Below are 45,126 nucleotides of genomic sequence, written 5' to 3'. Positions count from 1 at the left end.
CCGTCTCCGTCCACTGGATCGATCCATCGGAGCGGGCGGGAGCCGTCAGGGTCGCCTGCTCGTAGTCCGGCCCGCGGGTGACGGCCAAGAGTGTGTCACCCGCGAGTGCGAGACCGACTGCACGGCCCGTTTCAAGTTGCACATCCAGTTGCTGCTCGCCGGATTCAGCATCGAACCCTGCAAGGTGGACGACCGAATGCTCAGCGTCATCCGGTGACTCAACATAGGCGAGGTAGACACGCTCCGGGCCGACGACCGGGGCCGTTGCGCCATGTGGGTCGTTTCCTGGACGCCGAAGCCAAGCGACGTCGACGTCGCCGTGTGGGACTGTGGAGGCTGCGTAACCGGTTCGGCCGCCATCGTGTCCTTCCAAGAGCCAATGGCCAGCCGCCGTGTAGCTCGCAGTGTACTCGTCGTCCGTGAACGGTTTCGGCACCGACCCCCTACGTGAGAGCCCGGGAACGTTCGGGGCGGTACACCCGGCCAGAGCCAGCACACTTCCGCCAGCCACAGTCTGTCGGAGGAGGTGCCGACGCGTCAGCGAGACCATATGAACAGTGGACAACACTGTGTCAAACATCTTCTGGAGGGACAAACAGCTGCTAGCGTTTGGTGCGGTCACCTCGAAAGCCCCCGGACGCTCGCCGGCCGTGACTCGCTGTGCGCCTCGTTCCTGCGGTGCTTGCGTCGTCGGGGCACGTCGAGCGTCCGGCCCCTTTCAGTCCCGCCCGGAGTCTGTTGCTAGGCTCGTGATCCCCATCGGTTGACTGGTGTGGTACTATACGGCACGCACCGCTCGCCGCATTCCGCCCTCCGCGTCGCTCGCGACCGACCATTCCGAGTCGCATCTCGGAAATCTGGATTACGGCTCACGAACCGCTAGCAGTCGGCTATCGGAATTGTGATCCGGGTTCGTCTGGATGTATGCCGTCTCCCCAACAACAACCGGTGGGCCAGTCCGCGCCCCGATCTCCAGCCGCCATCGGCGTGTTCCGTCCCCCTGCGCGACGGCCGCAAGCTCCTCTCCCTGGCTGATATACACCGTATCCTCTGCGACAGTCGGCGATAGGACAGCACCGGAATCGGTCTCGTAAGTCCACCTAGTATTCCCGTCGTTCACGTCAACCGCGTGTAACCGACCAGTATCTGCATCGGGATACCACTCGCCGACGTAGAGTGTGCTGTCCGCATATGCCGGGGGACTCAATGTTTTCGTGGGAAGCTTCCAGTCCCACGCAACCTCACCCGTGGCGGCCTCGAGGGCGAACAGTCGCTCCGACCCCGACCACGGTGAATCGTCCATCCCTGCCGACACATGCGGCTTCAGCGCCGAGACGAAGACGCGGTCGGCGCCGGCGACAGCGTGAGCCTTGAGGTACCACCCGTCGCCGATGTCCAACGTGGCGGTCCACTCCCGATCGCCAGTCCGGCGATTTACCGCATACACCTCCCGTGTCGCTCGATAGCTCTCGTTCATATCGAACGTGAACACCCGATCGGCGGTGACCGCCGGCTTTGCCCAGTCGGTGCGCCACGTCGGTCCGTTCTCCGTCTCGACGACGTGCGGCCCGAGCGTGGCCGTCCAGTCGACATCGCCGGTCGCCGCGTCACACCTGATCACCCCGCGATTCGAGCCGAGATAGAGGGCGCCATCACGGACGGTCGGACTAATTGGCGGGTGCTCGCCGCTGGAGGCCGTAATCCCTTGTTCTCGAACCCACTCCTGGTCGCCGCTGGCAACATTCAATGCATGCAGACGGACCACATTCCCCTCTTCACGTGTAATGATGAGCATCCGATCGTCGTGAAGGGCTGGCGCCCACCGCATCGGCGGCAGCTCCGAGTTGGACCATTGGTGTTTGCCATCTTCGGCGGAGAGTGCAAACGCGGTCCCACCAGTCCACGCTTCAGTGAGATAGAGGGCGTCGTCAACGACGGGTGGGTAGACGGGTCGGTCACCGAGGCTCCGCCACGCGATCGTCGCGTCGTCTCGAGGGCCACGTGCATCCGGCGTGTGGCGCGTGTGCTGGCTGTCGTAGCCGATCTGTGGCCAGGTACCTGCCGGGATTGTATCGTCGGGGGTGGCCTCCGCTCCATTCGGGTTGCGGGACCCACGACGGGGGGAGGAGAGACAGCCGGCGATCCCACTCGTGAGACCGCCACCTACCGTCGCGAGGATCGTTCGGCGGCGCATGGTTCAATATGATTAGGTTACGGGATACGTTTTCTGGAGACACAAACACTCCCTGTACATTCTGGATGCCCTGTCCCTGTCGATACCGCCGTGTTGAATGCGACCTCTACATCACACGATCAGCTGGTGGATCGTCCGTTAGTACGAGCTTGCATATCTAGCGAGCTATTGCGTGGGGTCACTGATAGTCGGAGGAGACGGATTTCGTTCAAACGTCTCTTTCACACTCGGGGACCTTTATCTCCAGAGCGGGACAGATTTAGTCATGAACAGACGAGACCTCCTCTCTACGTCGGCACCACTTCTCGTCTTGGGGGCAGGGTGTCTTGGACAGCTGGATGGCACGGCTGACGGTGGCTCCGGACAGAGCGGTTCGGGAGCAGGGGTCAACGACGCGAAGCTCAAGCTGGAGGAGTACAAGGATCACGAGAAGGCAATAAACGATGGCTATCAAAATATCGGCACCTGTATCGAGGGGCTGGGTATCCTATTTGTGAAAGAAAATGTCCCCCAGGTGTCCTACGATATGCCAAACGTGCTCCTCTATGAACGAACAGACACCGACCAGTACGAGCTGAGAGGGGCTGAGTGGTTCGTCCCTGCGAGTGACGTCGAGAAGCCTCCTGCACTCTTTGCTGGTGATGACCGACGAACCTTCCGTGGACCAATGGAGGGCCATTATTCAGACCAGCCCAGACACTATGGACTCCACGTCTGGCTATTTAGCGAGAATCCGAACGGGCAGTTCGCTGATTCCAATCCAAATCTGACTTGTTCGGACTGAATGCGATAGCATTCTGTTACAGATGTCCTCTGTATCAATCGTTCGAGGATGGCCACGATAGGGTGTGCGAACGTTTCTATAACACGCTTGATGCTGGTAGAATAACCCTTATCAGCTTGTCGATGTCGTCTGGAACGCGTCGCGCTGGACGACGAGCGTCGTCCAGTACACGTCGCCTTGGTACCGAATCAAATATGTGCCGCTCAGGTCACCTTCGCCGTCCTGGTCGAGACCATGAGCCTGTTCGTGCCCTCGGAACCGGTCGGCGAGTGCTACAAGTGCATCAGACGGCGTCTCGTCTGGCCCGACAATGTACTGTTTGTCTGTAATTGCCTTTTCGACGATCTCTCGCTGGGCCTCCGAAAGCCCTGAGAGTTCGAATGTAAACCGCTCGCGCATCTGTTGGCCGTAGTCGGCGGCCGTCGCTACGTGTTCAGCAGTGTATCGATAGGTGTTCAGCGTCGTGTCGTAGGCGTCGTCGACGACCCATTCGGCTTCAGCCCCATCGTCCCAAGTGATATAGGAGTACTCCGACTCGGGGACGAGGACAGACTGCTCGCGCTCGCTGTCCGTATAGAGGAACGTCGTTCCGATACCGACCGTGTCACCATCAGCGAGTCCATGTTCAGCAAATTCTTGTTGATCGACTTCGGGGAGATCGGCGAACTGAATGGCCTCTGCGTCGATCACTGAGTCTGTGACGATATCCACTTTCACGGAATATCTGGTGGCCGGCGTTTCCTCGACCACTTCGTACGATAGTTCGTAGACCCCCTCTTGGTAGGCAATATGCTGCTGTTTGGGGAGTGGCGGCCGGGTTGCCTTCGTTTTCGCGCTGCCGTCAAGGATGCGGTCGAACAGTTGGGCCGTTGCGTCGTTGCCCTCTGCTGGATGGACTGTATAGAGTACTTTCGTCGGGAGTTTCGCGTCTGCGACCGTCGTCAGTTCGAGCCGCGCTGTTGGGGCTTGCGCGACGGCGTTGCTACCACTGAACCCACCGGGACTGGTGCAGCCAGCAACTATTGCGGGGAGAGACGAAGCGGCGGCCGCGAGGAGGGCGCGTCGGCGCATACTCATGACCTGTCAGAGATGCTGGAAAAGCTTTGTGTCGCACGGAGGAGGGCAGCCAAAGCTCCGGGAGTGGTGGAGTGAGCCAGATCGATTCTTTTGAAAGCCCCCGGACGCTCGACGACCGCGACTCGCTGCGCGCCTCGTTCCTGCGGTGCTTGCGTCGTCGGGACACGCCGAGCGTCCGGCCCCTTTCGATCCCACCCGTGGTCTGTTGTGGAGTCGGCGATGTCTGTCGGTAGTTAGGTATAGCACGAACGGCACGCCCCGCTCGCCGCCCTTTGCCCTCCGTGCTCACGACTCGTTTCACTCATCGTTCGCGACGAGCCGCTCCTGTTAGTCGCGTCTCGCTTCACTCGCACCTTCCCGGTGCGCCAGCACCAAGCGCGCTGTCGGTCACGACGTCCTCACGGGCTCGGCCGTCGGACGCGAAACCGGCTTGTGTGCTGGCCGCTCGCTTCGGGCAGGCCAGGGCGCGCGGTTCTGGATGTTGTCCCATCGTCGAGCGCACGCCTTCCGCGCCCCGGAGGTGCGCGTGAAGGCGCGAAAGGCGTGCGCAGAATGAGTTGGTCTGTTGTGAGAGAGCCACGGCTGGAGAGTCGTGGTGTCGGAAGAAGACGCTGAGTAGGCGCCTTCAGAGAACTACAATGAGTACTAAGAAGCAAATCGGTAATGAAGTTTCGCACTCCGGACACCCCCGAGCAGTCGTCGACGACGTGGTTGATGAGACGCCTGAACTCCATCCCACGGTTGAACTCGAAATTCAAGCCAAAGTTGACCTGAACAATCCAGAAGCGGTTGGTCGGGGACTGACCCTCGCCGAAGAAGAGCGGATGCAAGCGCGTGAGTGGGAGATTAAACAGACGAAAACTCGGTGGGACCGAAGACAGACGTCGGACCGTGAACAGCGGACGGCGACTGTGGCAGAACAGATGAGTATCGAGGCAACGCGGGAGTTCAAGAAGCGCGCTGGATGTGTGAATCGGTGGGCTGACCCCGAAGAGCCAGACGCGCGTGAACAAATCTCAAGAGAAGAGCTGGGCGAGGTGAACAGAGAAGCGGCACGAATGCAGACGAAACTCGATGCGTTGTCGAGAGCGGCAATTAGTCGGCGGTTGGCCGAAGAAGTCGCAGATGGAAAGTCGATGATGAGCGCGGTCGTGGGTGTGTTCGAAGAGTTGCAGCAGGCGCCAGGACGTGTGATTCCGATTGCGGCGGTCAGTGAGGTGAGTCGTCGAGAGGTGTCTATCTGTGGAACGGTGACCCAGCTCTGGGAGTCGTCGAATTCGGCGATTCAACAGGTGGGACTCATCGAGGACGAGACGGGGAGAACAAAGTTCACTGTCTGGACGAAGTCGGACCAAACAGTTGTGAGAGAAGGCGAGCGTGTGACGATGCGGAACGTCGCAAAGAGTTGGTACGGTGGGCGTGTCTCGGTTGCTGTGACGGGATGGTCGGAGATATCGTTCCCAGAGCGCGAGGCGTGGTGGGCTGAGTAGGCGTCGCAAGCGGCTGTTTTCTTTTTGTGACTCCACTCTCCCGGCCCCTCCTCCCCACCCACCGCTCCGTGCTCGCGCCGGCAACGACGTCGCCGACGCTGTGCGCGCAGCCACGACCTAATTGACTCCTAATACTGGCTCTGTTGATGCTCCCAGTAGCTGATAGTTTTTCGTGGCCGTGCTGAATACAGAGCGCATAGTCAGCAGGGAATGAACACCAATTTCGGCGTTTTCTGTACTCGATGCACCGAGTGGAAAGTGGCAATTAAATAGTGTATAGTAGTGTGCTTGAGCAGACACAAATGTGGGTGATGATGTCTGCCGGGAGTGAGATATGTCTGTCAGATGTGGCTGCCGGCGTTGAATATCGCGCACATATCACCCATCACTCGGGAGATGTTAGCACCGAGAATCACGGTTGACGGGAAGTGGTCTATAATGATTAATAATGAATGTCTATATATGCTCTCGGCACGTAAGGTGATTACAGAAAACCATTTTGGCAGTTCATATCACCCCGTTAGACGACAGTACAGTATCAGAGCTTGAGACGAGATTTCGTGGCAAAATCCTCACGCCGGGGACATCAGAATATACCGAAGCCCGGACAATTTGGAACGCCATGATCGACCGGCGTCCCGCGCTGATAGCCCAGTGTGCAGGCGTCGCCGATGTTATCGCGGCGGGGAACTTCGCACGTGAGCAGGGCATGCCCGTCGCGGTAAAGGGTGCGGGTCACAACATAGCCGGGAACGCTATCGTTGACGATGGACTCGTGATTGACCTCTCGCCCATGAAGTCCGTCCGTATCGACCCAGAGGCCAAGACTGCTCTGGTTGAACCGGGCGTAATACTCGCCGAGTTCGACCACGAGGCGCAAGCGTTTGGCCTCGCCACGCCCGTCGGGTACAATTCGACGACGGGAATCTCTGGCCTGACGCTCGGCGGGGGCTTCGGCTGGCTCTCCCGCAGATACGGTCTCACCGCCGACAATCTCCGAGGAGCGGACGTGGTCACGGCCGATGGTCGTCTCGTCCACGCCAGCGAAGAAAAGAACGCTGACCTCTTCTGGGGGCTGCGGGGCGGTGGTGGTAACTTCGGCGTCGTCACGTCGTTCGAATTCAATCTCCACGAAGTCGGCCCCGAGGTACTCTCGGGTCTGCTCGTCCATCCGTTCAGTGACACTGCCGAAGTGATGGAGGCCTACCGCGCGTTCGTCGCCGAGGCCCCTGACGAGGTTACCGCCTGGATGGTCATCAGGCACGCGCCACCGCTCCCGTTCATCCCAGAGGAATGGCACGGCGAAAAGGTACTCGTCATAGCGGTCTACTACGACGGCGCTATGACCGACGGCGAGGTAGCCCTGCAGCCACTGCGGGAAATCGGCACGCCTATCGCTGACGCCATCGGACCCCACCCCTACGCTGGCTGGCAGCAGGGGTTCGACGGCTTGCTCACACCCGGGGCGCGGAACTACTGGAAGTCTCACAACTTCGTTGAGTTCACTGACGGGATGATCGACATCTTCGTCGAGTACGGCGAGTCGCTTCCCACACCGGAGAGTGAGATTGCCATTGCTCAACTCGGCGGTGCAATCAACGACGTGCCCGTGGACGCGACGGCGTACCCCCACCGGAATGCGAAATTCCTCATGAACCTCCACACGCGCTGGACCGACCCGGACCGAGACGACGAGTGTATCGCTTGGACCCGTGAGCTTCACGAAGCGATGACTCCCCATGCTACCGGCGGCGTCTACGTCAATTTCATCTCCGAGGAGGTGGGCGAGGAGCGTGCCGCCTACCGCGAGAACTACGACCGGCTCGTGGAGCTCAAACAGAAGTACGATCCGAACAACCTGTTCCATCTGAACCAGAACGTCGCGCCGGCGGCCTGACCCGGTCGCCGAACTGATTGACCCCGATTGTCTCCTCTGCTGACTACACCCTCTGTCTGTGTCACGCCACTCCTGACGGCAACTGGGGATTTCAGCAGACTCGATGAATGCTAACTCGGCAGAACACCTGGTGAAGTCACTTTCTTAGCGCCTCGATGGGCGAGGCGCTCTCTTTTGGGCGCTTCGAAAAACACCATGTCTGAATCCCTACTTGCAAGACTCGACCCGACGAAGCGCGTCCTCAAACGAGCACAGTACGAAGCCTTCGAATTCTCGTTATTCGGTGGCGATGTGCTTGTCCGCAATGCGAGCCACGCTGAGCCCGAAAACCACGAATACAACGTGCGAATCGTCGACGGCATACCAACAGCGTGCGAGTGCCCGGCAGACGAGAAATACACTGGCCCGTGCAAACACCGCGTCGCAGTTGCGATTCGACGTCCGATCCTCGATGCCGTCGAGCAAATGCAAATGGTCGCAGACGGCGGTGTGGTCACTAACGAACAACCGAAGACCGGGGTGGAAGACGACGCGACTCCTGATGATTGCGACTGTGAGATGTTAGATAACGACTTCCCGTGTTGGGCGTGTGTTGAGAGTGGCAGACGCGAACTTCCCAACTGACCGGACGCAGAATCAACCTGTGACAGTTGACAAGAACTCTTTTACTAATTAGATACTATTGACACTTGCCGTTATCAGGGGCACACCACTGGCTCGGTCAACATCTCGTGTTGACCTGCCATTCTCGTTTCGACCCTCGATAGTCCGTATCCATTACAGAAGAGGAGCGACTCCTTTGCCCCGCTTTGGAGGGTCCCCAGGCGAACCTATGGAGAGGGGATAGTTGTGGGTTCGCCGTTCACGTCGACAGCCCCGGGGGCAGGGGATTGGGGCTGTCGTTGGCACGCGATTGGCTGGTTTCTGTCCGTGGGGAGTTTGCTGCACCGTAGGACCAGACAGACAATCCTACGGACGTATGGCCTAGACGCCGTCAATCGTATCCATTCGGTTGGTGTCAATATACGCGCCGTTCACACGTTGCTGAGGTACCTGTCCAAATTCCCTGTCTGAGTCTTCGATCTCTGTGAGTTGTTTTTGCCCCAAAGGGGTGCGGGGCGCACAATGAGTGCCTTGCAGATGACCAATGGCAACGAGAGATATCTACGAGAGTGGCTTCGACGAGGATGTACCGGCTAACACGAACAATTCCTGCCCAGATTGTGGCGGTTGCGTGAGAACAAACACGCTCGAAACTCTTTGCGAGGAGTGTGGACTCATCATCGACGAGTATCAAATCGACCACGGTCCAGAGTGGCGAATCACTGAGAGAGACGAGGAGAGCCGACGGAGAACTGGCGCACCACTGACGCCGACTCGGCATGACCGTGGGCTCTCATCCGAAATCGGTTACAAGCGAGACGCCAGTGGACGAACGCTTTCCGGGAAGAAACGGCAGCAGGTTGCCCGGATGCGCCGTGAACAGTCCCGTGGGCGATTCCAGTCGAAAGCTGAGCGAAACCTTGCACTGGGATTGGGTGAAGTACGTCGGATTGCAGGTGCTCTCGGATTCTCCGATTCGATTCGTGACCAAGCGTGTCGACTCTTCCGTAGTGCCCAGAACGAAGACCTCCTTCGAGGGCGGTCCGTCGAGTCGATTGCAGCAGCGAGTATCTACGGTATCTGTCGATGTAATGGCCTCCTGCGAACGCTCGAGGAGGTTGCTGACTTGGCGCGTGTGGAGAATCAGAGGGTGGTGAATGCGTACAAGACGTTGAATACGGAACTTGGACTGCCAACACAGCCTGTTCGTCCTCGTGATTTCATCCCGCGACTCGCATCCGAACTTGCTGTCCCTGACTCGGTTCGACAGAAGGCGCTGGACTTGGCTGAGGAGTCGGAGACATTGGGTGTCACGACGGGGCTCAACCCGTCTGGATTTGCAGGGGCGTGCCTGTACCGCGCATGTCTGGGCGAAGCGTTCCGGCTTACGCAAGTCGAAGTTGCGCAAGTGTCCGAGGTCTCGGTCCCAACAATCAGGGCTCACTCAAATTCGATCCAGGAGACGATTCGGCAACACCCGTGAACCAACCCAAGAATTGGATTGACAACCTTGTTTCAGCGTTTTCCATATCGCGTCTACTCGACGGGCGTGTCGCACCTGCTAGTTTTGTATGCGCCGGCGATGGGTGCCGGCGCAGTTGAGTCGTGAGATAATTCGAGAGCGACTCAGAGCGCCAGCGAGGTACCAAAGAATGCACCAGATAATCTACGCGCTCGTAGAGGCATCGACGACAGACGAAGCACTCGCAGCGGGCCGAAGTGCCTTCAACCGACTCGTGGGAACTTCGCCCGAATACGGGGCCGTTTTCGACTACTATGTGACATTCGACAACGATTCGACGAGTGTCGCTGGGAAAGCTCGATGGGGAGAACTACCCATCGCGGAACCAGTCGATTCTGACAGTGGCCAAGAGTTACTTAAGTGTGGCTGGGAGGCGACGAAACAAGAGTTCGAACGGAATCTTGAGCGAGTCCGAGAAGGCATTCAGGACCTCAACACCGAGGCAATCATGCGTGACGAGGAGTTGATCCGGCACGCTTGCTACAACCTCGGGGCGTACCGGGGGCCGTCGCTCTTCTTGTACGATGAGTACGGCAGTGCGATTCGCCATCGCGACCAGCTCGATCGTGTCCTTGAGTCCGACGAGCAGATGTGGATTATCCCGGCGGACGTCCACTACTAAACTAAGAAACGCCCGACAGAACAGGCACTACGTCCTTAACCAACAGAGCGCAGCCACCGCCGTATTGGTCTTTTCAGGAGAAATGCAACTGGTCCTCTCTCGACGAGTGTGATGATGGTGAGTGTCGGGCGTGTTCAACGTCGCTGTCTCGTTACAACCTGAAAAGACCAATATTTGTTGGTTAAGTAGATGACGGACCTACTGACTCGGTGAGTCCCGAGTGAATTTTTTCACCCCCAGAGGGGTGCGGGGGACAGAGAACCCTCGTAGTAGACCAATGACTGACGACAACCCAACAGCGACGGAATCGAATCGAGAGGAAGGAATCCAGACGGAATACGTCGAACGCAGTGACGTCGGCGTTTCACTAACGGTGAAACTGAAACGTGGCACGGCGACGAGAGACCAGGACGAGCTGACGGCCAAGGTCAAAGCACAAACGCTTGCAGAGGCCCGCGAGGACATGGACACGCTGCGGGCGTATCTACACGACGTTGCCGAGGACGTTCGGCAGATTCAGCCCAACGAGGGGGAAGAATAGGTCGCTCAGAGAGCTGGTTTTTGTGCCACAGAGGATTGAGGCCCAATCTAACTTAGCAAACTACCAGGCGACGCTCTTGCCGGATATCGACGAGAATCAGCAAACGCTCGCCGGCACTGAGGTGGCCGCAGGCTGTTTGTCCGAGAATTATCCAACAGAGTGGAGCCGATTCAATTTTTGTTGGTTAACCGCTCCGCAGCAGTGTTTTTTGCCCCTGAGAGGTGCGGGGCGGCAGAGTCCTGCAGGTGACTCCCTGTGTCCATTCACGACTTCTCCGGAGCGACCAGCGACAGCGCGATAGATGCCTACGCCGACGCCCGACAGGCCGAGTATGTGGCGTTCCTTCATCGCGTACCGTTCGCTATCGACGCATTGAATCTCGGTTTTCTCACGGGCTTTCGAGAGGACTGCAGTTACCAACAACAGCAGTTCCTCAATCTTGATCTACCAGTTGGGATGCTCGACAACGACTTCAGAAATCCAGATCTCGACCGTTACACGGAGCGCGTCCTCGAACACGAACCGGATGTCGGCATCATCGGCGATGCCTACGATCGTGCCGAAGCCAAGTCGTACGTTCGGGCAGTGCGAGACCTCGAAAAGCGCGTTCCCGACACGGAGTTCGTCACCGTCCCGAAATGCAAAGCAGCACTTGAGGAAATTCCAGACGATATCGTCGTCGGCTATTCGCGTGGTTACGCGGATACCTTAGCACACGACTTCTCAGATCCGGTGGATTGGCGTGGCCGTCGAGTCCACATCCTCGGAGGTAGTCCACCCAAGCAACTCGCGGTTATCGACCAGTTGACGCAACCGACGTTGACGGGTGACCCGCCTGCAGACATCGTCGGCCTCGATTGGAATGGACTCCATCGCGGTGCACAGTTCGGCGAGTTCTGGACTGATCGCGGATGGGACGACAGCGGCCGCGATGCCGACCATATGACGGTTCGAGCAACGGTCCGACATGGACTTGGACACGTGCGCTTGTTTTGGGAGAATCATGGTGTGTGGCCGGAGAGGCCACCCGAGTACACTGGTAGGACGCAGTATCAACCTCCGACGCCGGCTGACCTCCACTCGTCAACTTGTGTCGAGTGTAAAGACGACGTCTGGGCGGGGCCGCGTGGTCCATTCATCGCGGAGTACGATACTGGAGAGATCTGTGGGTACTGCTGCCACGAGTGTTACTTCACGCACCGTACTCGGAACCATCTCGAGGAAGTCATGGGCGAAGCCAGTGTCTACATCCCACCTGCGTCGCGTTAGCTTGTTCACACGCAATTTTCTGTGGATGTACAGAGGGTCTAGTCATCACCGACTGATTCCATTTCGCTTGGGAGAGTTTTTTGGCCCCCAGAGGGGTGCGGGGCATTTCAAAACTGGAGTGCTCACGAGAAAACCTATGGCGACAAGTGACTACGCAGCGGTGTCGTTCGACGACTCTGACACCCGACGTGACGAGATGCACAGCACGATTACTGAGTGGGTTGACGACCTCGTAGAAGCCGTCGACGACGCTCAGACAAGCGAGGAGTTCCAAGCATGGTTAGACATCCAGCGTCAGTTCCACGACTATTCGTACCGTAACACGCTCTTGATCAAACAGCAGTGTCCTGAGGCAACGAGAGTTGCAGGGTATCGGACGTGGCAGAACGAATTCGATCGACACGTCAAGGAAGGCGAGAGGGCGATTTGGATTTGGGTCCCGATCATCGCTAGACAGTGTCCTGAATGTGAGAACTCCCCGAGCTACCACGAAAATACAGACTGCGACTACGACGATAGCCCACCCGAAGAGTGGTCGAAGGGTTTAGTTGGCTTCCGGCCAGCTCCAGTCTTCGACATCTCGCAGACAGAAGGTGAAGACCTCCCGAGTCTCGATACGAATGCGGAGGGGGACGCAGAAACACTTCTTCCGGCTGTATTGGATGCTGCTGAGGATGTCGGTGTCGAGGTTGAACTCGTCTCGACTGGAGAATGGAGCTACGGTGATGCGAAGGGCGTTTGTCGTGAATCACCAGACGGTGGCTTCCCAATTGTCGAAGTGCTTCGCCGGGACAATGACGCAGCAATGGCGTCGACGGTAGTCCACGAGTACGCTCATGCACGTCTCCACGTCGGCATCGATGATGATACCGAACGGTCGAAGCGTGAAGTCGAAGCAGAAGCGGTTGCATACGCCGTTGGGAGGCAGTTCAGCCTCGATATGGATGGTTCGGCGTTCTACCTCGCCACTTGGGAGCGCGATGATGCAGACATAATTCGTGAGCGTCTCAAGCGAATTAGCCGAACGAGTCAAACGCTCATTGAGCATATCGAGAAAAGAACTGTGATTAACCAACGTCATTGAGATATGCCGACGTTTGTTGGTTAACAACGACGTTGGATTAGAGGTTTCCTGAAATAGCGTCGACTGCCGTACTCAAATCCGTCTTCAGTCATATAGTGTGGTGACACACTATGCTTTTCAACGAGCGGTGCTAGTGGTCATTCATGAGCAGTGAACCGGTAGACGCTGAAAGCAAGGTGTCTGGAAACCAAGCGAATATCCCAGCTCGAATTCGTCGAGAATTGGGGATCGACGATGGAGATCAACTCCGCTGGCATCTCGAAGAAGACGGAAGTATCCGAGTCCGCGTCGTCCAACAACGGAGTGGAACGTTTGCGGATTTCGATGGGTATGGTGGCGAAGAAGAAACAGACGCCACCACGGACCATGACGCGTGGGGCGTTGAGACAGAATAAATGCCACGAGCGCTAATCGACACGAGCGTCTTGTTTGCTGCTGCGTACCGTCGAGACGGGATGCACACTGAGGCACGACCAATTCTCCAAGGCATCGATGACGCCTCGCTTCCAGAGGCAGTCGTTCTTGATTACGTTTTAGCAGAGACACTCAATGGATTGACGACACACGCCGGACACGACGCCGCAGTAGACTTCTTAGATCGACTTGAGGAGAACGCACGATTCCACATTGAGTCTGTGAACTCCGATGCATTCGCGACCGCAAAGGCACTCTTCAGACGCCACCGTCAACTCTCGTTCGTCGACGCCTGCATCGTTGCGTATATGCAGACCAGNGATGCATTCGCGACCGCAAAGGCACTCTTCAGACGCCACCGTCAACTCTCGTTCGTCGACGCCTGCATCGTTGCGTATATGCAGACCAGGGGCTTGGGTTATCTCTACGCGTTTGACGACGATTTTGATGCTATAGACGATGTCTACCGCCTCGATACGGCCACAGACCCTTACTCTCCGAACTAACCACTTTGGGTCCTGATGAAACCCTCAGTCGCTGATAGTTTGTTGCAGTCGTGCTGACTTGATGGAAATTCTGCTATCCCTGCGGAGCGTGAATCAAGCATGGGACGCAAGAGACCGAGCTGTATTCCGTGCCGCAGAGCACGTGGTGCTGACTGGTCCGAGTGCGAAAGAAGCCGAGTTATGGGCGTCACAGCCCGGATGCCGCGCGGCGCGGCATCCGGGAAAGCCCGCATAGGTGAAGTTCTGATTCACGCACCGCCGTCCTATCCCGGAGGAACAAGCAATGTACCTCGGAATCGACTTACACAAACGGTACGCACAGGTGGCAGTAATCGACAGCGAAGGCCAGATCGTCGAAGAGGTTCGCGTCAAAAACGCGAACCTCGACGACCTCGCCCAGCGATACGCTGGCTCTCGTGCGGTCATCGAGGCGACCAGCAATTACTACCACGTCTACGATACTCTCGCAGAGTACTTGGACGTAACCGTCGCTCATCCAGGCAAACTGACGCTCATCGCTCAGTCGGACAAGAAAACCGATCGCGTCGACGCGAAAGAACTCGCGCGATTGCTTCGGCTCAACTCCGTTCCGGAGAGTTACGTTCCCACCGACGAGATTCGGGAAGCCCGCGCACTCGTGCGCGGGCGACAGACACTGGTCGAAGATCGCACCAAGTTCGCCAACAAAATCCACGGCTTGCTCGCCGACAACGGTATCACCCGCGAGGTGAAGCCACTGAGCGTGAAGGGACGAGAGTTCCTCCGGGAACTCTCGCTCCCGTCCCCGTGGGACGCGTTGTTGGAGTCGTACCTCGACGTGGTTGAGACCCTGACCGAGCAGATGACACAGCTTGAAGCTGCGATTGAGGAGCGCGCTGGGTCTCTAACCGAGACCCAGCTGCTCATGACGATTCCTGGAGTCAGTTACTACTCCGCGTTGCTGATCTACGCAGAACTTGGAGAAGTTGATCGGTTCGACAGCCACAAGGAGGTCGTGAGTTACATGGGGCTGAACCCGACGATCCGCGAGTCGCCGGACTCGCGGATCGAGGGTGGTATCTCGAAACGTGGTTCAGGACGGGTGCGGTGGATTTTGGTTCAGAGTGCGTACTCAGCAGTGTACACGTGTAAAGACGAGTATCTGAGCCGGTTCTTCCACCGGTTGAACCGTCGGATGAACTCGAAAAAAGCAATCGTTGCGACGGCGCGAAAACTGCTCGTCTCGATGTACTACATGCTCGTCCGGGAGGAAGTCTACGATCCACCGGGGGTGAGCGCCTGAGGAAGGGAATCTGAGGAACGCCAGTCCGGCGTTCCTCAGTGGCCGGATGGAACCAGCGTGAGCGACAGCTATCGCGGAACTCGTACCGACCGCCTATCGGTTGTGGAGGTCACAATCACCACGCAGTCAAGTGGTTTTTCACCGTTGAAGAACGAGAGACACGAGATCGTGCGAACAACTTTATCGCTAGCGGTGGTTAGTTGAGCCAGCAGAATTTCCATAGGTGAATACAGCGCGCGAGTCTGTCACAGGACTGTGCCGCCGTACGACGGAAATGGGAGCAGACCGGAACGTATAGGAAAACTCAGTTCATTTCGAGTAAAATGACCAGGCTCCCGAGCACCAAGTCAATCGCTGCCATCGGACCGGTACTGAAGGCATTCGTCACCGTCCGACCGATACTGGCGACCGTTGGAGCGTTCTCGAGGATTACGGAGCTTCTGGTCACGGGCGTGAGCGCCCCAGAAACGGCGACGGAGGCGACGAACCTGTCGCCGGGAACGAACTGCCAGAAATGATCGAAACCAGAGAGATGCGGGCCGTCGTCATGCGTGGCTTTGGCTCGCCAGACGTCCTCGAACTCACGGCTATCGAGAAGCCGACACCCGCGGACAACGAGGTGCTGATACGGACCCGTGCGACGACCGTGACCGCAGGCGACTGCGAGTTCCGACGTCTCGACCTCCCGCTCTCCTTTCGGCTCCCAATCTGGCTCTACGTGAAGCTCTGGAAGAGGAATCGGGTCGTCCCCGGACAGGAGGTCGCCGGAGAGATCGAATCGATCGGCGACGACGTGACGCGATTCATGCCGGGCGACCAGGTGTTCGCCGCGACGTCGTTCCGGTTCGGCGGGGCTGCCGAGTACGTCTGTCTCCCCGAGTCGTATCCCATCGCGAGGATACCGGAACCCATGACCGTCACGGAGGCCGCCACGCTCCCGACGGGCGGACTGAACGCGATGCACTTCCTGCGGAGCGCGAACGTAAAGGACGGCGACGCAGTCCTGATCAACGGGGCCGGTGGCAGCATCGGCACGTACGCCGTCCAGATCGCTACGGCCTGGGGAGCCGAAGTGACGTGTGTCGATAGTGGAGAGAAACTGGACGTGCTGCGCTCGCTCGGGGCGGACTCCGTCGTCGATTACACGCGAGAGGAGTTCACCGACCGCAGCGAGCGCTACGACGTCGTCGTCGACGTCGTGGGTACGAGTCCGTTTTCGCGCACACTGCGCTGTCTGTCACCCGGTGGTCGCTACGTCCTGGGTAATCCAACGCTGCTCGGGCGAATCAAGGGCGGTTGGACAAACTTGACCGGCGAGAGAACCGTCATTTCGTCCCTCGCCGGGTACGCGCCCGAGGACGTGGCGCCCCTCATCGAACTCGTCGAAGCGGGCGAAGTGAGAGCGGTCGTAGACAGGCGATATCCGCTCGACGAGATCGACGACGCTCACCGATACGTCGAGAGCGGACGGAAAACGGGTAACGTGGTCATCAACGTAGCGTGATACGGTCCGATTGGGTACCCGACGGGAAGTCTCGGTCGACCGACTCCTACCCCAGGGGACCGAACTCGTCGAGCGCCGCGGTGATCACTTTCCCCTCCGCCTTCTGGAGGTGGTCGCTCGCCGTCTGTGGCGCACAGCCGAGTTCGGCAGCGATCTCTTTCAGCGTGGCACCGCGGGGCTGTTCGTAATATCCGAGGTCGGCGGCAATCTCGAGGGCTTCGCGTTGGCGAGCGCTAAGACTCGCCCATGCGGTGTCGATGTTCCCGCGGAATTCGCCGATCTCCTCGATGGTGACCTCCATGTCCACCGGATCACGTTCGAACATCTCCTGGAGTTGGGCGGGGTCGCCGATGACGCGGGCACGCATCATTCCGTCGCGGTAGATGACCGGCATCCTCGGGATCACACCGTGAATGCCTGTTTCGCGGCGTTGGGCTTCGACTAGTGGCTCCCCCTGCGGCTTGATGACGACGAGGACGTAGCCGGCGTCCTCGCCTACGTGAACGGTCTCGACGGTCTCGATCGCTTGAATGTCCGAGGCCTCGGCAGCCAGGGCGGTCACGTCGCCGTCGATCGCCACGAAGAACGTCTTGTAGTCATCGAGCGCCGTCATCATCTCCAGGACGCGCCCTTCTGTGATGGACGGCGAATGCGCGAGCAACGCGAAGATGGGCGGGGCGTCCTCTCGGTCCGCCCGGACGGTGGCCCGAAGGTGTTTCATCCCCAGCTTTCGCGCTACGGCCACTATAAATGGAACGGCTATATCCCAAAAAACGCTCTTCGACGCCACGCGCGTCTACATTACCGATGAACTTCATATCGAAGACATCAGATGTGGTACCAGGCGGCGACAGAACGGATCGATTGGTGCGGTCGGCAAGCGTAATCGGCGGCATCGGTCTCCTGTTGATGCTCGTCCCCGCGCTCTTTGGCACGCTCGTCGTTGTGAAGGGGCTTGTGACGCCCGGCGACGCCACGGCGACCGCCCTCGCCATCCAGGACGCCGCGGGGGCGTTCCGTCTCGGGATTGTAGGCCTGTTCGCCGTCGCGATCCTCGACGTGATCGTCGCGTGGGCGCTGTACACCGTCTTCGAGCCGGTGAACAGGCGCGTTTCACAACTCGCCTTGCTCTTTCGCGTCGTCTACGCCGGCGTTTTTGTCGTCGCGATCAGCCAGCTCGTCGGCGTAATTGGGACGCTGACCGACCCTGGCGCGCTGGCTGCCTACACGACTGCCCAACTCCATGCACAGGCCATGCTCGGCATCAACGCCTTCCACGACATCTGGAACGCCGGCCTGCTCCTGTTCGCCGTGCACCTGCTCTTACTCGGATACCTAGCGTACCAGGCAGACTACGTGCCGACGCTCGTCGGAATCCTCCTCGTAATCGCCGGGTTCGGATACGCCATCGACAGCATTGGCACCGTCCTCGTCGCCGACTACTCGCTCCAGGTGACCATCGTGACCTTCGTCGGCGAGATCGTCTTGATCGGCTGGTTGCTGCTCAGGGGCCGCCGCGTGTCGGTGGGCGCCGAGGAGGCCACGTTATCGACCTGACATAGACTTCGTATTCTCAATAATTGAAACCCAGTCTGTGCTCACATTTCAACTATCACTATTACTGCCATCTGACATATGATGCGGCCTATTCGACATAAAGAAAACGACCAGTCGTGCTGAACTCAGCTTCTGTCTGTGTCACGCCAATCCTGTCTGAGGTTGAGGGTTTCAACAATCCCTATTCGGGTAATGGGCACCATATGCCCGCCTATTTCCCCATTTGGTTGTCCTCGGAGAAACTCTTGATTCGCACAACCGCTTAAGTAGCAGTATTTAAAATACAAATATAATGTCCCCCGAAGCACGCCTTGAGTCTCTCGAGATTCAAAACGTGGTCGCATCGAGCGCCGTCGGCCAAGAACTAGATTTAGAGTCGCTCTCGATGGACGTCGACGGAGCAGAGTTCAACCCGGATAACTTCCCTGACTCGTGTATCGGACCCAGGAACCCAGAGCAGCGAATCTGATCTTCCGATCTGGAAAAATCGTGTGCACTGGTGCGAGTAGCGTTGACGGGGTCAATCGCGCATTGGAACAAGTCTTCGAGGAACTCGGGAGTCTTGGCATTCCAATCAATGACCGCGAAGAGGCGACAGTCCAGAACATCGTCTCGAGTGCAGACCTTGGAACGAATCTCAACCTGAACGCACTTGCGATTGGCCTTGGACTCGAAAATGTCGAATACGAACCCGAGCAATTCCCTGGTCTTGTCTATCGGATCGACGAGCCGAACGTAGTGGTCTTGCTGTTCGGATCTGGGAAGATAGTCATCACGGGTGCGAAGAAAGTCGACTATGCACGGGAGGCGATTCAGGTCGTCAGCGACGAGATCGAGTCGCTTGGATTACTCGGCTGAGTGTCGGACAGTTTTCTCCGGAAACAGTGGGGTGCCAGATGTTCATCTTCTGTGGCGGGTTCTGTGCGGAACAACGAACACCAATTATAGTACCGAGAAGGAACAGCTGCGCTATTCGTACGCGAGTTCTTCGTAAATCTCCTCGTGCTCGTCGAGGTCCTGCCGACCGAGGAAGCGGATTAAATATCGCCGTGCTTCTTCGGGCGACATCTCATCTGGAATCGTGGGGTCGTTACTTTCTGCGGCCATTCTTACTCCTCGCTACGGGTGCTCTCGTCATAATCATTCGGTTCGTCATCTGTGGTCTCCACACTTCCAAGTCCAAGCCCTCCCGGAAGTTGTTCACTCTCTTCGATACGCGATAACCAGAGGTTGATCGTCGCAACGTATTCCGGTGCGAGTGGTTCTGTGTGGTTCTGCAGGTAGGTGAGTACAGCGTCGCTCTCGACGGTTGCTTCATCTGTTGCGAGTTCTTTCAGGATCTCTTTGATTGTTCTATCGTAGTCGAATTCGAGGCCATTCAATGCATAGAATATACGGACAGACATCAGTGCTGTCCGTTTGTTGCCGTCGACGAATGGATGGTTTGCAGCGAGAAGTCTCAGCAGCTGGAATGCTTTCTCGTGTATCGATTTTGGTGCTCGTCCAAAGTGACCCTCCTGAATCGAAGCGACTGTATAGTCAACGTCTCCTGGCGACGCGACTCCAGTTTCAGTATCTTCATTCGACTCAACGATCAGTTCATGAATTGCAAGGATATCTTCCGCCGACAGATAACTAATCGAGTCTGAATCCTCGCTCATTGGTATCGATTTCTTCGGAGAGATTTAATTACCCTGTGTTGAGCGTTGCACATCCTAATTGGCATCGTCATCCCCTGGTGCCGATTGGAGCAACGACAGCGCTCGCTTGAATTGTGCTTGATGCGGGGCCGCTCCTGTCTCTGCTCGCTCTTTGAGGAATGCTTCATACTCCTCGCGTTCCTGTGAATCAGGGTTAGCTGCGATAACGCAATCAACGTAGGCGTGTGAACTACCCCGCCCTAATCAGCAACGCTTCGCGTTGCTTCCTTGAGGGCGGGGCTTCCTGCTTCTGTGACGCGACTTGCATCCACGACGGTGGACGAATTCTCGCCACCATCAGTGGACACAGCGGTCGCAGTCTCCACAGGCGTGTCTTCGGAGTGAACCACTCCTAGTTTGTCGAGTCCTCGTGAGAGNCCATCAGTGGACACAGCGGTCGCAGTCTCCACAGGCGTGTCTTCGGAGTGAACCACTCCTAGTTTGTCGAGTCCTCGTGAGAGGACGTTCAACGACGCGTTCCAATCCCTATCGAGTTCGAACCCACAACTCGGACAGGAATGCTTGCGCACCCACAGCGGCTTGCGCGTCTCCACGCCACAGCCTGCACACTCTGTGGTCGTCCCGCGCGGGTCAACCTGCACGACGTGACAGCCGTTCTTCTCACCGTGGTGTTCGAGAGTCGTGATGAAGTCACGCCACCCCACCTCGGCCTTGTTACGAGCGTTCCCCCGAGATTCAAGCATCCCCTTGACGTTGAGGTCCTCGACGAATACCGCGTCGTACTCCGTGGTGTAGAAGTGCGCGAGCTTGTGCTTGTAATCGTGTTTCCTGTTCGACATCCGCGCGTGGATTTCCGCGACTCGCCGCCGCTGTTTCTCCCAGTTGTTGGATTCGTACTCTTTCCGCGAGAGCGACCGTTGCTCTCGCTTGAGGAGCTCCCGGTCGTCGGATAAATCAAGTCGCCCTATCGAACGCCCGTCCGAATCGTGGACGAAGTTCAACACGCCGAGGTCAAGACCAACTGTATCATCGGGTTTGAGGTCTTCGACGGCGGGTTTCTCCGGTGTCTCGGTTTCGATGCAGAAACTGGCGTACCACGCTCCCGTGGGTTCTTTCTTGAGCGTGACTTCTTTGACTTTCTCGTGGTCTGGAAGGTCACGATGGATGCGAATTGGAATCTCGCGGGTTTCGCCTTTGAGTTTCTTGAGGATGAGGAGTCCGCGACCATTCGGGCCACTCTTCTTGTCGAGTTCGAAGCCCGATTGTCGGTACGTGAAACTCCGGTACTCACGCGGTTTCTTCCAATTCAACGACCCCACGTCGTAGCCCTTGGCTTTGAGTTTCCCGAGGTTCTGGATGTTGTCTCGGATGCGCTCGACGGCTTTCTGCAAGACCGTTGAATAGACCAGTTTGAGGTCGGTCCACCAGCCTTTGAGTGCCGGGAGCGTGTCTCGGACCATCCAGACGCGTTGACGAAGCGTGCCCGCATCTTCGGGAATTTGCTCGAATTCGTTGAGAGCGTGGTTGTACAGTTGTCGCACGGTGTTTCGTTGCCAGTCCATCGCTTCGCGTTGCTCCGTGGTGGGGAACAAACGGAAGNTGGTTGTACAGTTGTCGCACGGTGTTTCGTTGCCAGTCCATCGCTTCGCGTTGCTCCGTGGTGGGGAACAAACGGAAGCGTGGGCTGTAGTTCATGCGACGTAACAATTCGTACGAAGTACGGTGGTTTAATCGCACGGATTAGCGTGTCTGTGACTCGTGCGGGCGCTGTATCCCCTCCCTACTCGCATCTTCGATGCTCCTTGAGGAAGGGGGCTTAGCGCCCTCTCTTTCAGCTAATCCCTCCCGAAAAACTCGTGCGTAATAATCGTATGCAGCGTCAACGAGATGAATATTGTCGTCAATGCCCGCAACGAGGCCTCGATAAACGGCCGCAGCCTGTCGGTAGCGACCCCGCTCGTGGTAGTGTTCGCCGACATCCGTGAACTGACTGAAGTCGATCGCCTCCACGACAACAGGGTACCGGTCAGTGTGTTTTTCGAACAAGTCATTGACGTCCTGGTTATACTCTGTGTGGGACTTTCCCGGACCAGTTCCAAATCGAGCGAGAAACCGACCGAGCATCCCGCTGTCACGAGATAGCTCGTCGCGAACGAAGGTCTGGAGGTCCTCCTCGTCGATATCTGTGAGGACGGCATCGATCTGTTCTCCTCTGTCGGGGGGCATCTCGTCGGTGAGTGAGAGTAAGACTGCGACGACGTGTTTGCATGCACCTGGACCGTCGTACGGACAGCTACAACTTGGGTCGAAATTGGATTCGGAAAGTGAGAGCGTTATGTCCTATAATCTCGAGCCTTGTACTGTCGCAGTTATCGAGTCTCCGACGCGTGTACAATCCCGAATTCTCTCCTCCTCAAAATACTTCTCTCCCCGGTCAAATACGGCGTCGGTACACAGGCTTCGAACGTCCGTCTTTTTAACTGTCATTGAGGTGTAATTGTGAAGTTGGGCCAGGCCAGTGGAAAGGCAGAACCAACCTTGTTCAATCACGCAGTATTGCGACTGCCTTTCCGACCTGCCGGACGTGTTCGCTGCGCTCAATATCTAACTCTTCGGCGAGATAATCAACTGTCTCTGTGAGTGTCATAGGTAATGTGGGGAACTCGGTCAAGAACATCTCGCTTGAGTTGTGCATACAAATTTGCGTTCGGGTTGCCACCTGGATGTGAGACAGACATCGATCAGTTGCTGGCCTCTGCGTGCTGTGTCTCGGGCGCTAAGAAGTCCCACTCACGAATCGCGAAGCCGAGGACTTGGATGCGCCGTTGGAGGGGTTCCCATTCACGTGCAATTTCTCGTCGCCTGGCCTCCTCTTCTGGGGTGAGGTCATCTTCTGCGAGCGTCGCCCGGAGGTGGTTTGGTGACTCGACAGTGAACTTGTCTTTCCAGTCTCGGATCTGTGCTTTGAAGTCCGCGAGTCGATCGGTCAGTTCCTCGACAGAGTGGCTGCTGTCACGAAGCCGCATTGCTTCCTGCATTGCTTGCCTGCGGTAGTCGGGGCTATAGGTCGTGTGAGTCCCACTCTCATCGCGACGGAGAACACCGTCGTCGACGAGCCGTTCGAGGACGCGCTTCGTGGGGCCGTGTGACCACTCGGCTTCGGAGGCAATCCAGTTGGCTGTCTGTGGCTTGGCCAGCTGGCGGGCGACCATCCGGACACGGTCTTCTCCCGTGGTGTGGCGCCCCATCATCCCCATCTCGGAGCTATCTTCATTTTCGGACATGCTTTGTTCTACGAGTGGCATCTTCATATAGGTTGAGGCTGTTCAATCTATATCGAATAGTGGTTCACTGAACGGTGTTAATTCAAGACGTACTCGTGGCAGACTTCGTTGTCTCTATCACGACTCTTAACCAACGCACTGGGGCTCACTGCCCAATTGGTCTTTTCAGGAGAAATGCAACTGGTCCTCTCTCGACGGGTGTGATGATGGTGAGTGTCGGGCGTGTTCAACGTCGCTGTCTCGTTACAACCTGAAAAGACCAAAATGTGTTGGTTAAGTCTGTACCCAACCCGAAAATTGTTCAATGACGTCGAAGAGGGACCAATAGTTCTCCGGAAACAGTGGGGTCTGAAGTTCGGATAGCAGCGGTTATTCTGAGANACCCGAAAATTGTTCAATGACGTCGAAGAGGGACCAATAGTTCTCCGGAAACAGTGGGGTCTGAAGTTCGGATAGCAGCGGTTATTCTGAGAACCGCCCACACGGCTACAATTACGACGATATCCTGGCAACACTCGGAGAATCGCTTCGCGTGGAGTGCTAACGGCAGAGGCTGAGGGAATTAAAAAAGACACGGGTCACCCGACCCGTGGTCGTTTATCCCAATCAAGTGGTTCTCAGTTAGAGTGACTGGCAGGATTGGCCACGAGAGTGGTCACTCATACTGAATACCGCGATAGAGGACGTAAATGACGAATATGATGATGTATGCTCCCGCAAGTGCTTCAGTGATGAAGGAGCGGTTCAGAATGATGATGAGGCCAATAATCAGGGGTCCCACCAACAGCAGCGAGTCGAATATACGATCATCCGCACCAGCTTCGAACACAGTGGAGATGACCGGAAGGTCGCCCAGTTTCATTGGTAGAGTCCTCCACGCTTGAAGACCGTCCGGAGCATCACGAGTACGGGGATGATTTCGAGTCGGCCGATCCACATGTGGAAGAGGAACGTGATCTTCCCAATTGCCGGGAGTGACTCAGGACCCGTAATTCCTGACGAGAGACCCACGTTCCCCTGAGCGCTGGCAACCTCGAACACGACGTTGGCGAGTGAATATTCTCCGGACGGAAGCGTGAGCAGCAGTACAAAGGCACCGACGACGAGGAACGCAATCCAGAGGACGAAGATAATCGCCGCCTCCATGAATTCGCGGCTTGCTTCTTCCTCGCTCAGTCGTCGACCATTGATTTTCAGCCGTCTGATTGCGGTCTCAGGATAGAAGACATCCGCGATTTGATATCGAATTCCTTTCGCGAGCGTCAGTCCACGAATGAGTTTGATTCCACCCGCCGTGGACCCAGCTGCACCACCGACGAACATCCCGAACGCGACAGTCAACTGAGCGTACGACGGCCACCGGCCGAGTGCAACGTTGGTCGAATCGACAGCCGTCTGGAACCCAGTACAGGTGGCAGCCGAGACGAATTGGAACAGGCCGTAGCGTAAGGCACTGAAGGGTGTCTCATAGGGACCAGCGTAGTACAGGAACCCCCATAGGAGGGCGGACCCGATACCCATATAACCGAACACCCACCGCGTCTGGAGATCCGAGTAGAAGTTTCGGAGATCGCCTTGCAAGATGAGATAGTGCACTGGGAACGCGATGCTTCCCAAGAGCATAACGGGNCCCACCGCGTCTGGAGATCCGAGTAGAAGTTTCGGAGATCGCCTTGCAAGATGAGATAGTGCACTGGGAACGCGATGCTTCCCAAGAGCATAACGGGAATCAACACGAAGTCGATTGCGACACTGTCGTAGGTTGCAATCGAGTTATCCGTGATCGAGAATCCCCCAGTCGAGAGACCAGTCATTGCATGGTTGATTGCCCCCCAAATCGGCATTCCGGCCATCCACAGCGCGAGAATGGAGACGAACGTAAACAGAATGAAAATCCACCAGATAGTCCTAACCGTCGAAACGATACTCGGGTGGATTTTCTCGGAGCGAGCTTCGCTCTCGTAGAGTGTCAGCGACCCGCTGCCAGGTCGTGAGAGAATCGCCGTCGTGAGGACGATGACACCGACTCCACCGACCCACTCAGTGAACGTTCGCCACCACTGGAGCGTACGGGGTAGTATCTCCTCGTTGTCGGTCATCGTGAGTCCCGTGCCGGTGAACCCGCTCATGCTCTCGAAGACAGCGTTGAGCGGTTCGGTGAACGCTGCGAGTGTCGCCGTCTGAGCGGGTGTTGTGACTCCCGGTACGCCGATCTGAACGCTCCACGCGATCAACAGGAACGGTAGCGAACCGAATATGCCGACGGAAAACCATCCCGATGCGGCAACGATCATGCCATGGAACCGACCTGGGGCTTCAGCGTCTCTGAATCGTCGAGAGAGCAACCAGCCAATGCCCAATGGAATGACAGCGGAGACTAGTAGTGCCGGGAGCGCGTAGTACTCTCCCCAGACGATGGGTACGACAAGCGAGACCAGCATTAGCCCGCCAAGCGCCTCCAAGATACGACCGATATCTCGGCCGACAGTTGCAATGGATACGTTCATTCGTTCCCCATGCTCGCAATCAGAGCTGCCGAGATTGTCCCGAATTTCAACATGAACTATCTACTGGCGTGGTCTTCATAGTGCCCAAAGATATCGGTAATCTCCGGATCAGCGCCGAAACCAGAGTAGACCGTCAGTAGGTCACCTTCCTCGATAGTTGTGTTACCACGAGGAGTAATCGGGTGATCGTTCCCTTCGCGCTCGATTGCAACGACGAGCATCTCGTCAGTGAGGAGTCCTGCCTGTGTGGCTTCTTGGAGCGTTTTACCTGCGATTGGTGCCCCGTTGGTGACTGTGATTTCGAAGACCTCAGCCTTCTCACCAATGCGCATATAGTCCACAATTGCTGGGCGTGATACGGCTCGATACAGATACTCGGCGATGAGCTCCTGTGGATTCTCCATGGTGTTTACGCCGATCTGTTTGAATAACCCCATATGCTCCGGGTTGTGGACGACAGAGAGAATCGCAGGGATCTCGAATTCTTTTGCGAGCAGACAAGTCATCACGTTCGTTGCGTCCTGGTCCGTCGTCGAAATGAGTGCATCGGCCTGCGCTGCACCAGCATCTTCTAATGTGTCTTTCGTCGTGGCGTCGGCGTTCAGGACTAAACAGTCAAACTGGTCCGCAGCTCGATTCGCACGTATTTCATCACGCTCGATGACGACAACCTCGTTTCCAGATCGCGTCGCAATATCGATGAGTGGTGTCCCGATATCACCGGCACCGATGATGATAATGTACATCGTAGCTAGGTCTCCTGCCCTCGAATTAGAGTTTCACGGATTGACATTGGAACTCTCTTCCCGGTTATCACGATGCGTTGGGCTAATTCTGCACCGATTTCCTCTGACAACGGTCCGAGCGAAATCGCCCCTAACATATCGGAACTGAGATTACGGGACAGTGCTTGTTTGGACTCACTCATAAGATACTACCTCGGATTTCGTAGGCATGGTGTGTGTACAAATTCGAGTCACGTTCATATTTCATAGGTAGCGAGTCTTTGTGTCGTGTCACGGGCATCTTTTTGTTTGCAATCGGGTCAACAAGGCGCTTAGTAATCAGTTCTGACATGAATTATTTTTTCATGTCTCGGTATAGTCCGGATTATCAGCACCACAATGAGGGCAGAAAGCTGCTTCCTTGTCGAGCATTCCTCCGCAGGACCCACACCGAATTTGCTCGGCGTTATGGACGTCTCCAAGATATACCCAGTGTAAGGATTCTGTCCCGTCCATCCGCTGCTCCCGACGGACGTGATAGAGTGATACTTGATCCGTATTCACACCAGAACCTTCTGGATTAGGAGGGTGCTTTCGTACGAGCGCGTATGCGCCGTGGTCTTCTATTTTGAGGACCTCTCCAGCAGCGGCCGCTTCGATCTCTTCTTCGATTGGGGTCCGAAGCGTTTCGATACGGCGCTCAACGTACGAAAGCACGGATTTCAATTCAGGGAGTGCCAGCGAATCGATGTGCTGAATCAACGCATCGGGTACGGTATTCGGTGCTTTCGGGTCTTCATTTGAGTCACTCATGCATATATCTCCATTGTGGGAGCATTCCAGTCTATCGCTTCACGCGGTGAATCGAGAGAGCAGCGCCATACATACGGTTCGGATACACTCACTGCGATCATCGAGTTATTCCGGGAGCCGCCCTCATCGACGTTGCAACCGAGAGTGAAGGGTGGAATCATATTCGAAATCACACTATGACAGGATAAATACTTCCCACCTTTACAGAGATTCGAGGAGAGACGGAGTTTCAGTTCTCAAAATTGTGCCGAGGTAGAACAGTTGCCCGAGGTCAAATGGGCTCCTAACGATATCTTAAAAGGATTTCCTGAATTATTCTTGTAGTATATAATGCCTCTTCAAATCGATGAGATCGATGAACAGATCCTGTATTATCTGTCGCAAGAGGCTCGCCACACCTCTTCACCAGACATCGCGGAGAAAGTTGACGTCTCGGCACCGACCGTCCGGAATCGAATTCGCCGACTCGAGGAAGGTGGCGTAATCAGGGGATTTCATGCCGATATTGATTATCAGAAGATAGGAGGTCGGCTTACGAACCATTACGTCTGCAGCACGGGGCCTCGAAACAGAGAGGAGATCGCTCAACGGGCCCTTGATCTCCCGGGCGTGATTAACGTTCGAGAGTTCATGTCCGGTAAGGGCGACCTCCGGATTACGGTCGTCGGGACTGACACTGAAGATCTCACACGGATTGCTCAGCAAATCGCATCTCTGGATGTCGAAATTGACACTGAGGACCTGATTCACCGTGAGTATTTCCGTCCTTATGCTCCCTTCGGTCCTCAAGATGAACAGCTAGCGTCTCCAGTCAGAGGTGTCGATGGTTTGGCTGGGGACATCGACATCGTCGAGATACTTGTTAGAGACCGGGCTCCAATCGCTGGGAAGACACTTCAGGAAGCGAACGAAGAGGGACTCATTCCTTCAGATGTGCTGGTCGTCCGAATCAATCGTGATGAAGGAGCGATTACGCCAACTGAGCAGACCCTGATTACGGAGGGTGATTTCGTCACAATCCATTCCCGACGTGGGGTCTCTGAAGAGACGGTAGCCGTATTCACTGGCCAGTGATTCGTTACTCAAGACGCAGAAAATACATCAAAATTGTGCCGTGGCTCAATCTCTTCTCATGCCTAGAGTTGCGGGTATGCGCTCGGGACGTATGCCGACGTTACTGAGAATGGGAATAGAAATGCTGTTAGGATGGGGATTGCTCTTGACCTCCCGGGTGTCCTTCATCTAACCTTTTGGAGGCACCAAGATACGCCCAGTGTAGTTTCTCAGCTCCATCAGGTTGTTTCTCGAGAGTCACACGATAGAGAACGGGCTGTGGACCGTCCGGTAGCTTTTGGACGACAAGAAATCCTTTCACGTCAGGACCGAGGCGAAGTATCTCACCTGAGGCCTCTTCACGGATGCGGGCCGCCACCGTTTCTTGGCTTTCAGTCAGATCCATTACTGCCCTCCATTGCGTCCATACCTTGTTTCCAGCGATAGTAGAGCGACCGCATCGTCCCATCTGAATCTCTGGCCATGAGTACTGTTACGTCACTCCGCTGAGTGAGTGTTTGCTGAACACGCTCGAAAACGAGGCGCTTCAATCGGGATTGCTGTTCAGGGGCACCGATTACGGTGAAGTCGTGCGTCTGTGCTCTCTCGAGGATTACAGCCGTCGTATCTGTCGATTCTTGAAGTTCTGTGTCTACCGTCACGTCTGGACCCAAGACGTATTCTGCGAATTTGAGGAGTTCAGTGGCATCAGATTTTGCTTTTCCAGATGCGTCTGGGTCGATTACGTGTAGAACGGTGACTGGTGCATCAGCAGCGGTGGCTACCGCACGAGTGGCTTCCGCAGCGAGCGCGGAGTGTGGTCCTTCCCCGACCGGGAGCAGTACCGAATCGATGGCCTCTGCTTCGGACTCGGCCAACGAAGCGACCGTATGTTCTTCGATGTTAGGGATATACAACGCGCCCTCCCCGCTTTGGGTTCCAAGGTTCTCGACGAACACGTCGCATTCGGCCTCTGCAAGGACGGTATCTATCGTACTACGAGAGAGAAGCCCTCCGTCACCGAGGCCCGTTCCCCGAAGCAATAGTACGGCCATTTCACTGCCCGACGCGAGGACGTCCAGAATCCCGCGCGTCGTGTCAGTTACTACTCGAACAGTCGCGTTGATGGAGAGTGCTGGATCGAGATCTCGAGCAATATCGACAATTCGTGCCAGCTGGGACTGTCGCTCGTCAATAAATTTGAGTAGTTGAGTCGTGTCTGGTGTGGGCTGTTCGTCCGCTTCGATGTACCCTCGAACGGTATTGAGCGAGGCTTCATCGTCCACGGCTGCGAGTCCGAGTAACTGGACTCGACCGTCGTTGTCATTGGCGAGAGCAAGTGCTGTCTGTAGAAGCCGTCGAACGTTGATTCTGGTTTCTGGGTCGAAGAGTCCACCAGTTATCGGTACGACGACAGTGTAGTCCGGTGTGTGAGTGACTGGTCTACTTCGAATTAGTTCGTCACTTCTCGACTCTCTTTCGGGGTGTTGGACGGCGACTCGAACCTCGGGTTCCGTGTCATTAGCTGGCATTGGAATCACCTGGTGAACGCGGCCGTAAGTCGGTCATTCGCTCCGTTTCTGGCGAACACGGTCACGGTGTCACCTGCCTGAACGTCGGTACCGCCTCGTGGGATGAGCAGTTCACCATCTCGGACGATTGCGACGATGACCGTCTCTTCGGGGAGGAGACCATCCTTGTCGGCGTCGCTCAGACTGAGCCCGGCGATTGGCGCTCCCTCGTCGACCGTGAGCTCGAAGATTTCGGCTCCGCCAGCGATTTCCATGAAATCTTGGATCTTCGGCCGTTGGACGGCCCGATAGAGGTACTGTCCGTTGAGTTCGTGTGGACTCTCGACGATATTTACGCCGAGGTCACCGAAGAGTTCGATATGCTGCGGATCGTTGATCGAACTGACGAGGTTCTCGACGCCGTACTGCTTGCCAAGCATCGAGATCATGAGGTTCACCGAATCGTTCTCTGTCGTCGAGATGAGTGCGTCGGCCTCTTCGATACCTGCTTCGAGGAGGATTTCCTTCGAGGCGGCATCGGCGTTGATGACCATGCAGTCGTAAGTCACGCTCACCTCTTCGGCTAGCTCTGTGTCGCGTTCGATGACGACGACTTCGTTGTCGTCCTGGGTTGCGAGTTCGATTACTTTGCTTCCGGTGCGGCCTGCGCCGACGACGATGATGTACATTGTGTTCGTGTGATGGGGTGTATTTAACGGACGAGTCTCGAGAGCTCTCTGCGTACACCGGCGGTCCCGGGACGTCGAGGACAGCCGGTGTGGAAATTTCCTGGTGGTACATGGTTCACCGCCGGAAGATGCTGTTTATCATAACGAGCACGGGAATGATCTCGAGGCGACCCATCCACATCTGGACGATGAAGAGAATCTCCGCGACGACCGGCATCCCAGGACCGGTAATACCGGAGGACAGCCCAACGGTCCCCTGTGCGGTCGCGACCTCGAAGATCGCGTCCGCGAGGGTGAACTCCTGCGGGAGTACTGCGAGCAAGACGAACAGGGAAAGGCCCAGGAGGACGAGATACGCGAATGCGAACGTCGCAGCAGCGCGAATCTCGTCGTTCGCTTCGTCGGCCTTGAAGACCTGTTGACCGATTCGGAGGTCATCGATGGCGTGTTCGGGGAGAAACACGCGTGAGACTTCCCAGTTGATTCCGCGGCCGATGATGTAGCCGCGGAGGATTTTGATCCCCCCAACTGTCGCCCCTGCGGACCCACCGAACAACATCGCGCCGAGGACGATGAACATGACCGCCCCGCTGTTCCAGTCCCCAATCGCGGACGTCTGCCAGCCAGTGGTCGATGATGCGCTGATGAATTGGAACAACCCATCCCGGAACGCTTGGCTCGTCACAACGCGTCCCACGTAGCCGACTGGGCCGCCATTGTATGGGACACCGACCCATCGAGCGAGGAATGCCGTCAGACCGATCACACCGACGACGAACAGTCCGAACATCGTCCTAACCTGCGGGTCGCTCGTGAACTCCCGGATATCACGCTTGGAAAGCACACCGTAATACACGGGAATCGAGATGGCCCCCGTGATCATCGCCGGGATATGGACGAGTTCCATAGCGTAAGAGCCGTAACCGGCGATAGAGTCATCGAGTGTACTGAACCCGCCTGTCGATTGCCCAGTCATCGCGTGATTGACCGCATCGAAAATCGTGGGCTCAATCCCGTAATTAGGCGCGACGAGGAACGTCGCTGTGGCGAGATAGACCGCGACCAGGGCTGTGATGCCGACGTAGACCTTCCAGATCGCACGCGCGGTCCCCGCAATGCTCGGCCGTAACTTCTCGTTTCGGGCTTCCGACTGGTACAGCGAGATGCCGGCCGTACCGTGTGGCTGCCGGAGGATCGCCAACGAGAGAACGATCATCCCTGCGCCGCCGATCCACTGCATCTGTGACCGGTACCAGAGGAATCCGCGGCCCACGGACGGTTCGCGGACGCTCATCGTCAGACCAGTCGTCGTGTACCCGCTCATGCTCTCGAAGAACGCGTGTAAGGGGTTCTGGAAGTACAACAGGCTCGATTGATAACCCGCCCCTGCGGGGACGAAAGACTCGAGGACTGCTGGCGGCGTGATGTATGCCGCGATAACGAACGGGAGCGCCCCGAAGAACGCGGTTGCGGCCCATCCAAGGGCAGCAACGATCATCGCGTGGTGTCGCTTCGGTTCCGGGGCGTCCTCACAGAGTTTGTACGCAAGCCCACCGACGAACGCGGTGATGCCTGCTGCGATGAGAAATGACAGCCCGGAATACCACTCTTGGTAGAGGAGAGATACCAGTACTGGGACGAGCATCGACCCACCGATGAGGACCTGAAGTCCGCCGATGTCCCTGATAACTGTCTTCGAAGCCGTGAGGAAATTCAAGCGACCAGCAGTAGACGTCGGGGATGAGTTGGAATGAGACATAGTTCAGTGGTCCGCGTTTCAAAGGGTGATTATCTGGTTTTGTGACAGGAGGCTCCGCACGTCGAAGCCGATCCTCGTATCTGTTCTCCACCAAATTCCCCAATGTATATAAATACACCGGTTAGATTGCTTAACGAGTAAAATCACACGGTCTGAATTGTTTAAACCGAAATGGCAATGGAGTCGGTACAAGTCCAAATCGATTATCTCCCTGTAACGTGACGAGTCAGATATGAGCGACCGTTTGGATGAGGTAGACAAACGAATCCTCTACCATCTGGTTCGGGACGCGCGAAATACGTCCGCGCCCGAAATAGCCGAGGAAGTAAACGTCTCGGCGGGTACGATTCGAAATCGAATTTCACAGCTCGAAGAATCCGGTATTCTTCGGGGCTATCACGCACTCGTCGATTATTCGCGAGCAGGCGGCCGTCTGACTAACCTCTATATCTGTACCAGTCCGGTTCCAGATCGTGACCGGCTCTCGAAACAAGTCGCCGAAATCCCCGGTATTGTCAGTGTTCGACAGCTGATGAAAGGCAGAAATAATCTCCACGTGACTGCTGTCGGTGATGATATGCAGGAACTCAACCGGATAGCGAACGACCTCTCCGCGATTGGGCTCGAAATCGACGAGGAGAACTTGCTCCAGAGCGAGCAACTGCTTCCGTATCATAAATTCGGCCCAGAGGCGTCACAGGATGGCCATACGATTGCGGACTTTATGGAACTCTCTGGCGGTGCCGAAGTCGTGGAGCTTACAGTCTCTTCTAATGCTGACGTTGCAGGCCTCACGTTGCGTGAGGCGAACGAACGTGGGGTTATTCAAGCGGACGTTCTGGTGGTTTCAATCGAGCGTGACGAAGAAATGTTAACACCTCGTGGAGATACGACGGTCCGCCCAGATGACCTGGTAACGCTCTTCTGTCGAGGTGGACTGACGAGAGAAACCGTTGAAGCATTCGGCGACCACAAGTGAGTAGGAACCCAGAGAGAGACCGGCCGTTTTAACCCACTGCTTTCTCTCGGGGGTATCAATGAGCCTGTCGCGTGGTTTGATTCTGCCGGAGGTTAACTAACAGATGCCAAAATCACTCGAACGTGACCTCGGTCTGTATGCAACGATTACAATCAGTATTGGTGCGATGATCGGCAGTGGTATCTTTGTCCTCCCTGGACTCGCTGCCAAGAAGACGGGGCCGAGTGTGATTCTTGCGTATCTCCTCGCGGGGTTAATCGTCTTGCCGGCCGCACTCTCGAAAGCGGAGATGGCGACCGCAATGCCAGAAGCTGGCGGCACGTATCTCTATATCGACCGAGCGATGGGTCCACTTCTCGGAACGATTGCCGGGATCGGCTCTTGGTTTTCTCTCGTATTCAAGAGTGCCTTCGCTCTCGTTGGACTCGGAGCCTACGTCCTTCTCGTCGTCTCGATTCCAGGGGAGTATCTGGTGTTTTTGAGCCTTGGCCTCGGTGTCCTGCTCGTCGTCGTCAACATTGTTGGAGTGAAGCAGAGTGGCCGCTTGCAAGCCATTATCGTGAGTCTGGTATTGCTCTCGCTTGCTGCATTCACGTTCTCTGGAATCATCAACGTCGATGGTACCAATTTCGATCCGTTCGTCACACACGGAAACAGCGGTGTGCTCGCAGCGACGGGGTTCGTGTTCGTCTCGTATGCAGGCGTCACCAAAATTGCGTCCGTAGCTGAAGAGGTAGAGAACCCGGGACGGAATATCCCCATTGCGATGATCGGTTCGGTTGTCGTGATGATGCTCGTCTACACACTGACCGTCTTCGTCGTCGTCGGTGTTTCACCACCGAACGAACTGATGTCGAACGATATGCTCACACCAATGGCACTTGCTGCTCGGCAGTTCGCAGGTCAGTGGGGTGAACTTGTCGTCGCGGTCGTCGCGGTCTTCGCGCTCACGAGCATGGCCAATGCTGGCATCCTCTCATCGTCTCGATTCCCGTTCGCGATGAGCCGTGACGAACTGGCACCCCAGCGATTGAGTGAGGTCAGTTCCCGTTTCAAGACGCCAATCGTTTCCGTATTGCTGACCGGCGGATTACTGCTTGGACTCATCGCCTTCGTGCCGGTCGTCGAGCTCGCGAAGTTGGCGAGTGCGTTCAAAATCCTCATTTTCTCCATCATTAACGTCGCCCTCATCGCATTTCGCGAAAGCTCCCTCGAGAGTTACTCCCCGGAATTCACCTCCCCGGGGTATCCATGGGTGCAGATCTTCGGTCTCGTCGGTGGGCTCGTGTTACTCACACAGATGGGACCAGTCGCAATCGGCGGCGCGGTTGGGATTATTCTCATGGGCATTCTTTGGTATCTGGTCTACGGTCGGGCGAAAACGGAGCGACAGGGGGCAGCCCTCGATGCAGTCCGTCGGTCTGCGGACGCGCAGTCCCTCTCTCAGGTTGAACAAGCATTCGTCGATGAGGGTGGATCAGTTCTCGTTGCCATGGATGAACGAACTTCACAGAGCCGGGAACGGACGCTTCTCACGGCCGCGGCAAGCGTCGCGGCCCAGCGTGACGGGCAGGTTCATGCTGTTCGGTTCGAGGAGGGGCCCGACCAGCTCACGCTCTCATCGGCAACCGCAATGGACGAGTCAGACCGCGAGTTCGAGCGAAAGACACAGGAACTCGCTGAAGAGCTCCCTGTACCAATCCATGCTCAAGAAATCGTCAGCCACGATCTACGACGCGCTGTGATCAACTATGCTGCAGATATTGAGGCGGACCTTCTGTTAGGGGAGTGGGAACCTGACCGCTATCACGCAGAGTTACTCGGAAGTGACGTTGACTGGTTTATGGAACACGCACCTTGTGACACGGTCTTTCTCCGTGACCGAGATATCGACGACGTCAACGAGATCACCGTTATCACCCGCCGCGGTCCATATCGACCACTCAAGGTTACTCTCGCAGACGCACTTGCCGTACACCACGATGCGCGAGTCCGATTCCTTACTGCCGTTGACAAGGACGCCCCTGATGAACAAGTGACTGCGACTCGAGACTACCACCGTGAGCTTGAGACATTATGTGAAGCACCGACCACGAGTGAAGTGGTTCGTACGTCAGACCTCCTCGACGACCTCGTTTCAGCAGCTCAAGAGACTGATGTAGCCGTCATCGGAACAGTTGCGCATTCACGTATTCACGAGTTTGCATTCTGCGATCCCGCAACAGAGATCAGCGATCGATTGGACGCAACCGTCTTGTTGGCCCATCCACGAGAATTAAAGAGTCAAAGTTTCGTTCGGGGAGTCGTAGAGAGAATCGCATTCTAACTGTATCCACGCCAGAGACACGACCGCTCTCCTCAGGGGACGTCTAGTAGATGTCAGGATGGCTGCTCCGAGGGGTCAGGCAGCACGAGAACCGGTAAATCGCTCTCGTTCACGAGCGTTGTCGTCACATCTCCAGTGAGTAGTTTCAGCCAGCGGCTTCCCCCTCGAGGAGTAAACACAATGGTGCTCGCGTCGAAATCGTGCGCGGCAGTGATTATTGCGTCACCGACATCGGTTCCGTATAGATACTCGGTCTGGAGGGCTATATCGACACCCTGGAGTCGATCTCTCAGGATCTGAAACATCTCGTCGGCAGCGAGTTCGCGTTGCTCAACGGACGCCTTGTCGGGGGCACCACCAGCTTTCTCGATGACGTGAACAGCGATCACTGTGCTAGGGCTGCCGTCGACGTATGGAATGAGGGCTTCTGCTGTCGCTGCAGCATCGTCCTTGTTAGCGACTGGGACAACAACGCGACTGAATAGGGACTGTGCCATTGAAATCACGATACTAAATCGGGGTGGATGCGGCATAAAACACTTGACGGGGAGTCAGAGCAACGTGGTGAGCACTGTTGAATACGTCATTCGAATCACCCCCGCTCCGAAGCCAAAGCCGATGAACGAGGCCAGAATCGAGACTTCGTTGTGGATTCGGCCCTCGCCCTCCGTCAGGAAGGCGAGACCGATGAGCGAGCCGGTCCCGAAACAAATGACCAACCCCGAGAGGAACCCAAGCCACGCGAAGTAGATATCCCCGGTGAGGGAGAGAAACTCGTACGACGGAGTCCAGACACCCAGTACCATGAGTGTGTACCCACCAATTAGGTACGCAAAGAAGAGCACCCCAATAGGAACGAAAAGCGGTACCGAAACACGTGCTCCGACGAGACAGAGCTGTTCTATCGTTCCGGCGATTTGCCCGCCTAGGGATTGATTCGGCGGGTCGAACTCATCCGAATCAGTGGGTGGGTTCATGTTCTCACCGACTCACCGAGATTAGTTGCTTTTGCCCCTTTCCCGATCCATTTCCTGAGGAATCCGAAAATCGCCGAGTGGACGGGCCGGTGTTTCCGAACCATCACGACTTCACCGTCGAATTCTTCACCTACTGTCTCAGGCACTTCACCAAAGAGGACGCGACGGAGGATCCCCTCGCCTGCTGCGCCGATGATTACGGATTCGAAGCCTTCACTACGCGCATACTGGAGAATCGTCTTTGCAATGTCTTCACCTTCCTGCACAGCGGTGTCAACATCAATCTCCGATTCTGCCAGCGACTCCTGTTTATCAGCTAGGAACGATTCCGCTGTATCGACATCTCCGTCGGTTACGACGTGGAAGAGCGTCACATCAGCACCGGTCGCCGCGTATGCGACTGCAAAGAGGTCGGCGAGCTCCGAGTTCGCACCTCCCGCTGTCGGAACCAGTACACGTCCCGGTTTAGGTGATCCGTCGGTTTTTACCACTGCAACGTCACACTCCGCGTTCTCGACGACGGTGTCGATGTTCGAGCCGAGCACGTAGTCGGAGACTCGTTTCCGCTGTCCGCGCCACCCCATGAGGACGAGGTCGCTATCGCGCTGATATGCGATGTTGTTGATGCTTCTCCCGATGTCGTGGCCGATGGTCACGGTCTGATGAACGGGGACGTCGTCCGGAGCGTACTGCATTGCTTCGTCGAGGAGTTCTCGCTGTTCGCTTGCGTATCGGCGTCCCTCTGAGAGTGGTGTCTGTTCAGGAACCGTTGCGACGCTCGTGAGGAGAACTTCGCCGTCCTTGTGGCGAGCGACCGCACTCCCGGCACGGATGAGCTGTTCAGCGTTCTCCGGGTTCGCAATCGGAATCAAGACTTGATACCCACGGTCTTCAGCTGCGCGTTCTTCGGTAATGAGGCGCGTTTCTTCTTTTGCTTCCGTCTCACGCACGCGCCCGCGAGAGTAGAGGAAGAAGATACCGACGCCGACAAGGATCCACGCAATCGCCCCGTACCACGCGAGCGGGCTGTAATTGAACAGATAGACGGCGAGGGCAAGCTTGGTGATAATCCCGATGATGGGCACGTAGGGGAAGAACGGCATCACGTACCCATAATCGATCTGGTCTCCCCACTCCCGGCGTATCACGATAGCGGCGTAGTTCACTTGGAGGAACAACAGGAGGAACATCACGTCGGTCGCGGCCGCGACGGCCTCGATCGGAAGCGCGACAGCCATGAAGATGATGAGTGCGCCAGAGAGTGCTGTTGCAATGTGGGGCGTCCGCTTTTCCGGGTGGACCTCGCTGAACGCATCCGGCAGGACGTGGTCTCTCCCCATCGCGAAGGAGACACGCGTCGACGAGTAGGTCGTCGCGTTGAGTGCAGATAGCGTTGAGAAGATACCCGCCACGAGGATGACGACCGTCCCGTACGGCATAATCTGTCCCGCAGCACGAGCGAGACCGAGTTCTCCGAGGTGGCCGAGGATTTCCCAGACTGCGGCGTCCTCGATAGTATCCGGGACCGGAGGTAGGTTCGTCGCTCCGTGAGCCCCCGATGCAGCACCTTCCTGAGCCAGTTGGAAGAGGTCGGGCGTGACCGTGACTGCACCGATGAGTACGATCGCCACGAGCATGTAGATCGTGACGACGACAGACATCGAGTAGAAGACTGCTTTCGGTACAGATTTCTTCGGGTTAACGACCTCTTCGCCCGATTGAACGATAATCTCGTACCCCTCGAAGGCGATGAAAGTCAGTCCCATCGCGATAAATACACCACTGAGGTCTCGTGGCAGGAACGGCTGGAATCGACTGGTCGCTTCGGCGGGATTTCCGAAGATGTAGCCCAACCCAAACGCGATGAGGATGAGGATGACCGTGACCTTGACCATGGTCACAATATTGCCAGCGAGTCCAGTCTCTTTCGCGCCACGGAAATTGATGTACGCGAAGAGTACACCAGCGAACACTGCAAATATCTTTTCTGGGCCGATCGTGAGTAAGAATAGATCGACCGGCTCGAAGAGAACGATACCGAAGTAATCGGTCAACAGTAGGTGGACGAACGCACCGAATCCGAGCGTGTACAGTGAACCGGCGACAGCGTGGGCGAACCAGGACATCCACCCAGCGAGGAATGCCTGCGACCGACCGAGCGCTTCACGAACCCAGAGATACCCACCGCCAGCTTCGGGTATTGCTGACCCCAGTTCGGCATACACCATCCCTGTAAAGATGGTGATGAAGCCGTTGAAGGCAAATGCCATTACGAGTCCAGGGCCTGCCTGCCCTGCAGCAAGACCAGTGAGGACGAAGATACCGGCACCGATCATGGCACCGATACCGATCATCGTGATATCGAATACAGAGAGGTCCCGGGCGAGGTCCTCGTTATTACTGTGGCCCGGTAACCCTTCGTCGTCACTCATTGGAACCACCGTCCATAGCGTCGCTGAACGGGCCTTTCTGGTACTCGCCGGAATCTATTTTATCCACGACGTACTTGCCGTGTATAACGGCGGCTTGGAGTCCGACCCACGCAAGCAGCGTGAGAATGGCCCCGAGAATCAGCGTGGATACCATGTGTTTTTGAGTTTTCCACACACCATTATAAAAACTACCGTGGAGATACCTGAATCTGGTATATAAATTGTATGGGGCTGGCGAAACATCTCAATACCCCATTCTGGAGGCTGGGACTTCGCACCGAAGGTACTGATCGGAAAAGGGCATTTTGCGTTACGTAATCAGACAAGCTATCTCTACGGACAAACCAATCAGTTTAAAGTGCCGTTCAGTAAACGGAAACTGTATGGCCAATCGTCTTGGGACAATTGCTCGCGACCTCGGGCGGATGCTCGAGGCGCTAGCAGGTCTCATCCTCGTTTCGGTTCTTATCCCTCTCGTCTGGCGAGAGTGGTGGGTCGTTCCTGGAATGGTTCTTTCAGGTATACTCCCCCTGCTCGTTGGAGTTGGACTCTCTCGAACCTTCCAGGACGCAGAGGATCCGGGTCGCCTGCACGGAATGATGATCGCTGCCTCTGGGTGGTTCTTCGTCGCAGTCTTCGGCTCTGTCCCGTTCCTGCTCATTGCATGGACTGCTCAGCTCGATCCGGGGGTTCTCAATGTCCCTGTTCGATTTACGACAACGGGAACAGAAGCCTATAGCACGCTTGCAGCGTTTCAGAACCCGCTCAATGGCTTCTTCGAGAGCATGAGCGGATTCACTGGGACAGGCCTCACGATGTCTGTTCATGAGGACGTCCTACCACACACACTCCAGTGGTGGCGCTCGTTCATCGAGTGGGTCGGTGGAGTCGGGGTTATCGTCCTCACGACGGCGATTCTCGCTCGCCCGGGGAGTGGTTCACTCACGCTCTACGAGAGCGAGGCGCGCTCGGAAAAGATCCACCCGAGTATCGTTTCGACCGTCCGCACGATCTGGTGGATTTTCCTGCTCTTTACGTTCTTCTCGATTCTCGTCCTGTGGCTCGCAGGGATGCCGATGTGGGACGCCATCAATCACGCGATGACCGGACTCGCCACCGGCGGATTCTCGATTACCGACAACTCGATTGCGACCTACGACAGCGTCGCAATCGACTTCGCGCTGATTCCGATCATGATCCTGGGGAGTATCGCGTTCCCGATCCACTATCTTATCCTGCGGGGAGACCTCCGGAATCTCTACAGAGACCTCCAGACGCGGTGGGGCTTCATTTTCTTCGGACTCGGAACACTGATTCTGACAGCCCTGCTGTTCGATCAGGGGTTCTACCAAACAGAGGCGATTGTGGTTGCTGGCATCGTGCTTCAGGGACAGGCAGCAACGCTCTTTCAGACGTTCCGGTTTGCCTTATTCCAGTTCGTCTCGGCGGCATCCTGTACCGGGTTCCAGACAGCAGGGTCACTCGGTCCAGGATGGTCGCCGCAGGCGCAGTTGACAGTCACGTTCGGAATGGTCGTCGGGGCGGCAGCGGGGTCGACTGTCGGAGGAATCAAGCTCATTCGACTCCTTACGCTTGCCAAAGGCACTCTCTTCCGTATCCGTGGAGTGTTCTACCCTGCGAGTGCGGTACGGACGTTCCGCCTTAACGGACGCGCACTCTCAACCGAAGAGGCTGCCCAAGAGTTCGAAGAAGCCGCGATTATAACGTTCCTCTGGGTTCTCTTCTTGGGTCTGGGGGCGTTTGTTCTGATGCTTTCGGTCCCTATGGGACCCGATGGGTTCACGCTAGAAAATGTTCTATTCGAGGTCGCCTCTGCTCAAGGGAACGTCGGCCTTTCGTCGGGGATCACTGGGCCAGGAATGCCCACAATTACGAAAGTGATGTTCCTATTCAATATGTGGATCGGCCGACTTGAGATCATCCCAGTCCTCGTCCTCCTCCGAAGCATCTTCGTCTCAATGGAGGTCTACGAATAATGCACCTCGAAAAGATTCCGTTTGTTGGTACTCTCCTCGCAGCAGGAGCAGACGACACCGTATTCGATATACTCCTCCTCCTGGGACCTCTCGTGATCGTCCTAATTACAATTCTGGGCCGCACATCACTCACAGTTCTACTCGCAGTCGCCTACACGAGTGTGTTTGTTGGTTATATTGCCTACAAAAGTATGGCCACTACGGAGAGTAAAACTTAGCAGGCCTCAGATTAACGCTTCCTCATGTACATTATAATCGTCGGTGCTGGAGACATAGGTTCACAGGTCCTCGATCTTCTCACGAGGACGCAAAACGAACTCGTGGTCATCGAAACTGATTCAGATGTCGCCGAGCAGGTCAGTCGCGACTACGACGCTCTCGTGCTGAACGCCGATGCGACGATGAAAGAAACGCTAATCGATGCAGGTGCAGAGCAAGCTGACGCCGTCATCACGACCACGGACCAGGACGCAACCAATATTATGGTGATGTTGTTGGCCGAAGAACTTGACATCGAGTCGAAAGTCAGTGTCGTCCAAAATCCGGAACACATGGAGATATTCCGACGGATCGGTGTGAACGTACTCGAAAATCCTCAACGACTCATCGGAGAGTACCTCGTCCGGGCCGTCCAGCGGCCATCAGTCAAAGACTTCATGTCGTTGGCGGGCGGTGCTGAGGTATTCGAAATCACCGTGACAGAGACGTCCCCCATTGCAGAGAAGACACTGCAAGAAGCGGACTCAGCTGGGCTACTGGGCAATGATGTACTCGTAGTTGCGATCGAGCGTGGTGAAGAAGTACTGACTCCGCGAGGGGAGACTGTGATTCACGCCGGGGACCTTCTCACCGTATTCTCGAAAGAGGGGGTCACAGGGGAGGTAATGCATACGTTCACCGGTAAAGACGAATAAGTGCTTTCTGGGGCATTTATATTAGTACCGGGTATCATATTCTGCAAACTAAACGGGATTAATGAATGGAGTCCCCTACCCCCAACCTCCGTACGTCGAAAAGTCCCCCTCGATGGACAGCTTATCTGATGTTCTGCGGACTCGTATGTTTTCTTGCACGGATCGTATTATATCCCATTCTTCAGTTTGAACCAATATTTAGTACAATTGTGGTGGCTCTCGGGTATTTCGGCCTCCTCCTGATCTTCATCAGCTTCTTTATTCACATCTCTATCGAGTATTAGTCCTCCAGTCAGATTCAAACGCAGGACAAAGAAGAGACGCACCGATGCGTTTCTCCGAAGCTGTGGCGGCCGCCGAAGTGACTCAAGTTGAGACTGGTATTTCAATGCATACATCTCCACTCAGAGCGGACATAGAATTACTGGCGTCTTCTATCGACACACCACATTGTCTCTCCCATCCAACTCGCGATCCCTCCGTACCATGCGCTCTTTTTTAGGAGAAACTACTCCACACTCATATGGACCGAAGTACAATCGCTGGAACTACCCTGATACTCGTGGGGGTTCTTGGGTATGTCGCCGGGATATACGTCGCCTATCCCGGTCGGGCATTCTCAATTACAGTACTCATGGTCGGCATCGCACTCGTCGCAATCGCACAGCAATCTGCCACGAGGGGAGACGCATGAGCCTTCACGCCATGGTGTATACGGCAAACGGCGTTGAGCGTCACAACGATCTCGACACCGCGTTCGAAGCTCCAGGTGAGACGTGGATCCACGCGGACGACGTCGAACCAACTGAAATGAAAGCTCTCAGAGACCGCTTCGAGATCCATCAACTGGCCGTCGAAGACGTGGTTCACGAAGAGACGCGACCCAAAACCGAAGAGTACGACACTCACACGTTCGTGCTGATGAAGACCGCGCGCCTCAGTCAGCGCGACGACGTCGAATTCCATAAGGAAGTTCGAACGCACGCTGTCGGCTTCTTCCTCGGCGAGAACTGGCTGGTCACGATGTCCACAACCGATATCGATATCGTCGATCCGACAGCATCGCAGTGGACGAAAAACGGACAGCGATTCGTACAGAGAGGAACGGATTTTCTCGCCTACCGGATTATGGATGCCATCGTCGACGACTACTTCGACCTCCTCGACGAGATCGAGGACGACATCGAAGCGGTCGAAGAGCGCGTCCTCGACGAACCGGACCCCCAGATGCTCGAAGACTTGAACAACGTCAGGCGGGACCTCCTCGCGTTCCGAAAGATCGCCTGGCCCGCTCGTGAAGCCATGTCGTACCTCTCGCGGGGCGACATTCCCGAGGTCGCCGATGAAAACGAGAAGTACTTCCGTGACGTCTACGACCATCTCGTTCAGGTGGTTGACCTGATCGAGACGTACCGCGATCTCACGGGTGGGGCCCGAGATATCTATCTGAACGCCATCTCGCAGTCGACGAACGAGGTGATGAAGACGCTCACGGTCGTCGCGACGATTTTCATCCCGCTCACGTTCGTCGTTGGGGTCTACGGGATGAACTTCGCCGACACGCCGTTCGCGATGCCGGAACTCTATTGGACGTACGGGTATCCAGCAGTCATGATCGGAATGGGTATCCTCGCCGGACTGATGCTCGTCCACTTCCGCCAGCAAGACTGGGTATGACGAATTGTCGTTCAGGTAACGGACGGACGAGAGAACGTTGTCGACTCTATTGACACCTGAATCGTTCTGAGCCAACGATTATGCCACTGTACGACGAATTTCACTGTGTGACGTGGCGTATCCTTGTCGCAAGTGACGGCTCACCACCGGCAACAGCAGCACTCGCTCTCGCCCTGAGACGGTTTCCTGACGCTGATATCACCGCTCTTCACGTCATCGACCCCGTGGGTGGATATCACCGTGTGCTCGCAGGTGGTCGATTCGAGGAGTGGCACACCGTCGCGAAACAGCGTGCAGACACGATTCTACAACAGGCAGCGGACCAAGCAGCTCGTGACAATCGTTCGATACAGGTGGTGTGTGAGACCGGCGATACTGTGGAGACGATTATCGGGTACGCACTGGAACACGAGTTCGACCATATCGTCATCGGGAATCACGGTCGGGAGGGNGTGTGAGACCGGCGATACTGTGGAGACGATTATCGGGTACGCACTGGAACACGAGTTCGACCATATCGTCATCGGGAATCACGGTCGGGAGGGTGTGGACCGATTTCTGTTCGGAACTGTCGCTGAGCGTGTCACACGGCGAGCACCGATGCCCGTTACAGTGGTTAAAACCCAGACCACCACTTCAGATTGATGGGGGCCTGCCCTCTCAGTCAACTCATCCCACGCGGTCAATATTTCACGTATTGGTAGAATACTCGCTTGACACTCTCGGTCAGAACGATGTAGCCTCCAAGAATCATCACAACGGGGAGGATGTACGACACGGGAAGTGGAACTAGCTCGAACAGGCCACCGACCGGTGTGTACGGGAACACGAGCGTGACGAGTGCGATGAACGCCGTTGCTGCGAGGAGGTATCGGCTCGGCCGACTCCTGAAGAACGGTTTTCGCGTACGAATGATAAATACGATGATCACCTCCGTGAGGACCGAGATGAGCAACCATCTCGTCCGGAACTGCGTCATCGTCGCCCCGAGGATGAACAGGAGGACACCGAACGTGAGGAAGTCGAAAATTGAACTCACCGCACCGAACGTCAACATAAACTTCTTGATGAAATCTGTATCCCACTTTCGGGGACGGTCGATCAATTTCAACAGCCAGCCAGATAGAGATACGGGGCTGGTAGAGAGACACACGAGTCCCAACGACTATTCACCATCTCACGTGCGCGAAGATGCCCGAGGCCCGCATCGTCTGTCTCGAACTGGACGAGTCGGATGAAGAGGTTCCCAACGACGAACCCGGCAATTCAAGCGTCTGGGTCGACCTTGCCCACGTCCAGAACGGGTCGATTTGCCACGGCGAGATGACCAGATTGTAGCTTCGTGCAAAGGGAATCCCTATCGACCCTCATCCGTCAGCGACAGTGTAGCCCGAGCATCGTTCGGCAGTCTATTGAATAAACGCCCCGAGATTCACGAGAAAGAGCACATACAGAACGAGCAACGTCATTCCTTCC

The 45,126-nt window shown here is 56.3% G+C and carries 44 protein-coding genes and 5 pseudogenes (1 of these 49 cut by a window edge); 26 read left to right on the top strand and 23 right to left on the bottom strand.

The genetic code is table 11. The features are described from left to right. Positions 1-550 (bottom strand): annotated as a pseudogene (locus C457_RS11180) (hypothetical protein); the annotation flags it as partial. A 312-nt stretch (positions 551-862) separates the two neighbouring features. After that, on the bottom strand, positions 863-2,194 hold the full coding sequence (locus C457_RS11175; RefSeq protein ID WP_083864289.1) for an outer membrane protein assembly factor BamB family protein: 1,332 nt from the start codon (positions 2,192-2,194) through the stop codon (positions 863-865). Between the two features lie 265 nt (positions 2,195-2,459). On the opposite strand from C457_RS11175, the gene C457_RS11170 reads away from it, so the two are divergent. Beyond that, positions 2,460-2,978 (top strand): hypothetical protein, encoded by a 519-nt coding sequence (locus C457_RS11170; RefSeq protein ID WP_049913553.1) that lies wholly within the window; start codon positions 2,460-2,462, stop codon positions 2,976-2,978. A gap of 111 nt (positions 2,979-3,089) precedes the next feature. Here C457_RS11170 and C457_RS11165 read toward each other — a convergent pair whose 3' ends face one another. Then, entirely contained in the window at positions 3,090-4,049 is a 960-nt protein-coding gene (locus C457_RS11165) for a hypothetical protein (RefSeq protein WP_049913552.1), read from the bottom strand. A gap of 644 nt (positions 4,050-4,693) precedes the next feature. Between C457_RS11165 and C457_RS11160 the strand changes: the two genes are divergently transcribed. The 13 genes from C457_RS11160 to C457_RS11105 all read left to right on the top strand — a co-directional run bounded on the left by C457_RS11160 (position 4,694) and on the right by C457_RS11105 (position 16,789). Next, positions 4,694-5,545 (top strand): DNA-binding protein, encoded by an 852-nt coding sequence (locus C457_RS11160; RefSeq protein WP_049913551.1) that lies wholly within the window; start codon positions 4,694-4,696, stop codon positions 5,543-5,545. 499 nt (positions 5,546-6,044) lie between these two features. Further along, positions 6,045-7,442 carry an FAD-binding oxidoreductase gene (locus C457_RS11155; RefSeq protein WP_049913550.1) on the top strand — a complete coding sequence of 466 codons (1,398 nt, stop codon included), beginning with the start codon at positions 6,045-6,047 and terminating at the stop codon, positions 7,440-7,442. A gap of 195 nt (positions 7,443-7,637) precedes the next feature. Further along, a complete protein-coding gene (locus C457_RS19690) occupies positions 7,638-8,066 on the top strand; it encodes an SWIM zinc finger family protein (RefSeq protein ID WP_083864288.1) in 429 nt (142 codons plus the stop codon). A 523-nt stretch (positions 8,067-8,589) separates the two neighbouring features. Beyond that, positions 8,590-9,528, top strand: coding sequence for a transcription initiation factor IIB (locus C457_RS19685; protein ID WP_008094677.1), 939 nt, complete (start codon positions 8,590-8,592; stop codon positions 9,526-9,528). Positions 9,529-9,697: 169 nt separating this feature from the next. Beyond that, the gene (locus tag C457_RS11145) at positions 9,698-10,189 is read left to right on the top strand and encodes a hypothetical protein (protein ID WP_008094675.1); all 492 of its coding nucleotides are present in this window, start codon (positions 9,698-9,700) and stop codon (positions 10,187-10,189) included. Positions 10,190-10,466: 277 nt separating this feature from the next. After that, a complete protein-coding gene (locus C457_RS11140; protein ID WP_008094673.1) occupies positions 10,467-10,730 on the top strand; it encodes a DUF7389 domain-containing protein in 264 nt (87 codons plus the stop codon). Positions 10,731-10,985: 255 nt separating this feature from the next. Further along, a complete protein-coding gene (locus C457_RS11135; RefSeq protein WP_008094671.1) occupies positions 10,986-11,999 on the top strand; it encodes a DUF6610 family protein in 1,014 nt (337 codons plus the stop codon). Positions 12,000-12,135: 136 nt separating this feature from the next. Continuing rightward, positions 12,136-13,083 (top strand): ArdC-like ssDNA-binding domain-containing protein, encoded by a 948-nt coding sequence (locus C457_RS11130; RefSeq protein ID WP_008094669.1) that lies wholly within the window; start codon positions 12,136-12,138, stop codon positions 13,081-13,083. A 143-nt stretch (positions 13,084-13,226) separates the two neighbouring features. Then, positions 13,227-13,478 (top strand): AbrB/MazE/SpoVT family DNA-binding domain-containing protein, encoded by a 252-nt coding sequence (locus tag C457_RS20940; protein WP_008094667.1) that lies wholly within the window; start codon positions 13,227-13,229, stop codon positions 13,476-13,478. Then, positions 13,479-14,003, top strand: coding sequence for a PIN domain-containing protein (locus C457_RS11120; protein ID WP_049913548.1), 525 nt, complete (start codon positions 13,479-13,481; stop codon positions 14,001-14,003). A gap of 283 nt (positions 14,004-14,286) precedes the next feature. Continuing rightward, positions 14,287-15,285, top strand: a complete 999-nt coding sequence (locus C457_RS11115; protein ID WP_008094664.1) for an IS110 family transposase — start codon at positions 14,287-14,289, stop codon at positions 15,283-15,285. 323 nt (positions 15,286-15,608) lie between these two features. Continuing rightward, a complete protein-coding gene (locus C457_RS11110; protein WP_008094658.1) occupies positions 15,609-15,803 on the top strand; it encodes a hypothetical protein in 195 nt (64 codons plus the stop codon). Next, positions 15,800-16,789: an NAD(P)-dependent alcohol dehydrogenase gene (locus C457_RS11105; protein WP_008094657.1), complete on the top strand. Its 990-nt coding sequence runs from the start codon at positions 15,800-15,802 to the stop codon at positions 16,787-16,789. The genes C457_RS11110 and C457_RS11105 overlap by 4 nt, the downstream gene beginning before the upstream one ends. Before the next feature lie 46 nt (positions 16,790-16,835). On the opposite strand, the gene C457_RS11100 is transcribed toward C457_RS11105, so the two are convergent. Continuing rightward, positions 16,836-17,534, bottom strand: coding sequence for a helix-turn-helix domain-containing protein (locus C457_RS11100; protein WP_152420006.1), 699 nt, complete (start codon positions 17,532-17,534; stop codon positions 16,836-16,838). Positions 17,535-17,596: 62 nt separating this feature from the next. Between C457_RS11100 and C457_RS11095 the strand changes: the two genes are divergently transcribed. Both C457_RS11095 and C457_RS11090 read left to right on the top strand, forming a co-directional pair. After that, entirely contained in the window at positions 17,597-18,346 is a 750-nt protein-coding gene (locus C457_RS11095) for a DUF4386 domain-containing protein (protein WP_152420005.1), read from the top strand. A 292-nt stretch (positions 18,347-18,638) separates the two neighbouring features. After that, a pseudogene (locus C457_RS11090) lies at positions 18,639-19,204 on the top strand (TATA-box-binding protein). Positions 19,205-19,315: 111 nt separating this feature from the next. Here the strand turns inward: C457_RS11090 and C457_RS20630 are convergent. From C457_RS20630 to C457_RS19675, 10 genes and pseudogenes are all read right to left on the bottom strand, one after another. After that, positions 19,316-19,453, bottom strand: a complete 138-nt coding sequence (locus C457_RS20630) for a hypothetical protein (RefSeq protein WP_162832769.1) — start codon at positions 19,451-19,453, stop codon at positions 19,316-19,318. 2 nt (positions 19,454-19,455) lie between these two features. Further along, a complete protein-coding gene (locus C457_RS11085; protein ID WP_049913547.1) occupies positions 19,456-20,007 on the bottom strand; it encodes a type II toxin-antitoxin system death-on-curing family toxin in 552 nt (183 codons plus the stop codon). 239 nt (positions 20,008-20,246) lie between these two features. After that, positions 20,247-21,569: an RNA-guided endonuclease InsQ/TnpB family protein gene (locus tag C457_RS11080; RefSeq protein WP_008094643.1), complete on the bottom strand. Its 1,323-nt coding sequence runs from the start codon at positions 21,567-21,569 to the stop codon at positions 20,247-20,249. A 178-nt stretch (positions 21,570-21,747) separates the two neighbouring features. Beyond that, positions 21,748-22,233, bottom strand: coding sequence for a hypothetical protein (locus C457_RS11075; protein WP_008094642.1), 486 nt, complete (start codon positions 22,231-22,233; stop codon positions 21,748-21,750). Between the two features lie 24 nt (positions 22,234-22,257). Next, a pseudogene (locus C457_RS21185) lies at positions 22,258-22,344 on the bottom strand (SWIM zinc finger family protein); the annotation flags it as partial. Between the two features lie 404 nt (positions 22,345-22,748). After that, positions 22,749-23,291: a DUF7342 family protein gene (locus C457_RS11070; protein ID WP_049913557.1), complete on the bottom strand. Its 543-nt coding sequence runs from the start codon at positions 23,289-23,291 to the stop codon at positions 22,749-22,751. 655 nt (positions 23,292-23,946) lie between these two features. Further along, positions 23,947-24,153: a hypothetical protein gene (locus C457_RS11065; RefSeq protein ID WP_008094638.1), complete on the bottom strand. Its 207-nt coding sequence runs from the start codon at positions 24,151-24,153 to the stop codon at positions 23,947-23,949. Then, positions 24,150-25,798, bottom strand: a pseudogene (locus C457_RS21180) (TrkH family potassium uptake protein). Before C457_RS21180 ends, C457_RS11065 begins: the two are co-directional and overlap by 4 nt. 56 nt (positions 25,799-25,854) lie before the next feature. Beyond that, positions 25,855-26,544, bottom strand: coding sequence for a potassium channel family protein (locus C457_RS11055; protein WP_008094635.1), 690 nt, complete (start codon positions 26,542-26,544; stop codon positions 25,855-25,857). A gap of 342 nt (positions 26,545-26,886) precedes the next feature. After that, entirely contained in the window at positions 26,887-27,336 is a 450-nt protein-coding gene (locus C457_RS19675; protein WP_083864287.1) for a zinc ribbon domain-containing protein, read from the bottom strand. Between the two features lie 330 nt (positions 27,337-27,666). Here C457_RS19675 and C457_RS11045 point away from each other — a divergent pair, with 330 nt between their 5' ends. After that, the gene (locus C457_RS11045) at positions 27,667-28,410 is read left to right on the top strand and encodes an Lrp/AsnC family transcriptional regulator (RefSeq protein WP_008094631.1); all 744 of its coding nucleotides are present in this window, start codon (positions 27,667-27,669) and stop codon (positions 28,408-28,410) included. A 371-nt stretch (positions 28,411-28,781) separates the two neighbouring features. Here C457_RS11045 and C457_RS11040 read toward each other — a convergent pair whose 3' ends face one another. From C457_RS11040 to C457_RS11030, 3 genes are all read right to left on the bottom strand, one after another. Beyond that, positions 28,782-29,921 (bottom strand): universal stress protein, encoded by a 1,140-nt coding sequence (locus C457_RS11040; protein WP_008094630.1) that lies wholly within the window; start codon positions 29,919-29,921, stop codon positions 28,782-28,784. Positions 29,922-29,926: 5 nt separating this feature from the next. Further along, the gene (locus C457_RS11035; protein WP_008094628.1) at positions 29,927-30,589 is read right to left on the bottom strand and encodes a potassium channel family protein; all 663 of its coding nucleotides are present in this window, start codon (positions 30,587-30,589) and stop codon (positions 29,927-29,929) included. A 115-nt stretch (positions 30,590-30,704) separates the two neighbouring features. Beyond that, positions 30,705-32,234, bottom strand: a complete 1,530-nt coding sequence (locus C457_RS11030) for a TrkH family potassium uptake protein (RefSeq protein WP_049913556.1) — start codon at positions 32,232-32,234, stop codon at positions 30,705-30,707. Between the two features lie 346 nt (positions 32,235-32,580). On the opposite strand from C457_RS11030, the gene C457_RS19670 reads away from it, so the two are divergent. Then, positions 32,581-33,327, top strand: a complete 747-nt coding sequence (locus C457_RS19670) for a winged helix-turn-helix transcriptional regulator (protein ID WP_008094625.1) — start codon at positions 32,581-32,583, stop codon at positions 33,325-33,327. A gap of 103 nt (positions 33,328-33,430) precedes the next feature. Then, positions 33,431-35,653 (top strand): amino acid permease, encoded by a 2,223-nt coding sequence (locus C457_RS11020; protein ID WP_049913544.1) that lies wholly within the window; start codon positions 33,431-33,433, stop codon positions 35,651-35,653. A gap of 53 nt (positions 35,654-35,706) precedes the next feature. On the opposite strand, the gene C457_RS11015 is transcribed toward C457_RS11020, so the two are convergent. The 4 genes from C457_RS11015 to C457_RS20345 are packed head-to-tail and all read right to left on the bottom strand — an operon-like array spanning position 35,707 to position 39,216. After that, positions 35,707-36,150 carry a universal stress protein gene (locus C457_RS11015; RefSeq protein ID WP_049913543.1) on the bottom strand — a complete coding sequence of 148 codons (444 nt, stop codon included), beginning with the start codon at positions 36,148-36,150 and terminating at the stop codon, positions 35,707-35,709. Between the two features lie 54 nt (positions 36,151-36,204). Beyond that, positions 36,205-36,630: a hypothetical protein gene (locus tag C457_RS20080; protein ID WP_152420004.1), complete on the bottom strand. Its 426-nt coding sequence runs from the start codon at positions 36,628-36,630 to the stop codon at positions 36,205-36,207. Beyond that, positions 36,627-39,062, bottom strand: a complete 2,436-nt coding sequence (locus C457_RS11005; protein WP_008094615.1) for an amino acid permease — start codon at positions 39,060-39,062, stop codon at positions 36,627-36,629. The genes C457_RS20080 and C457_RS11005 overlap by 4 nt, the downstream gene beginning before the upstream one ends. Then, a complete protein-coding gene (locus C457_RS20345; protein WP_161611444.1) occupies positions 39,055-39,216 on the bottom strand; it encodes a hypothetical protein in 162 nt (53 codons plus the stop codon). The genes C457_RS11005 and C457_RS20345 overlap by 8 nt, the downstream gene beginning before the upstream one ends. Before the next feature lie 229 nt (positions 39,217-39,445). Between C457_RS20345 and C457_RS11000 the strand changes: the two genes are divergently transcribed. From C457_RS11000 to C457_RS21240, 6 genes and pseudogenes are all read left to right on the top strand, one after another. Then, on the top strand, positions 39,446-41,059 hold the full coding sequence (locus tag C457_RS11000; RefSeq protein ID WP_008094614.1) for a TrkH family potassium uptake protein: 1,614 nt from the start codon (positions 39,446-39,448) through the stop codon (positions 41,057-41,059). Next, on the top strand, positions 41,059-41,277 hold the full coding sequence (locus C457_RS10995; RefSeq protein WP_008094612.1) for a hypothetical protein: 219 nt from the start codon (positions 41,059-41,061) through the stop codon (positions 41,275-41,277). The genes C457_RS11000 and C457_RS10995 overlap by 1 nt, the downstream gene beginning before the upstream one ends. A gap of 24 nt (positions 41,278-41,301) precedes the next feature. Further along, positions 41,302-41,973 (top strand): potassium channel family protein, encoded by a 672-nt coding sequence (locus C457_RS10990; protein WP_008094610.1) that lies wholly within the window; start codon positions 41,302-41,304, stop codon positions 41,971-41,973. Between the two features lie 523 nt (positions 41,974-42,496). Further along, a complete protein-coding gene (locus tag C457_RS20625) occupies positions 42,497-42,667 on the top strand; it encodes a hypothetical protein (RefSeq protein ID WP_162832768.1) in 171 nt (56 codons plus the stop codon). Then, complete coding sequence (gene corA, locus C457_RS10985) at positions 42,664-43,650, top strand: magnesium/cobalt transporter CorA (RefSeq protein WP_008094607.1); 987 nt, start codon at positions 42,664-42,666, stop codon at positions 43,648-43,650. Before C457_RS20625 ends, corA begins: the two co-directional genes overlap by 4 nt. Before the next feature lie 80 nt (positions 43,651-43,730). Then, positions 43,731-44,295 (top strand): annotated as a pseudogene (locus tag C457_RS21240) (universal stress protein). A 37-nt stretch (positions 44,296-44,332) separates the two neighbouring features. On the opposite strand, the gene C457_RS10975 reads toward C457_RS21240, so the two are convergent. Next, positions 44,333-44,803, bottom strand: a complete 471-nt coding sequence (locus C457_RS10975; protein WP_275039361.1) for a cation transporting ATPase C-terminal domain-containing protein — start codon at positions 44,801-44,803, stop codon at positions 44,333-44,335. Positions 44,804-44,841: 38 nt separating this feature from the next. Between C457_RS10975 and C457_RS20340 the strand changes: the two genes are divergently transcribed. Continuing rightward, positions 44,842-44,988 (top strand): hypothetical protein, encoded by a 147-nt coding sequence (locus tag C457_RS20340; protein ID WP_161611443.1) that lies wholly within the window; start codon positions 44,842-44,844, stop codon positions 44,986-44,988. Positions 44,989-45,059: 71 nt separating this feature from the next. Here C457_RS20340 and C457_RS10970 read toward each other — a convergent pair whose 3' ends face one another. After that, positions 45,060-45,126, bottom strand: the 3' end of a protein-coding gene (locus C457_RS10970) for a calcium/sodium antiporter (protein ID WP_008094604.1). 914 nt of this gene lie beyond the right edge of the window; the window shows 67 of its 981 coding nt (coding positions 915-981); its start codon lies off the right edge, out of view — the gene reads right to left on this strand; it ends in the stop codon at positions 45,060-45,062.

Origin of the sequence: Haloferax prahovense DSM 18310 (genome assembly GCF_000336815.1) — an archaeon.
In the GTDB taxonomy this organism is placed as follows: domain Archaea; phylum Halobacteriota; class Halobacteria; order Halobacteriales; family Haloferacaceae; genus Haloferax; species Haloferax prahovense.
The sequence above is the reverse complement of the archived record's forward strand: the minus strand, read 5'-3'. Positions and strand labels throughout refer to the sequence as shown.

Bases quoted from the DNA above. Each gene is read 5' to 3' on its own strand.
- C457_RS11175 (WP_083864289.1), bottom strand. From the start codon at position 2,194: ATGCGCCGCCGAACGATCCTCGCGACGGTAGGTGGCGGTCTCACGAGT.
- C457_RS11170 (WP_049913553.1), top strand. From the start codon at position 2,460: ATGAACAGACGAGACCTCCTCTCTACGTCGGCACCACTTCTCGTCTTG.
- C457_RS11165 (WP_049913552.1), bottom strand. From the start codon at position 4,049: ATGCGCCGACGCGCCCTCCTCGCGGCCGCCGCTTCGTCTCTCCCCGCA.
- C457_RS11160 (WP_049913551.1), top strand. From the start codon at position 4,694: ATGAGTACTAAGAAGCAAATCGGTAATGAAGTTTCGCACTCCGGACAC.
- C457_RS19690 (WP_083864288.1), top strand. From the start codon at position 7,638: ATGTCTGAATCCCTACTTGCAAGACTCGACCCGACGAAGCGCGTCCTC.
- C457_RS19685 (WP_008094677.1), top strand. From the start codon at position 8,590: ATGGCAACGAGAGATATCTACGAGAGTGGCTTCGACGAGGATGTACCG.
- C457_RS11145 (WP_008094675.1), top strand. From the start codon at position 9,698: ATGCACCAGATAATCTACGCGCTCGTAGAGGCATCGACGACAGACGAA.
- C457_RS11140 (WP_008094673.1), top strand. From the start codon at position 10,467: ATGACTGACGACAACCCAACAGCGACGGAATCGAATCGAGAGGAAGGA.
- C457_RS11130 (WP_008094669.1), top strand. From the start codon at position 12,136: ATGGCGACAAGTGACTACGCAGCGGTGTCGTTCGACGACTCTGACACC.
- C457_RS20940 (WP_008094667.1), top strand. From the start codon at position 13,227: ATGAGCAGTGAACCGGTAGACGCTGAAAGCAAGGTGTCTGGAAACCAA.
- C457_RS11115 (WP_008094664.1), top strand. From the start codon at position 14,287: ATGTACCTCGGAATCGACTTACACAAACGGTACGCACAGGTGGCAGTA.
- C457_RS11110 (WP_008094658.1), top strand. From the start codon at position 15,609: ATGACCAGGCTCCCGAGCACCAAGTCAATCGCTGCCATCGGACCGGTA.
- C457_RS11105 (WP_008094657.1), top strand. From the start codon at position 15,800: ATGATCGAAACCAGAGAGATGCGGGCCGTCGTCATGCGTGGCTTTGGC.
- C457_RS11095 (WP_152420005.1), top strand. From the start codon at position 17,597: ATGAACTTCATATCGAAGACATCAGATGTGGTACCAGGCGGCGACAGA.
- C457_RS20630 (WP_162832769.1), bottom strand. From the start codon at position 19,453: ATGGCCGCAGAAAGTAACGACCCCACGATTCCAGATGAGATGTCGCCC.
- C457_RS11085 (WP_049913547.1), bottom strand. From the start codon at position 20,007: ATGAGCGAGGATTCAGACTCGATTAGTTATCTGTCGGCGGAAGATATC.
- C457_RS11075 (WP_008094642.1), bottom strand. From the start codon at position 22,233: ATGCCCCCCGACAGAGGAGAACAGATCGATGCCGTCCTCACAGATATC.
- C457_RS11070 (WP_049913557.1), bottom strand. From the start codon at position 23,291: ATGTCCGAAAATGAAGATAGCTCCGAGATGGGGATGATGGGGCGCCAC.
- C457_RS11065 (WP_008094638.1), bottom strand. From the start codon at position 24,153: ATGAAACTGGGCGACCTTCCGGTCATCTCCACTGTGTTCGAAGCTGGT.
- C457_RS11055 (WP_008094635.1), bottom strand. From the start codon at position 26,544: ATGTACATTATCATCATCGGTGCCGGTGATATCGGGACACCACTCATC.
- C457_RS19675 (WP_083864287.1), bottom strand. From the start codon at position 27,336: ATGAGTGACTCAAATGAAGACCCGAAAGCACCGAATACCGTACCCGAT.
- C457_RS11045 (WP_008094631.1), top strand. From the start codon at position 27,667: ATGCCTCTTCAAATCGATGAGATCGATGAACAGATCCTGTATTATCTG.
- C457_RS11040 (WP_008094630.1), bottom strand. From the start codon at position 29,921: ATGCCAGCTAATGACACGGAACCCGAGGTTCGAGTCGCCGTCCAACAC.
- C457_RS11035 (WP_008094628.1), bottom strand. From the start codon at position 30,589: ATGTACATCATCGTCGTCGGCGCAGGCCGCACCGGAAGCAAAGTAATC.
- C457_RS11030 (WP_049913556.1), bottom strand. From the start codon at position 32,234: ATGCTCGTCCCAGTACTGGTATCTCTCCTCTACCAAGAGTGGTATTCC.
- C457_RS19670 (WP_008094625.1), top strand. From the start codon at position 32,581: ATGAGCGACCGTTTGGATGAGGTAGACAAACGAATCCTCTACCATCTG.
- C457_RS11020 (WP_049913544.1), top strand. From the start codon at position 33,431: ATGCCAAAATCACTCGAACGTGACCTCGGTCTGTATGCAACGATTACA.
- C457_RS11015 (WP_049913543.1), bottom strand. From the start codon at position 36,150: ATGGCACAGTCCCTATTCAGTCGCGTTGTTGTCCCAGTCGCTAACAAG.
- C457_RS20080 (WP_152420004.1), bottom strand. From the start codon at position 36,630: ATGAACCCACCCACTGATTCGGATGAGTTCGACCCGCCGAATCAATCC.
- C457_RS11005 (WP_008094615.1), bottom strand. From the start codon at position 39,062: ATGAGTGACGACGAAGGGTTACCGGGCCACAGTAATAACGAGGACCTC.
- C457_RS20345 (WP_161611444.1), bottom strand. From the start codon at position 39,216: ATGGTATCCACGCTGATTCTCGGGGCCATTCTCACGCTGCTTGCGTGG.
- C457_RS11000 (WP_008094614.1), top strand. From the start codon at position 39,446: ATGGCCAATCGTCTTGGGACAATTGCTCGCGACCTCGGGCGGATGCTC.
- C457_RS10995 (WP_008094612.1), top strand. From the start codon at position 41,059: ATGCACCTCGAAAAGATTCCGTTTGTTGGTACTCTCCTCGCAGCAGGA.
- C457_RS10990 (WP_008094610.1), top strand. From the start codon at position 41,302: ATGTACATTATAATCGTCGGTGCTGGAGACATAGGTTCACAGGTCCTC.
- C457_RS20625 (WP_162832768.1), top strand. From the start codon at position 42,497: ATGGACCGAAGTACAATCGCTGGAACTACCCTGATACTCGTGGGGGTT.
- corA (WP_008094607.1), top strand. From the start codon at position 42,664: ATGAGCCTTCACGCCATGGTGTATACGGCAAACGGCGTTGAGCGTCAC.
- C457_RS20340 (WP_161611443.1), top strand. From the start codon at position 44,842: ATGCCCGAGGCCCGCATCGTCTGTCTCGAACTGGACGAGTCGGATGAA.